Origin of the sequence: Actinoplanes cyaneus (assembly GCF_016862095.1) — a bacterium.
Lineage (GTDB): Bacteria > Actinomycetota > Actinomycetes > Mycobacteriales > Micromonosporaceae > Actinoplanes > Actinoplanes cyaneus.
In genome coordinates this window covers 56,500-113,324 of record NZ_BOMH01000041.1, presented here as the reverse complement: position 1 = coordinate 113,324, position 56,825 = coordinate 56,500, and the positions used below count along the sequence as shown (strand labels likewise).

Below are 56,825 nucleotides of genomic sequence, written 5' to 3'. Positions count from 1 at the left end.
GGGCCAAGAGTGTGGCCAGCCGCGCGGTGATCGCGGAGATGCAGGCCCAGGACGTGCTGCTCTTCTCCAACGGCGCCCTCGACCGGTCGACCGCGTTGTGCTCGGTCACCCTGGTCGACGGCGAGCCGCTGTTCACCGACGGGCCCTACACCGAGACGAAGGAACACCTCGGCGGCTTCTGCGTCGTGGACGTGCCCGACGACGAGGCCGCCCGGTACTGGGCTGGGCGGCTGGCGGTCGCGCTCGACTGGCCGCAGGAGATCCACCGCTTCCGCGGCCCCGGCGAAGCCCGCCTCACCCGCTGAACTTCTCCTTGGCGTCACACCTCTCACCACCAGCCGGATAGTCCCCGCTGGTGGTGAGAGGTGTATCCAGGGTCGGATGCACCCGTGTGGGCGAGCCGGGTGAGTGCGGCTGGTGGTGGAGGGTGTGTCCGGGTGCCTGGACACACCCTTCGGCCGTTCTGAAGTCTTGCGGCTTGATCATTGTGCGGTGTTGATGCCTAGCTCTACTATGCATCGCAGTTCTAGGTATGGAGGGGGGAGCGTGCGCGTCACCAAGGATCTCGTCGCCGCGTCGGCCACACCGATCGTGCTCGGCATCCTGGCCGAGGGCGACAGTTACGGCTACGCCATCCTGCGGCGCATCAACGATCTGTCCGGCGGGGAGCTGGACTGGACCGAGGGCTTCCTCTATCCGCTGCTGCACCGGCTGGAACGGCTCGGCCATGTCGAGGCGAGCTGGCAGACGGCCGGCGGCGGCCGCAAGCGCAAGTACTACCGCATCACCGAGCAGGGGATCGCCGAGCTGGCCGAGCAGCATCGCCAGTGGGAGACGGTCGTCGACGCGCTCAAACAGATCTGGCCCGGCGCCGGCGACTTCCGCCCGCTGATGGCCCCAGGGGGAGGCACCGCGTGACCGTGACGAACGAACCGGACGAGTTGGAGGGGCAGTTCGCGCAGTGGCGCGACTATGTGCGCCGCCGCCCGGAGCTGGCCGCCTCCGACGCCGACGAGCTCGAGGATCATCTGCGCAACTCCGTCGACGAGCTGACCGCGATCGGGCTGCGCTCCGACGAGGCGTTCCTCGTCGCGGTCAAACGGATGGGCGGTCTCGACGAGTTGTCCCGAGAGTTCGCCCGGGAGCATTCGGAGCGGCTGTGGAAGCAGCTGATGTTCACCGGCGACCCGGTGAAGGCCAGCCCGCAGCGGCGGGACCTGGCCGCGATGCTGGTCTGCGCGGCCGGCGCCGCGGTCTCGGTCAAGGCGCCGGAGCTGTTCGGCCAGCGGTACGAGGGCGAGGGAACGTTCTACGACACGAACCTCGCACTGTTCGCGCTCCCATGGCTGGCCGCGTTCCTGGCCTGGCGGCGACGGGCCTCGATCAAGGTGTACGGGGTCCTGGCCGCGCTCTTCGTGCTCGGAGCGGTCGGCGCCAACGTCTACCCGGTCGGCGACGAGTCCCAGTCGGTGGCGCTCACCGCCTCGCACCTGCCGATCGCGCTGTGGCTGGTGGTCGGGATCGCGTACATCGCCGACGACCTGCGCTCGTCGCGGCGGCGGATGGACTTCATCCGGTTCAGCGGCGAATGGTTCGTCTACTTCGTGCTCATCGCCCTCGGCGGGGGAGTGCTCATCGCGTTCCTCGGCGGCACGTTCGAGGCCATCGGGCGCTACCCCGAGACGCTCATCTGGCAGTGGGTCGTGCCGTGCGGCGCGACAGCCGCTGTCGTCGTCGCCGGCTGGCTCGTCGAAGCCAAGCAGGGCGTCATCGAGAACATCGCACCGGTCCTCACCCGGCTGTTCACGCCGCTGTTCGCGGTGGCGCTGCTCGCCTTCCTGGTCGCCGTCGGCTGGAACGGCAGCGGCATCGAGGTCGACCGCGACACCCTGGTGATGTTCGACCTGCTGCTCGCGGTGGTGCTCGGGCTGCTGCTCTACTCGATGTCGGCCCGCGACCCACTCGCGCCGCGCGGCACGTTCGACTTCCTGCAGCTGGCGCTCGTCGCGAGCGCGCTGATCATCGACGCGCTGGTGCTTTACACCATGACCGGGCGCATCGCGGAGTACGGCACCACCCCGAACAACGTGGCGGCGCTCGGCGAGAACATCGTGCTGCTGGTCAACCTCGCCTGGTCGGCCTGGCTGCTGCTGGGCTTCGTGCGGCGGCGGCGCGCGTTCGCGGTGATCGAGCGGTGGCAGACGGCGTACCTGCCGGTCTACGCCGTGTGGATGTGGGCCGTGGTCCTGCTCCTGCCGCCCATCTTCCACTACCGCTGACCTGGTCGCGCGATCCGATGGTGGCGAGCCGGGTGACCGGACCCGCCACCATCGGCGCATGTCACCTCATGGTGCTCGCCGCGCCGGCGACCGGGGTTCTCGCAGGATGCGACCCCGGCGGGCTTTACACTCCGTTGGACGCCCTTGTCCGATCAGGAGGATAGGGTGCGGCAGTGATCGACGACATCGACTGGGCGGCGTTGGAACACGCCGAAGGCTGCGCCGACGACCTGCCCGGCCTGCTGCGCGACGCCGAATTCGACACGATCGTCGACCTGGTTTTTCCGCAGGGCACGCTTTACTCAGCCACGGTCGCGGCCGTTCCCTTCCTTGCCGGCCTCGCTCACCATGCACCTGCCCGGCGCGACGAGTTCAGTTGGCTTCTCGGCATGCTCGCTGACTGCAATCACGCCTACGGGGAGCTGTTCGACGAGGTCCGGGCCGCGGTCGCCGCCCAACCGCTGCCACCGCTCGACGACCCTGATCCTCGGGTTAGAGCTGCAGCGGCGTACGTCGTGGCCCAGGTCGACGGCCCGGTCACGCTGTTGCACGATCGCTTCGCGATCAAGACCGATCCGGCGGTATGGAGTTCGTTGCTGCTCGCGCTCGGCGAGCTCGATCCGGCAGGCGCTGCCGCCCGGTTCCCGTTCACGGGGAGTGCCGACGAACGCTACGCGGCCGGTCTCGCCGCAGTCCGTGCCGGTGTGCCGCTGCCCGCCGGCGCCCCGGCCGCGGTCACCGCCGCGCTGGACGATGGTGTCGATCTGAATTACGCCTGGCTGCGACGCGAGCCGGTGGACGAACTGCTGCTGTCCGCCACCGACGAGGGCGCGCATCTCGATGCGCTCAGCATCGAGAAAGATCGAGCAGTCCGACGGAGGGTTATGGCTGTCGGCCAGCGTACGAGCCCGGATGACGGCCTGTCGATCCTGCGGCACGACGTCGAACCGAGTGCACGGACGGTACTCGCGCGAGCTGAGAGATGTTCCGATCGCGGGCGTGGCGACCAGGATCCAACTTCAAGTACGCCGATTCATCTGCGGTAACGCCGCCTGCATCCCACGGACATTCGTCGAGCAGGTAGACGGTGTGACCTGCCGCCGAGTGCGTAGCACGGACGGCTTGCGCCGGACGCTCACGGCGATCGCCCTGGCGCTCGTCCGCCGAGCAGGGGCACGGCTCGGCGCAGTGCTCGGGATGGTCACCAGCCGGAGCAGCCTGCTACGGCTGATACGGGCACTGCCAGACCCACCCGAGCGTCCGGTGACAGTCCTGGGTGTCGACGACTTCGCGATCAAGGAGGGCCAGAACTACGGCACCGTCCTGATCGACTGCGAAGACGGACGAGTGGTCGACCTGCTACCTGGGCGCGACGCCGCGCCGCTGGCCGGCTGGCTCGACGCGCACTCGAAGCCGGATGTGATCTGCAGCCAACACCATCTCCCGATACGCGCGTGCCGCCACCTGGCAAGAGATGATCGTCGGGCAGAAGCCACGTCCGAGCAGCCTCGACCCGTTCAAGCCACACCTCCTGCGGCGCATCGCCGAGGATTGCCTCAAAGCCGCCACCTTGCACCGCGAAATCGCCGCGCAGGGCTTCACCGGCAAGTACGGCATCGTCCGCGCCGTCGTCGAGCAGCACCGCACCCGCCCGGACCTGAGCAAGATGACCAAGCCTCCATCGGTTCGGGAAGTCACCGGCTGGATCTGCCGCCCCCCTGATCAGCTGATCGAGCGCGACACCGACCAACTGCGAGCAATCCTCGAACGCTCCCCAGAGCTGACCGCCGCCGCTGACCTGGTGCGCTCGTTCGCCCAGATGATGGCCGGCCTGCACGGCGACCGACTCGGCGAGTGGATCGCAGCGGCGCAGCAGGCTGGGTTGCCAGGTATCACCAGCTTCGCCACCGGCCTGACCAATGACTTGGACGCTGTTACCGCGGGCCTGACCTTGCCGCATAGTTCGGGGGCCGGTGGAAGGCAACGTCAACCGGATCAAGATGATCAAACGGCAGATGTACGGCCGAGCAGGCTTCGACCTGCTCCGTAAGCGAGTCCTACTTGCTTACTGACTCTGAGCGTGGCAACGAAAGCCGCACGAGCTGTGTGCCAAGATCGGTCCGTGGACCCGATCGAGATCGAACCAACGGAGTCAGGCGGGTACAGCCTTTGGCTCGAAGCCGGCACCACCGACGTTGACGAGATCATCCACGAACTCGGCCACGAGGCAAACGGCTACTTCTGGGAAGGCGTCGCCGAGCTGCTCGTAGCCTCTGAAGCACCGAGTCTTGCCGGGCGATTCTCGCCCGATCCGGAAGGTGGAGCCTTCTGTGCATACAGCGACGACCGCGCCGTACTCGAAGACTTGGCCGCTCGACTGCACAAGGTCGCAACAGAAGAGAGCAGACTGCGGCAACTCGTTGATCTAGCGGCTACCACCGGTTTCGAGTTCGACGACTGACTGCCTCCACACTTTCTGTGCCAGAACCGACTTCCAGCGCAGGCTGTCAGTCAGTCTCGGCGCCATCGGTTTCAGGGCCGAGTTCGTGGCGCTGAGTTTCAGCGCCACCCGCCGGGACTGGTCTGCCCTTGAAGGCGAGCCACGCTGTCCAGTGGAGTAACTGGTCTCGCTGCCGACGTCTGGCACGTCGTAGGGAGTTGAAGTCGACCAGGGCGATGTCGAGACGGCCGAAGGCAACTTGAGGCCGAGAACCGGGCGGTGGGCTCCAGTCGTCGACGTGGACGACCAAGCACATCCATGAAGCCTCTGGGGAGCCCTCGTAGAGGTACGGGAGCAAGGCGAATGTCTCCCCACCTCGCGGGTGAAGATCCTTGGCGGTGCGGCTGAACCCTCGCTGCTCAGCGGTGCTGATCAGCTCTCTCAGTTCGTCGTTGGAGACGACGCGCAGGTCAGCGGGCACGGGTAATCCCCACCATGACCGCACTGATCTCTGCTCGATCGCGCGGCCGAACAACCGGATCAAACCCCGCCTCCTCGATGGACACGTATGCTCTCACGCTCGGGATCGCTCGCATGCGCTCTGACTTTGGATTTGTCACCGAGTTCGAGCGCCACCGGCTGGGGGACCCGGTCGGCGGCAAATCCGGATGCTTGGAGGCCCGGATGTAGGGATACTTCCTGGCTTTGGATCACCGTGCGCCAGCTCTGCGCGTTGACTCGGGACAGGTGGAAACATGGGCGCTGCGGAACAGGAACAGCTTGAGGCGATTGTGGAGGTGACCGCGCTCGGCCTGGAGGTGTGGCTTCGTGGTGGCCGGGCGATGGACTTCTTCCTCGGGCGTGTGACCCGGCCCCACCGGGATGTGGATTGGTTCGCCTGGTCGTCGGACGCGGGCCGGCTCGCCGCCGCGCTCACGGGGCGCGGCTATGAACTGCTTCCCGAGCCCCGCATGATCGGCAACTCGACTTCGTGCGCGGCGGGCTGGATCTGAGCTTCGCGCTTGTCGCCAGAGACGAGGAGGGACACGTGATCGTGCCAAGCGGGCCTTGGGCTGGCCAACGGTGGCCCGAGGGAATGCTGGACCGGCCTGCAGCCAGGATCGGTGACGTGCGGTGTCAGGGGATCAGCGACGCGCCGGCCAACAAGTATGTCGACTTCCGGAAATGCTCGGGTCTGGGATGCTGATGAACAGTCATCGGGAAGCCGTGGAGAAGATTGCCCGAGCTCTCTTGTCGACATTCCCTGACTTCGATTACGTCTACGTCAACAACGTCGAAGCCTACGGCGAGTTCGCGCCCGGGTTGTTCTTCTGGGAAGTGGTCCAGGTGACGGTCCGGTCCTACCTGGGTGACCGGGACGAGCCGGATTGGCGCAGCACACTCGACTTCATGGAGGCGGTTGCGCGGTCCGGCGGGCAGGAGGAGAGGAAAGCTGTCGCCTTCCACTTCCTGTGGAACCTGCCGAACCGCGGTGAGCCGGGGCATGAGCTGGTCGGCGAACTGGGACCGGAACTGACACGGGTGCTCGACCGGGTGCAGCACAGGCAGCCGGTCGACTGAATCGACCTCGGGCCGTCAGCCCTTGGTGATCGCATCGATCAGGTCGCCGACCGGGCGGTCCGGCAGGGCGCGGGCCACGTCGGCGAGCGCCACCATCCCGACCAGTTGGTGCCCGTCGATGACCGGCAGGCGGCGCACCTGGTGCTGACCCATCGTGCGCAGGATCTCGGTGGCGTCGTCGTCCGCGCCGATCGTGACCGGCTTGCCCTGCGCCAGCTCACCCGCGGTGACCTCGGCGGGGTTGCGGCCCTGCGCCACGGCCTTCACGACGATGTCGCGGTCGGTGAGCATTCCCTTGAGCCGGTTGTCGTCGCCGCAGATCGGCAGGGAGCCGACCTCGAGGTCGGCCATCTTGCGGGCGGCGTCGGCCAGTGTTTCCTTCTCGCCGACGCAGGTGGCGTCGGGTGTCATGATCTCGCGTGCGGTGGCCATGTCCCCTCCTCGGGTTGTCGTGCCTACTCCGAACGCATACCCGCACCTTGCCGAGTGATTCAGGTGGATCAATGCGGATTCCAGGCCCCCGGGCGTACGCCGGTGCCACGCAGGAAGAACGCCGAGAAGTTCGACGCGTCGGGGAAGCCCAGTCGCCGCCCGCACGCGGCCGGGCTCAGTCCGTCGTGGACGAGCAGGCGCTTGGCCTCCAGGAGCAGGCGCCCGGTGAGGTAGTCCTTGGCCGAGCGCCCGGTAGCCGCGTGCGCGCTGCGCGACAACGTCCGCTCCGAGTAGCCCAGCCGCCGGGCGTAGTGGCCGACGTCGTGGTGGCTGCGGAAGTCCTCCTCGACGGCCAGCCGGAAACGCTGGAACGTGTCGTCGGGCGCAGCACGGTCGCCGGCCGGCGGGTCGAGGCGCAACAGCAGCGCCGACAGGAGCAGCCGGAGCACCTCCGATCGGCGGTCGGACAGGCCGAACTCGTATCGCAGATGGTCGAGGGCGCGCCAGGCGGGTGGCCCGGCGATCCACGGCTCGGCCGCCTGCGGCACGGGCCCGGCCGGCTCGAACAGCACCAGGTCGCCCGCGAGCCGCTCGATGCCGGTCCAGCGGTGCACGACTCCGGGCGCGATCAGGAAGACGCTGCGCGGGCCGAGAGCGTGCGTGGCGAAGTCCGCGGTGACGCTGCCGTGGCCGGTGCGGACGAAGGCGAGCACGTGGAAGTCGGCCCGCTGGGTTCCGCCGTCGTTCAGCGACCGCAGCCGCGCGAACGTCATCGTCTCCACCGGGGTCTGCGCCTCGCGAGGCGGTTGGTAGACCAGCTGCCGAATCATGTGTCCAGTTTTCACCACGGGCTGTCAGGCCACGACGATGCCGCCAGAACTGTTCGATGGTTGATTTGCAGGGCGAAAGGAGAACGCTCATGTTGCCCACTTATGACCATCACCGGGGTTCCGGCCTGACGCTCGTGTTCCTGCACTACTGGGGCGGCTCGGCCCGCACCTGGCAACCGGTGATCGACCGCCTGCCGGGGCGGGACGCCGTCGCGGTCGACGCGCGGGGATGGGGACGATCGCGGGAGCTGCCCGGGCCGTACACCCTGGATCAGCTCGCGCAGGACACCCTCGACGTGGTCGCGGACGCGGGACTGCGCGACTACGTGCTGGTCGGCCACTCGATGGGCGGCAAGGTCGCCCAACTGGTGGCGGCCACCCGCCCGGCCGGGCTCACCGGGCTGGTGCTCGTCGCTCCCGGCCCGGCCGAGCCGCCGGCGGTCGTCACCGCCGAGTATCAGGAGCAGCTGGCCCGGGCGTACGATTCCGACGAGAGCGTGGCCGGCGTCCGCGACCACGTCCTCACCGCGACGCCGCTCGCCGATGACCTGGCACTGCAGGTGGTGGCGGACTCGCGGGACAGTGGCCCGGCGGCTCGCTCGGAGTGGCCGCTGCGGGGGATCGCGCGGGACATCACCGCCCGTACGCGGGAGATCGACGTGCCGGTGCTGGTGGTGGCCGGCGAGCACGATCGGGTCGAGCCGGTCGGGGCGCTGCGGGCGCACCTGATGCCGTACCTCAGCAGGGGTGATCTTGAAGTGGTCCCGGGGAGCGGGCATCTGATCCCGCTGGAGGCGCCGGACGCGCTCGCCCGGGCGATCAGCGCTTTCGTGCCGAGCTGACGGACCGCCACAGCACGTGCTGGGTGAGCAGGGTCAGCACGCCGCCGGCGACGATCGCGGCCAGGTTGATGACCAGCTGCAGGGCGGAGCCGGCGGCCTCGTCGCCGGCTCCGTAGGCCAGCGCGACCGCGGCGTTCGCGGCGGCCGGCACGGTGGTGACCGAGATCAGGACGCCGACGAGCGTGCCGGCCTTCGCCGAGGTCAGCGACAGGATGCCGGCGACCCCGCCGAGGAAGCCGATCACCCAGGACAGCGCGTCGGGCTGCCAGATGAAGTCGGTCAGCGGCCGGTCGGCCAGCAGCATCGACTTGTCGACGAGACCCGCGGCGGTCAGCAGCCACACCGCGCCGATGGTGACCAGCATGCCGAACGGGAAGCCGACGCCGAGCGCGATCCCGGAACGGCGGACCAGGTGCCATTTGCGCTGGACCAGGCCGACGCAGAGGGCGGCGAGCGGGCCGAACTCGGGGCCGACCACCATCGACCCGACGATGAGGATCGGCTGGTCGAGCAGGACGCCGACCGCGGCGATGACGGTGGCGACGGCCATGAACGCCAGGAACGAGGCCGACAGCTCGGTCTCCTCGCCGGTCTGCTGCTCGATCTCGTGCCAGACGACCGCGTCGACGCCGAGCCCGGGCATGCGCCGGGCGGCCCGGTCGGCGGCCGCCGACATGGTGGCGTCGACGCGTTCGACGACGATCGCGCCGTCCTGTTCCAGACCGAGGGCGCGCAGGCGGTCGAGCACCGCGCTGGCGCCCTCACGGACGACGTCGAACTCGACGACATCCCCGGCCGGCGACAGGGCCGCGCCGGGCAGCACGACGAGGTGGGTGATCGCATCGTCACCGGCCAGAGCCGCCCGGACGCGGCTGGTGACCTTTTCCGGCGTGATCACCCGGACGTGCAGCATGGACGACCCCTCACTCGTGGAACTCTCGGCTGGACGCGGCCCCGGACGGCTCGACCGGGACGTGCTGGAGACCGGCCACGAGCGTGTCGACGAGGAACCGGTAGCTGCGGTCGACGTCGCGGGGCAGCCCGAAACCGCCGGCCGCCTCCACGGTGGCGAAGCCGTGCAGGCTGGAGCGCAGCACCCGGGCCGCGTCGACGGCGTGCGTGCCGCGCAGTTCGAAGCCGGCCAGGACGTCGTACATGATCCGCATGAGTTCGTTGCTCACCTGCCGGAGCTCCTCGTCCTCGTCGCCGTCGCCCGGCGCCCGGATGGCGGAGGCGTATCGCCCGGGGTGAGCGACGGCCCATCGACGGTACGCGTCGGCGAACGCCCGGACCGCGGCGGCGCCGGACTGCCCGACTGCGGCCCGCGACACCGCGTCCGTGAAGTCGCGCATGGCCTGCAGCGTGATGCCCCGGCGCAGCGCTTCGAGCGACTCGACGTGCTTGTAGAGCGACGGTGTCCGCACGCCGAGCCGTTCCGCCAGCAGCCCCATGGTCAGCTTCTCGAAGCCGACCTCGTCGGCGAGCGCGGCGCCGGCGTCGACCACCGCGGCCGGGGCGAGCCCGGCCCTAGGCACGAGCGGTCGCCTGCAGGAAGTTCAGCATCAGGGACACCGTTTCGTCGGGGAACTGGACGTGCGGGTAGTGACCGGCGCCGTCGATCATCTCAAGCCGGGCCAGGCCGGCCGGCATCGCGGTCACGATCGCGGTGCCCTCGGCGTGCGGGTCGGCCCAGTCCGGGTCGAGGGTCCCCTCGATGATCAGGGCGGGGCAGCGCACGTTGCCGAGTTGGGCGCCGGCGTCGGCCGGGGACGTCTGGGTCATCTTCTGCAGCGCCTTCATGCGTCCGGGCTCGCGCAGCATGGCCTCGACCCCGGCGAGGTCGGTGCTCCAGTCGGCCGGCTTGCTTCCCGGGTACGCCAGGTCGAGGTAGCCCTTCCACGACGACAGGCTGCCCATCATCGTGCCGGCCATCTTGACCGCGCCCCTGCGGTACCGGCTGTTGCCCAGATCGCCGAGGCTGAACGACTGCGCGCGGGTGAACGGCGCCAGCTCGACGATGCCGGTGATCAGGTCGGGCGCCTGTGCGGCGGCGATCGTGGCGGCGCCACCGGAGATCGAGTGCCCGACGAGCACGGCCGGGCCGCCCAGGTGGCGGATCACGGCGAGGACGTCGCCGGCGATGTCGGTGCGCGAGTAGGACGGCCACTGCGCGCTGGACTCCCCGGCGCCGCGCAGGTCCATCGTGGCGACCCGGTAGCCGGCCTCGACCAGGCGGGGCGCGACGAACCGGTACGCGCTGCGGCTGTTGCCGATGCCCGGGACGAGGACGACGAGCGGGCCGTCGCCGGTCACGTCGTAGGCGATGGTCCCACCGTCGATGGTCAGGTACTCGGTCATGGTGTGTCTCCCCAGTTGGCTATCGCTGTTAGCCCTAAAGCTAATGCAGTTAGCCGAGGGGCGCAAGGGCCGCGAGGAGGAAAGCTACGGCCATTAGCTAACGGCGGGCGTAGATGTCACCCTGCGCGGCCAGCTCCGTGAACCACGCCGCGTCGGCGACCCGCACGAACGAGGCCGACACCCAGAACCGCTTGACCGCCTCGACGTCCGGCGACGCCGGGCCGACCACCCAGATCGCGACGTGACGCAGGCCCGAGGCATCACTGGTCCCGACGGTCAAGGCGGTGTCGCGCAGGCACGGGTTGCCGGCGCACGGCTGCGGCCCCGGCACGCCGGTGAAGTTCACGACCACCTTCATGTCCCCGTACGCATAGAGGTCCGTCACCCCGTCGTCGGCCAGCGCGACCGACGGGTCCATCCGGACGACGCCCGGCGGCACGACCGACGGGACCAGCGCGAAGTGTGACACCTGGCCGGTCCGCCGGGCGCCCGCGATCGACGCCACCGAGAGCTCGAGCTGATGAGCTGCGGCGATCCGCTCGTAGGCGGCGTCCTGCGCGGCCTCCCGCCGAGCGGCGCGGATCTGCCCCACGACACCGACCGCGATCATCCCGAGCAGGACAACGAAGACGACAGCCACAGGGATCAATACGCGCTTCACGATCCAAGACTCTAGGCCTTGCCCGCCGGACGACCCCGCAGCCCGGGCGACCCACCAGCCACCGAAGCGGTTCCCGGACCTTGGCCGGGCCTCTCGCCCGTTGGTACGCCCATCCGAGCAACGCCTCCGCGCAACGGTGGTGGGACGGACGTCCACCTCGCTCAGGCGGCTCGGCGCGAGCTTGTCGGCTGGGTCTCACCGTGGTATTCGTGCCTCATAACCACGGTGAGACCCAGCTCGCGAGCGTGAGCCGTGCCGCGAGCCGGCCACCGGCAGGGCACGGCTAGCTTCCGGCGTGGGGGTGCTCGCCGAGCAGGCGGGTGGCGAGGACGGCGGCCTGGGTGCGGCGTTCCAGGCCGAGCTTGGCGAGCAGGCTGGAGACGTAGTTCTTGACCGTCTTCTCGGCCAGGAACATGCGGCCGGCGATCTCGCGGTTGGTCAGCCCCTCGGCGATCAGCTCCAGGATCTTGCGTTCCTGGTCGGTCAGTGACGCCAGCTCCCGCGGCTGCTCCACGCCGTGCCGGATGCGCTCCAGCACCCGCTGGGTGACCGCGGGGTCGAGCAGCGACTGGCCGGCCGCGACCCGGCGCACGGCGTCGAGCAGGTCGGTGCCGCGGATCTGCTTGAGCACGTACCCCGAGGCGCCTGCCATGATCGCGGCGAACAGCGCCTCGTCGTCCTCGTACGAGGTCAGGATCAGGCCTTTGATCGTCGAGTCGACGGCTCGCACGTCCCGGCACACGTCGATGCCGTTGCCGTCGGGCAGCCGGGCGTCGAGGATCGCCACGTGCGGCCGCAGCGCCGGGATGCGCCGGGTCGCCTCCTGAGCCAGGCCGGACTCGCCGACCACCTCGATGTCGCCGTCCGCTTGCAACAGGTCGACCAGGCCGCGGCGGACCACCTCGTGGTCGTCGAGCAGAAAGACTCGGATCATGCCTACTTCTTACCGTGCCGTCCGCCCCGCCTCCAGGGACCAAAGTCCCGTGGCGTGCGGGAGAGGGGACCTTCGGCCCTGACCGGGCGCTGCCCGCGCCCGGCACGCTGGGTGGCAGACATACCCCGGGTTGCTTCCCGTCGCGATCCGCGCGACCTCGCTCAGGTGCCCGGCCGGCGCTAAGGAGAACCGCTGTGAACGGCTACGACAACGCGGACCTGCGCGCGGCGGCAAGCGCCGGCATCCGGGCGCCCTCGATGCACAACAGCCAGCCGTGGTTGTTCCGCCTGCGGGACGGCGCCGTCGAGATCCTCGCGGACCCGGCCCGGCAGCTTCCCGTGGCGGACCGCACCGGCTGGGCGACCCGCCTGGCCTGCGGCGCTGCCGCCTACAACGCCCGTCTCGCCCTGGCGATGCGCGGGCGGCCCGCCGAGGTGGACGTGCGTCCGTCGCCCGCCGAGCCGGAGCTGCTGGTCCGGCTGAGCCCGGGGCCGGAGCGCCCGGCGACCTACGCCGAGCAGGCACTGCACGCCGCGATTGCGCACCGGCACAGCAACCGGGCGCCGTTCTGGCCCGACCCGGTGCCGTCCGGCACCCGGATCCGGCTCATCGAGGCCGCCCACAGCGAATCGGCCTGGCTCGACCTGCTGGTCGGCATGACCGCGCTGGCCGGCTTCTCCGAGGTGGCCGGCAGCGCCGACCGGGTGCTGCGCCGCGACGACCGCTACCAGGCCGAGCTGATCGCCTGGCTGCACGCCGACGACGCGCCCGACGGCATCCCGGTGAGCGCCGGTGGGCCACTGCCGGAGTCGCACGACCTGCTCCCGCAGCGCATCTTCGGCAACCGGCGCCGCGGGCCCGGCCGGGACTACGAGCCCGAGCCGCTGGTCGCCATCCTCGGTGTCGCCGGTGACCTGCCGGCCGACCAGGTCATCGCGGGCCAGGCGCTGCAGAAGGTGCTGCTGACGGTGACCGACGCCGGGCTGGCCGCCTCGATGATCTCCCAGCCGATCGAGGTGCCGACCGCCCGTGACCAGCTGCGCCGCTCGCTGAGCCGCAACGGCTATCCGCAGCTGGCCCTGCGCATCGGCTACGGCGCCGCCGGGCAGACGACGCCGCGCCGGGACGTCACCGACGTCCTGAGCTGACCGACGAGCGGCGGGGGAGGCCGGAAACCTCCCCCGTCCTCGCTAGTTCTGCGGCGGCGCGTCCGAGGGGCGGGAGCCCCAGACCAGGTCCGGGGTCGCCGACCTGGTGTAGACGAGGTGGCCGCCGTCGCGCACGGCCGACGCCGGCAGCCAGGCCTTCGACCGGGGCTTGCCGTCGAGCTGCAGGCCCTTGACGTAGAGGCCGTCGCCCGGCGCGTCGATCCGCAGGGTCTTCCCGCCGGCCAGGTGCACGACCGCGCGCGGGAACAGTGGCGTCGTCAGCGCCAGCTCCGCCCGGGTCGGGACCGTCGGGTAGAGGCCGAGCGCGGAGAACACGTACCAGGCGCTCATCGTCCCCGCGTCGTCGTTGCCGGGGATCCCGCCGGTGCCGTCGCTCCAGCGCCCGTCGATGATCGCCTTCACCGTCTCCTGCGTCTTGTACGCCTGCCCGAAGTAGTTGTAGAGGTACGGCGTCTGGATGTCCGGCTCGTTGGTGGCGTCGAACCGGGTGCTGCTCGTCGCGCTCAGGTCGAACGTCCCGTCTGGCTTGCGGAAGAACGCGTCGAGCCGCTCGGCCGCCTTCGCGGTCCCGCCCATGGCCTGGGCCAGCCCGAGCACGTCGGAATAGACCATCCAGGTGTACTGGGCGCTGCTGCCCTCGACGAACCCGGTCCCGGTCGACGGGCTGAACCCGGGCGCCCACGTCCCGTCGGCGTACCGGTCGCGCATCCAGCCGGTGAACGGCCCGTCCGACGGGACCGGTGTCGGCACGGCCGGGTCGGCCAGTTCGAGCTCGGCGAGCTGCACGATGTCCTCGCCGCCGTTCGCGGTGACGTTCAGCCGGTAGTACAGGTGCGGCTTCGGATCGGCCACCGGGTACTCGACGGTCTGCCCGCGTTGCGCGAACGTCTGCCCGCTCTGCTTGTCGACCACGGTCCAGTCGGTCCCGTTGTCGCTGCCGAGCAGTTCCCAGTCCTTCGGGTCACGTCCCGGCTCGTCGTTTCCGGAGGTCAGCGCGTACGTCGTCACGGTCTGCGGTTGCTCGAGCTGCGCCTGGATCCAGGCGGTCGTCGCGAACGTGAGCCACTTCGTGCCCTTGTCCCCGTCGAACGCCTTGGCCTTGCCCTCGGCCGTCCCGTTCTCGCCGCTCGCCGTGATCGTCGCGATCTGCTCGCGGACGTTGTGCTCCAGACCCGGGTCGGCCTTCGCGTCCGGGTCGTACACGTTGCGCCAGTTCTTCGATCGGCTCAGGAAGAGCTTCTCGTTGGTACGGTCACCCAGCGCCCCGGCGAGCCGGGAGAGCCCGTAGTCCGCGGCGGCGTCCTCCAGGGTCTCGGCGGCGCCACCCCAGCAGTGGCAGTCGTCGGCGGGGACGTAACCGAGCTGCAGATACTTGTCGAGCGCGGGCCGTTGACCGACGCACTCCACGTTGCAGCCGGCATCGCTGGAGTCGTTCGCGGTCGGGACGGTCGCCGCCCGTACCAGGGAATGGAACGCGCCTTTGACGTCGAAGTCCCGGGCGCCGAAGGCGTGCATGGCCGCGATCGCCGCCGCGGACGGATCGCCCGACATCACCGCGGTCTTGCCGTGCACCAGCAGCCACCGGTCCCACTCGCCGTCGCGCTGACCCGCGTAGTTGTAGAGCGACTGGGCGAAATCGCTCGCCATCGACGGGTCCAGGAGCGCCAGCAACTGCACCTGAGCGCGGTAGACGTCCCACCCGGAGAACGTTCCGTACTGGGCGCGTTGCTTCCCGCGTACGGCGTGGGCCGTCCCGTCCGCGCCCATGTACCTGCCGTCGACGTCACTGGTCAGCGTCGGCTCGAGCTGCGCGTGGTAGAGCGCGGTGTAGAACGTGCGCCGCTGCGCCTCGGTCCCGCCACCGATCGCGATCTTCTTCAGCTTGCTCGTCCACGCTGCCCGTGCCGCGTCGGCGATCTGCTCGAAGCTGCGCGTGCCGCTCTCCCGGGCCAGGTTCGCGCGGGCGCCGTCGAGGCTCACGTACGAGATCGCCACGCGCATGCCGACGCTGGTCGTGCCGGGCGCGAACGTCACGTACCCGCCGGAGCCCTTGCCGGCGTTCGGGCGCCCGGTCGTGCTGTACCCGCTGCCGCCGGTCTCGTCGGTGCCGCCCGGCGTGAGCGTCCCGTCCTTCCAGGTGCCGGTCGCCGCGAACGGCTGATCGAGCACCGCGACGAAGTGCAGCGTGTAGTAGGCGTGGCTGTTGTTGGTGCTCTGCGGCCCGCAGAAGTTCCCGGCGCTCACCGAGCCGGTCACCGTCCGGGTGGCAGGGTCGAGGTGGACCGTCGCGTCCTCACTGCCGGTCTCCGACAACGACGTACGGAACAGCAGGCTGGCCGGCTTGTCCGCGGGGAACGTGAACCGGCCGTCGCCGGTGCGCGGCGTCGCGGTCAGCTCCGCCCCGGCGCCGCTGTCGAGCTTGACCGCGTAGTAACCGGGTTTCGCCGACTCGTTGGCGTGCGCGAACGTGCTGGCGAACGTCGCGTCGGTCGCGTCCGCGGTGGGGGAGGCCGCGATGTCACCGACCTGCGGCATGACCGGGATGTCACCGTTGGCGCCGGAGCAGCCGACACCGCTGAGATGGGTCAGGCTGAAACCCCGGATCCGGGTGGCCGTGTACTGGTAGCCGCCCGGCGCCGGCGTCGAGATCTGGTTGCCGCGCGACGTCTGCGGGCTCCACGCCAGCATGCCGAACGGGGTCACCGCGCCCGGGTAGGTGTTGCCGAGGTTGGTCGTGCCGATGAACGGGTCGACGTAGGCGGCGGGATCGCTGACGAGCGGTGCGGGTGCTGCCTGAGCTGCGGCGGCGCCGATCGGAACGGAGAGGGCAACCCCTAAGAGCATTGCGACAGTACGGGATCTGAACACGCGTCGCCTCCACAGTGACATCGATGTCAGTCACATATCGGAAACAAGGTTTATTCGACTGATCTCGATGTGTCAACCGCCCTGCTCCGTGAACGGCCCGCCGGCGCGCTGGGATCCGCGGCCGCGGCTGCCGGTTGCGGTGGCGTGCGGTCCGGCGAGTCGGCCGGGGCTGGTCTTGCGGGCAGGCGCGGGGTCGCCGGCTGGTGCTCACGGTTGTAAACCGGCTCCGAAACAGCCCTGAGCACCAGCCGAACGTTCTCGGCTGGTGCTCAGGGGTGTTGAACGGCCTTGATGCAACCCTCAGTGCCAGCCGGGCCGGGACGCGTCCAGATGCCGGGAGTGGCGTCCACTTGGCGGACGGCGACCGGGGTGGTGGCCGGGAACTACTCGGTGAGGACCTTCACGGAGTCGGCGAGGCCGCCGTTGCGGTTGATGCCGACGAAGAACTCACCGCCGACGTGGGTGATGTCCTCGATCTCGTCGGTCAGGTTGTTTCCCGGAATGCCGATGTCGCTCTCCACATCGCCGCCGGACCAGTTGTACTGGTAGACCCAGTTCCACCCGGTGTCCGGCGTGTTGGTGTTGATCGAGTTGGTGTTCCAGATGTAGTTCTCGGAGCAGTCGATGCCCTGGTCGGAACGATTGTCGTGGTACGTCAGGTTGCTCTTCACCAGCGTCCAGCCGCTGGTCAGCGCGCCGGAACCGGGGTGGGTCCACAGGCTGCCGAGCCGGCGGGCGGCGTACTTGCCGGCGCCACCGGCTGCCGTCGCGCTGTAGCAGAGACCGCTGATGTTGCCCGTGGGCAGATCGACGACCTGCGTGGAGCCGATCGATCCGTCGCTGCCCAGGTGCACGATCGTCACGTCGTCGTCCGGGAACGCTGACTGGCTTCCCTGCGTGGCGATCAGCGCCGGGCCACCACCCAGGTAATTCGGGTTGTAGGCGAGGTCGTTGCCGTGGCCGAGCTCCGGCATGGAGACCGGCGCCCCGGAGCAGACCCAGCTCGCGCCGTCCCAGGTGGAGCCGTCACGCAGCCATCGGGACAGGACCGGCTCCCCGGCGCTGCCCTTGGAGAAGATGATGTAGAGCTGGCCGCCCGGCCCCGCCACCATGCCCTCCAGGACGGTGCGGCCGGCCCGGCACGCGCTGCTGTTCGGGATGTTCAGCCGTTCCGCGCCGGTCCGGTCGGTGGCCGCGGAGGCGGGGGCCGCCGCCGCAATGGCGGTTCCGATGGAGAGTCCGAGAACGGACGCAATGCTCAAAAGTCTCTTCACCCGTTGTCCTTTCTTGGGGTAAGGCAACGGGCAGCGTAGCAGTGCTGTTCACCTGGATTTCACCTGCGGCTATTGAACCGTTTCGATCGCGATTGGTGCCGGTCGGTGGTGCGGCGAAACTTCGGCCACCGACCGGCCGGCGGTCACCGCAGGCGGAAGCTCTGGGCCGCCGTTCCGTTGCAGGTGTACTGGACGAGTTGGACGCTGTCGGCGCTGCTCGCGGCGGGCACGTCCAGGCATTTGCCGCTGTTGCGGTTGACCAGGTGGTAATAGCCGTTGCCCTCGTCGACAGGTTGCCACTGCTGGTTGGCGCCACCGCCGTACGCCCAGGTCTGGATTCTGGCATTGTCGGCGGTGGAAACGTCGGTCACGTCGAGAGCCTGGGTGGCGTTGCCGCGATTGTTGATGCGGACGTAACCGTTGCTCGTGGGGGCCAGCTGGTATTGCTGCGCGGTGGAGCCGTTACACGTGTACTGCTGAATGGCGGTGCCGTTGGTGGTTCCGGCGGAACGGGCGTCGACGCATTTGCCGCTGTTCTTGTTGACCAGCGGGTGCCAATCCGGGGTGGGTGTGGTCGTGCTCTGGCCGCCCAGCCAGAGCAGCCCCTGAATCAGCCACTGATTCTGCTGGGCACTCTCGAACGTCGACGACGTCCGCGTATTGGTGTCGTAGTTCATGCCGTTGTGGCCGAAGTTGGCGTACAACATCTTGTAATTCTTGTTGGTCCACATGATCGGGTAGAAACCGCTGCGCCACTGCTGGTTCGGGTCACTGCCGACCGGGAACGTGGATGCGTCGAGCGAGGCGAGAATGTCGATGTCGGGGTTCTGCCGCAGGTCGTTGCTCCACGAATACCATTCGCTGACCGACGACTGAATGGTCGCCGGGAGACCGGCCGTCGACGGGTGACCGCGATCCTCGATCCGCAGCGTCTCGGCGGTCGGGCCCCAGGTGTTGGAGGCGAAGTTCCCCGAGCCCAGGAAGGTGTTGTAATACCAGCTCCACGAGCTCGCCTCGGTGGTGAACGCGCTGACGTGGAAGCCGAGGAAGGCGCCGCCGTTCTGCACGTACTGCTGGAAGGCGGCGCGGCGCTCGGCCGGTGGCCCGTCGTCCAGGAACATGATCACCTGGTATCCGGCCAGGCCGGTGGCGCTCAGCCGGCTCCAGTCGGTGGTGGCCTCCCAGGTGAAGCCGTACTGGGCGCCGGCCTTCGGGAACCAGTCCCGGGCCTCTTTGTCGAAGTCGATGTGCGCGGCGTCCCAGGTGCCGTTGTAGAACGCGAGCACCTTGAACGGGGTGGCGGCGACCGCCTCGCCACTGCGCACCAGCAGGCCGGTGGTGACCGTGGTGAGCAGGGCGAGGGTCGCTACGAGGACACGGTGGAGCAGCTTTCGGGCCACGGGGAAACCTCGGAGGACGCAGGGGCGGGGGAGGGCGGCGCCGCTTGGCGTACATCCTCGGGTATCGATGCGTCCGGCCGCAAGGTTAACAGTCCTAATAGTTAAAACATCTTCTTAATGCGCTCGGTCCGAATCGTCACCCCGAACGTCCGCCATCCGGGCCTCGCCGAACCAGCGGGCCAGTTGCCGCTCCAGGTCGTGTTGATCGTCGCCGGTCCACGCCACGTGGCCGTCGGGGCGCACCAGGACGGCCGGGACGTCCAGCGCCGCGGCCGGATCGGCGAGCTCGTCGACCCGGTCCGACCAGCCGCCGGTGGTCAGGCGCCCGGTGCGGTCCAGCAGCAGGCCGCGGCCCCGGTGCAGCAGATCGTAGAGACGGCCGTCCTTCACGTCGAGGTCGGGCAGGCGGCGGCCGAGCAGGCCGGGACCCTTGCCGAAGTCGTAACGCACGCCGATCCCGCTGATCTTCCCGACCAGGTGGCGGTTCACCTCGTCGAAGTCCATCAGCTCGGTGAGCAGCCGCCGCGCGGCCCGCGCCCCCGGATCGTCGGACAGCAACGCGGTCTGGGCGCGGGTGTTGTCCAGCACGTCCGCGGCGACCGGATGGCGTTCCGCGTGGTAGGAGTCGAGCAGTGTCTCCGGCGCCCACCCGCGGACCTGAGCGGCCAGCTTCCAGCCCAGGTTGAACGCGTCCTGGACACCCAGGTTGAGGCCCTGCCCACCGATGGGCGGGTGGATGTGCGCCGCGTCGCCGGCCAGCAGGACCCGCCCGACCCGATAACGGTCGGCCAGCCGGGTGGCGTCGCCGAAACGGGACAGCCAGCGCGCGGAATGCACACCGAAATCCGTTCCCGCGATCGCCCGCAACTGCTGCCGGAAATCGTCGAGCGTGGGCGGTTCCGTGCGGCCGGCGAGACCCGCGGCGGGAATGATGACCCGATAGGAGCCGGGGCCGGCGGGCATGACCATGAACCGTTTGTCGGTCTCCCGGATCCCGGCCACCTTCGCCGCGATCTCCTGAGGCGGCGCGCTCGCCGCCAATTCGCCCATCAGCGTCTCGGAGCGTGACGGCTCGCCGGGGAAACCGACGCCGAGCAGTTTGCGGACCGTGCTGCGGGCGCCGTCACAACCCACGAGATAGCGCGTACGCCATTGCTCCCCACCGGTGAGCGTGACCGTCACCCCGTCGTCGTCCTGCTCGAAAGCGGTCAGCGTCACCCCGCGCCGGATCTGTGCGCCCCGAGCCGTCGCATGCTCCTCGAGGAGCCGGACGATGACCGGCTGCGGGATGCCGAGCAGCATCGCGTACGGGGAGTCCAGATCCGCCGGCGCGGGTTTGTCGATCGCGGCGAAGTAGGCGCCCGCCGGTCGTCGCCGCCCCTGCTCGAGAACGCGTTCCAGCAGGCCGCGCATGGCCATCAGTTCGAGGCTGCGGGTGTGCAGGCCGACGATGCGGACCGACGAAGCGGGCTCGGTCTCCTTGTCCAGGACCAGAACCCGTACGTCATGAAGTCGCAATTCGGCGGCGAGTGTCGCGCCGGTCGGACCACAGCCGGCGATGATCACGTCAAACATGGGTCGTGCCTTTCGGGAGTGCGTTTCGGCGCTCCCGGCGACCCTTACGTCAGCCGCCCGGCCGTGACGGCAGGGGGAGCACCCACGTCGTTGCAACGGTCATGGATCTCACCTCCCCGGGTGGTGTCACGGTCGCCAGCAAACTACAAGCCCGAGCGCCGTCCTGTCCAGCGACATGACGCGCCCGGGAGCCGTGCTGTTCAGCAGCACGACGCACCGCGACCCGCGGCCCGCGGCGTTCCGCCCGGTGCGGATCCCGCGCAACCCCCGCTGCTGGTTCCGCCCGAAGCGCGCAACCGGGACCGCGACAGGCCCAGGAGCTCAGGTCAGGTCGCCGGCGATGAGGCGGATGGTGAAGCCCTCCCGCCCACGGTGCATGCCGACGAACGCGCACATCTGATGACTGATCCACAAACCGAGCCCGCCGTTGCCGGCCGGCCGTTCCGCGGGCAGCAGACCGGCGTAGGGCGCCCGGGGCCCGGGCCCCGCGTCGGTCACGGTCACGACGACGCGCCGCGGCCCCGGCCAGACCCGCAGGGTGACCGGCGCCAGCCCGTGGATCAGCGCGTTGGTGACCGCCTCGCTCACCGCCAGGAGCAGGCCGTTGAGATCCTCGGCGGGCAGGTCACCGGCGGCCCGGGCGACGGTGGCCCGTGCCTGCGCGGTGGTCGGCCCGGTCACCTCCAGAGCGGGCCGGCCCTGCTCGAGCGGGTCGCGCCAGGTGTCCGAGCGGGCGCGCAAGAACTCGGCCGGATCCTCGAACGCCGGGTTGTCGGTGTGCCGGTGCGCGTTCGCGACGTGCGGGTGGGTGCGGCGGACCTCGGCGACGACGTCCGCCGGGGCGGTGCGGGTGTCGTACGGGCAGATGCCCCACACCGGGAAGTCGTGGTAGGCGTGGTTGACGACGGCCTCATACCGCGCCCACCAGTCCCACGGCGCGCCGAGCCCGGGGTGCGGGACGTCGCCGGCCACGCGGATCTGCGGGGCGCCGCGCGTCACATACTCCCCGAAGAGCGCCTGGTAGCCCCGGATAGCGGTGGCCGGCCGGGAGTAGTGCTCGCCGCCGTCGAGGAACCGGATGCCGCTGCCGGTGCCGAAGACGTCCCGGACCAGGCTCTGGTTCCCCGGGGCGAACGCGGAGATCACGGGCTCGCCCGCGGCCAGTCCGTCGGCGAAGAACGGCACGATCACGCCGAGGAACTGCTCCGCGGAATCGTAGAACGCCGTCTCGTGGAAATAGCCGGGATGACCCGCCGCCGCGCCGGATCTCATGGGGACACCACCTGCACTTCCAGACCGCCCATCGGAACGAGGTCGGCGATCATCGTCGTCACACTGCCGGGCCGTGCCTGGACCACCGCGGTCACGCCCCGGGCCGTCGCGTACTCAGCGAGCAGGGCCAAGCTGCGGTGGTCGATGAAGGTCAGCGCCGTGGCGTCGACCGTGATCCGGCCGTCGCGCGGAGCCGGGTGCGCCTCGCGCAGCACGGTGGCCAGGGTTGGCCGGTTGCCCGGGTCGATCTCACCGGCCAGCGCGAACCCGGCGGCCGGGCCGGGCGCGGAGTAGAGCCGGAACTCGCTGGAATCCGGGGTCAGCGCCGGATGCAGGCACGACACCTCAGCCAGAGCCGCCTCGCCGAGGACCCGGCGGTCGAACCCGCACAGCCCGGCGATCGGCGTCCCGGCGATGAACGCGTCGACGAGGTGCTCGTAGCGCATCCAGGCGGCGCGTTGCCGCTCGGTGCGGACGAGCGAGGTGGCGTCGGCCGCGACCCGCAGCCCGGCCCACCCGTCGGCCAGCGCCCGCTCGACCGCGTCGGCGAACGTGCCGATCTGCCGTTCCGCCTCGACGGGCTCACCCGCGCCATACATCGCCGCGACCGAGGTGACCTCGGCCTGACCGCTGGCCACGGCGCTGTTCAGGCCGGCCGGCACGCCGGTCCCGGCGCCGGCGACGTAGATGACCCGCTCCCGCCGGGAGAGCCCGTCGGCGAGGAACTGCCCGGCGATCGCGCGGAAGTCGTCGGCCAGGGTGAAAGCCCAGCCGACGTGATCGTGCAGGCCCAGCCCGCCGACCGTGTCGACGACCCCCGACAACCGCATCGTCGCAGCCTACCTCGTGACCTTCACGCCCGCCCCGCGGGAACGTAGGGTCTCCGGCGTGGGGAAACACATCCGGGCGGGGAGCGTGCCGCGATGACGGCGGACATCAGCGACGTGGAGGCGGCCGCGCTGGCCGCGGTGGACGAGACAGCGATCGCCGGAACCCTGCTGGATCTGCTGGCCGTGCCGAGCGTGACCGGAACCGACGCCGAGTCCGAGCTGCAGCACGTGCTGGCCGGGCATCTGCGACGGCTGGACCTGGACGTCGACCTGTGGTCCATGGATCTTCCCGGGCTGCGGGCGCACGCCGGTTTCCCCGGCACGGAGGCACCGCGGACCGAGGCGTGGGGGCTGGTGGGCGTCACCCGGGACAGTGGCGACGGGCCGACGCTGGTCCTGCAGGGGCACGCCGACGTCGTACCGCCGGGGGACCTCGCGCAGTGGGCCGGGGACCCCTTCCGGCCGAGGGTGGCCGGCGACGTCGTGCACGGCCGGGGCGCATGCGACATGAAGGCCGGCGTGGTGGCGATCCTGGCCGCCCTGGCGGCGGTCCGCGCGGCCGGCGTGCGGCTGCGCGGGCGGGTGGCGACGCACTTCGTGGTCAGCGAGGAGGACGGCGGGCTCGGCGCGTTCGGCACGCTGGAACGCGGGCACACCGGGGACGCGTGCATCATCACCGAGCCGACCAGCGGCGCGCTGATGATCGCGAACGCCGGTGCGCTGACGTTCCGTATCGAGGTGCCGGGGCGGGCGACGCACGGCAGCACCCGGTACGCCGGGGTCAGCGCGATCGACGCGTACCTGCCGATCCACCACGCCCTGGCGCGCCTGGAGGAACGCCGCAACGACGGTGCCGACCCGCTGATGGCGGAGTATCCCGTCGCCTATCCGCTGTCGGTCGGCACGGTCCGATCCGGCGACTGGGCCAGCAGCGTGCCCGATCTGCTCGTCGCCGAAGGGCGGCTCGGCGTCCGGCTGGGGGAGGACCCGGCCCTGGCGCGCGCCGACCTGGAAGCCTGCGTCGCCGAGGCCTGCTCCGGCGACCCGTGGCTCAGCGAGCACCCGGCGACCGTGACGTGGCCCGGTGGGCAGTTCGCCAGTGGACGGTTGCCGGCCGGGCACCCGCTCGCGGCGCTGGTCGCCGACGCGCACGCCGACGTCACGGGCGGTCCGCGGCCGGCGGAGCGGGGCGCGCCGTACGGCAGTGACCTGCGACTCTACGCCGGGGCGGGAATCCCGACCCTGCAGTACGGCCCGGGCGACGTACGCCTGGCCCATGGCCCGCGGGAACAGGTGAACGTCAGCGAGATCGTCACGGTGGCCCGCGCTCTGGTCCTGGCCACCCTGCGCACGGCCGGGACCAGGTGACCCGCGAACTCTCGGTGGAATGCCCGGTTCATTCGGTGTCGTCCATCAGGTATGCGACGACGTATTGACGGCTGAACCATCGATGGTGACGATAAGCGCTCAGCGATACAGGGGGATTTCGCTATGCGCTTCGTTGCCCGGTTCCTCGCGGCTGTCGTTCTCGGAACTCTGATCGTCGCCGGTGGGCAGCCCACCGGCGCCGCGGCGGCGCCCGCCGAGGTCGAACTGATCGTTCTCGGTCTGCATCCGGCCGCCGCCGCGCGCAAGACTGTCGCGCTGACGTTCGACGACGGACCGTCCAAGTACACCCCTCAGGTTCTCGACATCCTGAAGCGGTACCACGTGAAGGCGACGTTCTGCATGCTCGGCCAGAACGCCGGGACGTACCGCAAGGCCGCCCAACGGATCGTCCGGGAGGGCCATCGGCTGTGCGACCACAGCTGGAACCACCCGGACTTCACCGATCTGTCCAACAGCGCCGCCCGCTCGCAGGTGGTCCGGGCCCAGAACCGGATCAGCGCGGTGACCGGCCGCACGCCGAAGGTCTTCCGATTCCCGTACGGCGCGAGCAACGCCCGCACCCGCATCGTGGTCCGTAACCAGGGGCTGCGCATTCTCGGCTGGACCGTCGACACGCGGGACTGGTCACGGCCGGGCGCCAAGACGATCGAGAACCGCGCCGTGACCGGCACCCGCCCCGGCGCGGTGATCCTGATGCACGACGGCGGCGGCAACCGCAGCCAGACGGTGGCCGCTCTCGACGACGTCATCCGGCGCCTCAAGGCCAAGGGCTACACGTTCGTCCTGGCCTAGTACGGCAGCCGCCATTCGTGATCATAGCTGGAGTTCGAGGGTGAGGCGGCGGGCATAGTGGGCTCGTCTGGCTCGTGCCTGGTGTCGACGCCGCCAGTGTGACCAGCGCAAACGGTAGGCGATGCTGCGCGTCGGCCGGATCAGTAAGACGTTGATCAGGCGGCGGATCTCGTTGACGGTCAGTTCGATCATGTCGGGCTGAGCGGGCCGGTCCGCGGTTCGGGCGTCGGCGGCGCAGATCGCGAGGACCGCAAGCGCTGCCAGGGCGAGGGTGGTGAACCGGTGCCAGGACGTCCAGCGGCGGACTTGGTGCTGGTCCAGCCCGACCTGGCCCTTTCCCGCCTGAAAACTCTCCTCCACGATCCACCGAACTCCCGCCACCCGTACTAGCTGGGCGAGCGTGACCGGGCCCGGCGCCCAGCAGCGGTAGAAGGCCAGCTCACCGGTCGTATGGTTGCGGCGGATCAGCAGACTGTGCCGGCCGTCGTCGTCCGGGTCACCATCGGCGCCGACGTAGGCCAGCCAGGCCCAGTCATAGAACCGTGGTCCTTTCGAACCGTCGCCGGCACTGCGCCGGGTCCACGCGGTGGCGGGCAGACCGGCGGCCAGCCGGTCAGCGCGACTGCGGGTTTTGCCTGCGTCGATCGGCACGAGGTGATCGCAGGAGACCGCCAGGACGTAGCCCAGCCTGAGTTTGCGCAGCTCGCTGCGGAGTCGGCTGTTGTTGCCGTAAGCCTCGTCCGCAGCGACCCATCGGGCCGGGACCAGGGCATTGACCGCAGCGGTGATCATGTCATCGGCCAGTTCGGAGCGGGTGGCGAACGCGATGTCGTCCGGGACGCCCGCCCGTTCGCACCGGCCGGGGTCGTCGGTCCAGGACTTCGGCAGGTAGACCCGCCGGTCGATCAGAGTGTGACCATGCCGGCTTGCGTAGGCCAGGAACACGCCGACCTGGGCGTTCTCGATCCGCCCGGCCGTGCCGGTGTACTGCCGCTGGACACCGACGGTGTGCACGCCCTTCTTCAGGTCGCCGGTCTCGTCGACCACCAGGACCCCGTCCGGGTCACCGAACCGGTCGACGATGACCTGCCGCAGGTCGTCACGCACCGCGTCGGCGTCCCATCTCGCCCGGTAAAGCAGCCGCTGCATCGCGTCCGGGCGGCCGTGTCCGGCCTGCTCCGCCAACTGCCAGGACGTCTTGATCTGTAGGTCCGCGAGCAGACCGGTGACAAAGTCCGCAGCCGCCCGGCGGGGCTCGACCCGGGCGAACCGGTCGGCGAACGAGCCGGTCACCAGGTCGATGATTCGCCGCCACTGGGCAGGCTCTACGCTGTGGCTCTCGGCCACCGCAAGGTTGAATGTTGTGTCCACAACGCACAGACGATCATGCGGTGGCCGTCCTCGTTACCGCGGCACCCGAGGTCACCTCACGAATGGCGGCTGCCGTACTAGGGTCCATCGGCGAACGTGTCGGCACCGAGGACGGCGAGCAGCGCGAGTTTGTCGTGGCTCTCGGTGCCGGGGGTGGCGGTGAAGATGAGCAACGATTGCCCCTGATCGGGGTCGAGAAGGGTCTGGCAGTACAGGTCGATGCGCCCGACCTCGGGGTGGACGAAACGTTTGGCGCTGCTCCACCGCAGTCCCACCTCCTGGTGGTTCCACAGCTCAGCGAACTCCTTGCTCCGGTGTTGCAGCTCGGCCACCAGCGAGGCGGCCGGCGACCCGGGACCCTGCGCGGCCGCTCCGGCGCGCAGAATCGCGACGTAGACCCGGCTGTGCAGGTCGTGGTCGTCGCTCAGATACCGCTCGCGGGCGGTGGGGTCGGTGAACCACCGGTAGAGGGCACTGCGGGCCAGGCCGGTGTGCCGCGTCTCGTCGCCGAGCAGTGCCACCGCCGGCGGCGTCTGCTGCAGCGTCTCGCCGATCGGACCCACGATCTCCGCCGGGGTGTCCTGGAGCCGGTCCATGACGCGCAGCAGACCGGGACTGATGTGCGCGTCGCGCAGGTGCCGTGGCTGCGATCGGTGTCCGCACAGCAGGAAGAGGTGGTCCCTCTCGTCCGGGGTCAGGCGCAGACCCCGGGCGATCGCGGCAGCCATCTGCTGGGACGGCTGAGAGCCACTACCCCGTTCCAGCCGGGCCAGATAGTCGGCCGACATGTCGCACAGCTCGGCGACTTCCTCGCGGCGCAACCCGGCGGTGCGCCGCCGGGCACCACGGCGCAGCCCGACGTCCTCGGGCTGCAACGACTCGCGCCGGACACGCAGGAAAGCGGCCAGGCCGTCACGGTCCAGCGTCAGGTCCACCATCGGGCTCCCACCTCGAACGTCGTCGTGCCTCGGCCTCATCGTCCGGCAGCCGGGGACCGTTAGCCACGCCCTGCCGTTCAGCGGCTGAGCAGGTCCTTCATCCACCGCCACGGAGCCGCTTCTACTGGAGGACGACAGGCCGGGCACGTTTGCACTCGAGGAGTTCTCATGACCAGATGGACCGCGGACCAGTTGCCGGACCTGACCGGCACCACGGTAGTGATCACCGGCGCCGGCGGAGGAATCGGGCTGGTCACGACCCGCGAGCTGGCCCGCAGCGGCGCCCACGTGGTGCTGGCCGTGCGCGACGTCGACAAGGCCCGCCGGGCCGTCGCCGGCCTGCCGGGTGATCTCGATGTCCGGCGCCTCGACGTATCCGATCTCGACTCGATCCGGGCGTTCGCGCAGTCGTACACCGGCGACATCGACGTCCTGATCAACAACGCCGGGGTGATGGACATCCCCGCCGCACGTACTCCGCAGGGCTTGGACCTGCAGACCACGACCAACTACTTCGGGCCGTTCCTGCTCACCAACCTGCTGCTGCCCCGGCTGACCGATCGCGTCGTGACGGTCTCCAGTCAGCTGCACCGTTTCGGCAAGCTGCACCTCGACGACCTCGACTGGCGCACCCGCAAGTACAACGGGCTGGCCGTCTACGAGTCGTCCAAGCTCGCCGTCGTGCTGTTCTCGCTGGAACTGCAACGCCGCCTGACCGCGGCGGGCAGCCAGATCCGCTCGATCGTCGCCCACCCCGGCGTAGCCAGGACCGGGCTGGTCGACCACTCGAAGCTGAACATCGTCAACCGGTTGCCGTTCCTGGTCCAGGACGTCGAGCACGGGGCGCTGCCACTGCTGTACGCGGCCACCCAGGACGTCCCCGGCAACGCCTACGTCGGCCCGGACGGTCTGTTCAGCTTCACGGGATACCCGGTCGTCCGCAGGCCCGGTCGCGCCGGACAGGACTCGACCGTCGCCAGGAAGCTGTGGCAGGCCACCGCGGCTCTCACCGGGTCGGTTGAGTGAACGCGATCTGACCTGCCACGATCCGGGCGGGTGGTCGTTCGCCCGGATCGTCATTCGGCCGGGCGGGCGAGCAGCGCCCGCCATCCGATCCGGTCGTTGCGTGCCCACTCGACGATGTTCAGACCCGCCACGATCAGCGCGAGCAGGGCCACCGAGGCGACGGAGGGCAGGAACGGCACGACCGGCAGGACGGCGAGCACGGTCGCGGCCGCGCTCAGCCGGGTGATCGAGACGAGCCGGAACATCGCCCAGCGCGTCAGTCCGAACGTGGCCAGGTAGAGAGCCGCGCCGCCGTACAACAGGCCGGTCGCCGGCCACGACAGGTGATGCCGCGGGTCGGCGACGGCATCGTGCAGCCCCACGGAGACGGTGATGACGGCCCCGATGAACAGCAGATGCCCGTACGACAGCACCACCCGGGCGATGTCGAGCTGCACCGCCGCGGTGGCGAGCGCGTGGCGGACCGCGTCGGCGGCGAAGTGGAAGTAGACCCACCACAGTCCCACCGTGACCGCGAACGCCAGCGCGACCGCCATCCCGTCGAGAACGGTGAGGTGGTCGGAGACCGAGGTGACGATCGCCACCACGGACTCTCCCAGAGCGATCAGCACGAACAACCCGAACCGTTCGGCGAGGTGCCCGGCGTCGACGTGCATACCCAGCAGCCGCCGGCGCAGCAGGCTGGGGCTCGCCAGGTCGAGGAGAGCCGCGATCGCCCACACCACTGTCCGCTGATTGTCCGGCAGCAGTGCCCCGAGCAGCAGCAGTGGCCCGGTCGCGAACATGCTGACGGTGTACGGCGTGAGCGGCACCCCGCCGCGCAACCGTGTCAGCACCGGCCAGCCCAGCACGATCCGCCCGCCCCAGTACGCCGCGGCGAAGAGCAGCCCCTCCTCGCCGTAGGCGTCGTCCAGCGCGAGCGCCATGAAGATCCCGGCCAGGGCGACGACGAAGACGCGCAGCCGCACCGCCGCCCTCGACACGTCGTCGAGGTTCGTCATGATGGCCGTGCCGACCCACGTCCAGTAGATCGGCACGAACGCGACGGCTGCCCGCAGCAACCCCGCCCAGGTGTGATCCGACGCGACCAGTGCCGCCACCTTTGTCACGGCCACGACGAAGACCAGATCGAAGAACAACTCCGCCCAGCTGACCCGCTTCTCGTCCGGCTGTGGCGCCCCCGCCTCACTCATGGCATCGAGTCTGCCCGATCCCATGGGCTGGTGGGTGCCCGCGGCGGGTCGGCACCGGGGCGTCAGCACTCGCGGCATCGTCAGCGAGCGGGCATTCCCTGGTCGTCGTCGGTGAGGCAGTAGGGCGCCGGTCAGGCGTCGTGGACGGAGCGGATGACCCGCGCCGGGTTGCCGACCGCCACCACGTTCGCCGGGATGTCCCTGGTCACGACCGCTCCGGCACCGATCACCGAGTTCTCGCCGATGGTCACGCCGGGGCAGATCATCGCCATCCCGCCGATCCACACGTTGTCCCCGATGGTGATCGGCAGGGCCGCCTCCCACTTGGCCCGGCGCGGCTCCGGGTCGATCGGGTGGGTCGGCGTCAGCAGCTGCACGTTCGGCCCGATGAGCACGTCGTGCCCGATGCGGATCTGCGCCACGTCCAGCGCGGTCAGTCCGAAGTTGACGAACACCCGGTCACCGACGTGCAGGTGGCTGCCGTAGTCGACGTGCAGCGGCGGCCGGATCTCCACCTCGTCGCCGATCGAGCCGAGCAGCTCCTCCAGCAGCTTCCGGCGATGCTGCGGGTCGCGCGGATCGCTGTCGTTGAACGCTTTGGTCAGCACCATCGCCTGGCGCATCTCGGCTTCGAGCTCCGGGTCGGCGCCCCGGTACAGGTCGCCGCCGAGCATCCGCTCGCGCATCGATCGGGAGTCGCCGTCGGCAGGGTCCGGTAAGGTCATGTGTACGATCGTACACATGACCTTACCGGGTCTCAGCTCAGGAAGTTCGCCCTGGTCGGCGGCATGTCGCTGGCGCCGTCCCGGTGTGTCTTGACCGCCAGCACCTGGTTCACGCCGATCCGCGCCTGCTCGAAGCCGAGCGCCGACGCCGCCATGTAGAGCCGCCACACCCGCGCCCGTCCGGGGCTGGTCAGCTCCACGGCGGCGGCCCATTCCGACTCCAGATTCGAGACCCAGGCCCGGAGCGTACGGCCGTAGTGCTCCCGCAGCGCATGCACGTCACGCACCTCGAAGCCGGCGTCCTCCAGCAGCGTCACGGTGGTGCCGATCGGGGCCAGCTCGCCGTCCGGGAAGACGTACGCGTCGATGAAACTGCGCTGCTCGGACGTGCCCGACGTGGACGGGTGCAGCGCCGAGATCTGGTGGTTGAGCAGTCGTCCGCCGGGCTTGAGCTGGCGGTGCAGAATGCCCGCATACTCCCGGTACGGTCCGGTGCCGACGTGCTCGGCCATGCCCACGCTGGAAATCGCGTCGAACGGCCCGTCGTCCAGGTCACGATAGTCCTGGATCCGGATCTCGACCTGGTGGCCGAGCCCGGCGGCGGCGACCTGCTTGCGCGCGAACTCGGCCTGCTCGGTGGAGAGCGTGATGCCGAGAACCTGCACCCCGTACTCCCGGGCGGCGTGGATCGCGAGGCTGCCCCAGCCGCAGCCGACGTCGAGCAGCCGCATCCCGGGCCGCAGCTCCAGTTTGCGGCAGATCAGGTCGAGCTTGTCGCGCTGCGCGTCCGCCAGGCCGTAACCGGGATCGTCCGACGTCCAGTACGCACACGAGTAGACCATGCTCTCGCCGAGAACCAGCCGGTAGAAATCGTTGCCCACGTCGTAGTGATGACTGATCGCCTGCCGGTCCCGGCTCTTGCTGTGCCGGCTGCCCGCCACGACCATCTCCTCCGGCGGCGGCTTCGGCCGGCTGCCGATGATGCCCAGCCGCAGGGCGTCGCCGGCGACCGCGCGCAGCGGCACGTCCTTCACGCCGGGCGCGCGCCAGAGCAGCCCGGCCAGGCGCGCCAGCACGTCGTAGAGGTCGCCCTCGACGTCGATCTCACCGGCGACGTACGCCCGCGCGAGCCCGAGCTGATTCGGCTCCCACACGAGCCGGCGCAGTGCCCGCCGGTGTCTGACGATCACCGTCGGCGCGTCGGCGGGGCCGGCCTCCGAGCCGTCCCAGGCCCGCAGCCGTACCGGCATGGGGGTCTGCAGCATCGTCTCGAGAAGGTTCTTGAGCTTGGCGGCGGTGGTGACGTGGGTGGTGTTCTTGGTCGGCATCGTGACCTCCCGGGTGCAACTCCGCGCCGGTGCGGGGGAGTGCACCGGCCGCGGCCGATCTTCCGCCACTATCCGCCTGGTCAGGCCACTTGTATAAGGCCCTTCTATATCTTGTGGCCAAGGACTCACCCCCAAGATCAAGACCAGTTCCCCGTACGTCGATGAGCCTTTGCCCCCGTCGAACGACAGGTCACGCGCCAGCCGAGGAAGCCCGCCGGCGCGAGGTCCCGGGCTGGCGCTCACGGTCGTTGTCCGACCTTCGTAACGACCGTGAGGGCCAGCCGGAACCTCGCGCCGGCGTCGGGGCCTCGGCCGGCGGGGGAGCGGATGACTCAGGCGAGCAGCGCGCCGCCGTCGACGGTCAGGATCGTGCCGGTGGTGAACGACTGGCCGATCAGATACAGGTACGCGTCGGCGACATCCGTGACCTCGCCGACCCGCCCCAGCGGCACACCGGCGGCCGTCTGCTCGTAGAAGTCGCCGGCGTCGTCACCCCACAGCGGCGACCGCGTCACGCCCGGCCGGACAGCGTTCACCCGGATCGGGGCCAGCTCCACCGCCAGCGCCCGGGTCAGCGAGTCCATCGCGCCGCAGATGCTCGCCCCGAGCGCCCAGCCCGGCGCCGGACGGTTGCCGGCCGTCCCGGTGGTCAGCGTGATCGATCCACCCTCCCGCAGGAACGGCAGCGCGGCCCGGACAGCGCTCAGCGCCCCGAAGTAGCGCAACCCGAAGAACTCCCGGGCCACCCGCGGGTCGAAGGAGGTCACCGGCATCAGCGACAGGGGGCCGCCGGCGGTGTAGACGAGATGGTCGAACGGGCCGATCCGCTCGAAGAGGCCGGTCGGCGGGTCGGTGAGGTCGGCGGTCAGGCCGGTGGCGCCGAGCCGGGCGGCGGCATCGTCGACCCGTCGCCGGTCGGAGGAGACGACGACCACCTCGGCGCCCTGCCCGGCCGCGGCTGCCGCGGTCGCGTACCCGATGCCCGACGTGCCGCCGAGCACCACCACTCGCTGTGTCGCAATGTTCATGACCACTACGGTGCGGCCGGCGGCGACCCCGCGTCCAAGACCTGTCACGCCCCCTGTAATACCCTGAAGGTATCGACCTGGACTTGCGCAAACTGCGTTACTTCGTGGCGGTCGCCCGGCACCTGCACTTCGGGCGGGCCGCAGCCGAGCTGCACATCGCGCAGCCGGTGCTGTCCCGGCAGATCCGCGCGCTGGAAACCGAACTGCGCGCCCAGCTGTTCCGCCGCGACCACCGGTCGACGGAGCTGACCACGGCCGGGCACCGTTTGCTGGCCGAGGCCCCCGCTCTGCTCGCGGCGGCCGACGCGGTGCGGCAGCGGGTGGCCGGAGCCGACCGTTTCGTGGTCGCGTTCATGCCGGGCCTGATCGTCACCGGCGCCGTGCGCCGGCTGCGCGAGCGGCATCCGGACCTGAGCGTCGAGGTGCTGCGCACCGCCTGGAACGACCAGGTGGAGGTGCTGCACGACGGCCGTGCCGACGTCAGCTACCTGCGGTTGCCGGCCGACCGTCGCGGGCTGACGGTGCGGCCGCTCTTCAGCGAGCCGCGCGTGGTGGCGCTGCCGGCCGGGCATCGGCTGGCAGGCAAGGAATCCGTGCGGATCGCCGACCTGGCCGCCGAGCCCCTGCTGCAGGATCCGGCCGCGGTGCCGGAGTGGGCGCGGGTCGCCACGGTCACGGCCGTGCCGGTGCCGGCCCTGGCGGTCGAGGAGAAGCTGGAGCATGTGGCGGCCGGGCGCGGCGTGGCGGTGCTGCCGTTGTCGACGATGACCTTCTACACCCGGCCCGACGTGACCAGCGCCCGCATCGACGACATCGCGGACAACCAGGTCTGCCTGGCCTGGCCGGCCGGGCGGCGCAACCCGCTGATCGACGAGTTCGCGGCGTTGGCGGCCCAGGTCGCCTCGGCCACGGTCGCGGCCCCACCAGCCGGGCGAGCCGGCTGAGCGGGCGCGAGCCGGGCGCGGCCGCGGGCTGGCCGGGCGCGGCCGCGGCCGCGGGCGTGGGCGGGCCGGGCGTGCGTGGGCGGGCCGGGCGTGGGCGGGCGCGGGCGCGCGGGTGGGCGGCGCAGCCGATCACGGATCCGCCGGCCAGCCGGTGGAATGTGAACCGGAGACACCAAAACGGCGGCCCGCTGAACCAGTCGGACCGCCGAAATGTAGTGCGTGGATCAGAGCGTGCGAATGTTCTCCGCCTGCGGGCCCTTCTGGCCCTGCGTGATGTCGAACTCCACGCGCTGATTCTCGTCGAGGCTGCGGAAACCGCTCGCCGAGATCGCCGAGAAATGGGCGAAGACGTCCGGGCCGCCGTCGTCCTGGCTGATGAAACCGAAGCCCTTGTCGCCGTTGAACCACTTCACGGTACCGGTAACCATGTCTGCCCCTTCGCAGGCTGTTCGAGACCGCGGGATGCGGAATCGGACGCCGCCGCGTTGATCGCCCGCGTCGAACCGACACGACAAACGAAAAGCGCCCGCCGGGCTCAGATGACCCAACAGGCGCCGAAAACGTCTACGGAAATCAAAACTGCAACGGGACGAACGTAGCACAAAACCCGCCGCCCGCCGCGTATTCCACCGAAGCGACCGCCGTCACAGCGCTCATCGGGATATCGAGCGCCCGTGAACAGCGTTTTCCGGCGAGGTGGCGCGTAGGGTTGACGGGGGCTCGATCCGCCGGGGTCGCTCCACCGAGATCAGAGGAGATCCACCTCGTGTCAGTGATGCCCACGGTCACCACCAGAAACCTGCGGGACAGGGGAGCGGCGAACTTCCACGCCGCGCTCGCCCGGGTCTTGACGACCGCGCTCGACCAGGCTCTCGAAGCGGGCGACCACCCGAAGGCGATCAGCGTGATCAACCGCGCCTTCGCCGAGGGCACCACGCAGATGGGGTGCGATCTGCTCTGCCGCGCCGGCGAGACGATCGGCGCCGCCCGCACGTGGACCGTGCAGCTCGCACCGCTGAACCACCCGCGGCAGCGTCCCGCCGCCGGCGACACTCCCTGACCCCACCGGTCCGCGCGCCGGGAGCCGGCGCGGTGTGACCCGCCGGCCCGCGTCGGGCCGCAGCGCCATGTGACCCGCCGGCCCGCGCGTCAGACAGCAGCGTTGTCTGACCCGCAGGCCCGCGTGTCAGGCGGCGGCCTTGTCCGGCCCCTGCGTCGGGCGGCGGCCTTGTCCGGCCCCGCGTCGGGCGGCGGCTTTGTCCGGCCCGGGGCGTCAGGCGGCGGCGCGCACCCGTTCCGACAGCTCGGGCCAGAGCGACGGCGCGGCCCCGATCGTCAGCTCGGTGGAGAAGTCCGGCCCGTGACCGCCGAGGACGATGCCGGCCTCCCGGGCGATCAGCGCCCCGGCCGCGATGTCCCACAGGAACGTGTCCAGGGCCAGCCCGCCGTCGAGGCGTCCCGCCGCCTGGTAGACGAGGTTCAGAGCGGCCGGCAGCCGCCGGATGTCACCGACCACCGGGAGCAACTCCCGGACGACCCGCGCCGCCCGCTCCTTGGTCGCCGGGTTCGGCTGGAAGCTGACCCCGACCAGCGCCTTCTCCAGCGGCACCCCGGCCGGTGCGACGAGCGGCCCGCCGTTGAGGAACGCGCCGCCGCCGTCGATCGCGCTGAACGTCTCCCCGGCGACCGGCTCGTGCACGACTGCCATCCGGAGCTGGTCCTGCTGCCGCAGCGCGATGCAGACCGACCACGGCCCGGTCCGGCTGATGTAGTTGCGGGTGCCGTCGAGCGGGTCGACGATCCACGTCCAGCCGCTCGTCCCGTCCCGGCCGTGCCCCTCCTCGGCCTGCACCGCGTCGTCCGGCCAGGCCGCCCGGATCGCGTCCACGATCAGCTGCTCACTGGCGATGTCGACGTCCGAGACGACATCGTTGACGTGCGCCTTCGGCGCGCCGACGCGCAGCGTGCCGCGGCGGTCGAGTTGCAGGCGGCCGGCGCGTTCGGCGAGGCCGGCGACGAGGTCACGGGCGGCGTGCAGATCTCGGTCCATTCCGGCACGGTATCGGACGGCGGGTGACCGAAATCGGGCGCGCAGGTGTTACGGTCTGCGGCCGAGCCGGTCCTGTTCCTCGCCGCCGGCAGAAACGGGACGAACGGAACAACGAACCCCATGGTGCTCCTGGACCGCGCCTCTGCAGGCCCGCCTGTCGCCCTGCCCCGCTGGTGGCGCAGGCCCGACGTGGTGGCGGGCTCGCTCGCCGGTGTGCTCAGCCTCATCTGGGGTTTCTGGCTGGCCCGGGACGCCGGTGATCTCGCCGCTCAGTACGCGTGGACCTCGTTCGTCCGGCACCACCCGGGCTCGGCCTACAACCTGTCGTGGTACGGCGGCATGCACCCGGCGTCGTACAGCGTCATCTCGCCGTACCTGATGGCCTGGCTCGGCGTCCGCACCACGGGCGTCCTGGTCTGCACGGGCACCGCGTTCCTGGCCGGCTACGTGCTGCTGCGCTCGGGCTTCCCGCGGCCGCTGGTGCCGGCCCTGTGGATGGCGGTGGCCGTCTGGGGCAATCTCGCTGCGGGCCGGGTGACGTACCTCATCGGCCTGCTCTTCGCTCTCGCCGCGGCGATCTGTTCGCTGAACGGAACCGGCCGCCACCGTCCCCGGCCGGTCGCCGCGGCGGTTCTCGGCACGGTCGCCACCCTGGGCAGCCCGGTCGCCGGCCTGTTCATCGAGGTCCTGGCCGCGGCGATGTTCCTGAGCGGCCGCCGGCGGCACGGGCTCTGGCTCGGAGCCGGCCCGCCCGCGGTGATCGGCGCGACGACGATGCTGTTCCCGTTCTCCGGCGTGCAACCGTTCCCGTGGTACGCCGCGCTGGTCACGGTCGGTGCCGCGGTCGCCGTCGCCGTGCTGATCCCGGCGGGCTGGCGCACGGTCCGGGCCGGCGCCTGGGTCTACGCGCTCGGCGTCGCGCTGTGCTGGGTCCTGCCCACCCCGATCGGCAGCAACGTCGAGCGGCTCGCGGTGCTGCTCAGTGCCGCTTTCCTGATCTGCGCCGCGGCGGTCAGCACACCCCGCAGGGCGAAGACGCTGGTGACGTACGTCATCGCCACCGCTCTCGCCACGTGGACCGTCATCCAGCCGCTCGCCGACTACGCGCGCACGAGGAACGCCCCCGCCACCGTCGCCGCCGCCCAGCCACTGGTCGACGTCCTCAAACGGCTGCGCGCCGAGCAGGGGCGCGTCGAGGTGGTGCCGCTGCGGACCCATTGGGAGGCGGTCAGCCTCGCCCCGCACGTGAACCTGGCCCGCGGCTGGAACCGGCAGGCCGACGTCCACCGCAACCCGCTGTTCTACGACGGCACTCTGACCGCGGAGTCGTATCGCACCTGGCTGCACAACTGGAGTGTGGGTTTCGTCGTGCTGCCCACCGCGGAGCCGGACGACGCGGGGATCGCCGAGGCCCGCATCATCACGGCCGGCCAATCATGGCTGCCGATGGTCTGGGAGGACCAGAACTGGCGGATCTACCAGGTCGAGGGCTCCGACCCGCTCGCCTCCACCCCGGCGACCGTCACCTACGCCGGCCCGGCCGCGGTCACCGTCCACCTGCCCGGCCCCGGCACGACCCTGCTGCGGATCGCCTGGTCACCGTGGCTGGCCATCCACGGCTCCACGCCCAACGCCTGCCTCGCCCAGAACGGCTCCTGGACCGAGCTCGTCGCGCAGGCGGCCGGCACGTACACGATCGAGGCCCGTTACTCCCTGCTGCGCGGCACCCCCTGCCCGACGAGCTCGCCCACCCCCGAGCCGCCTCGCTGACCCGCTCCGGGCCAGATCGAAGATCAAGGTCAACTTCTTCCTTGCCTCTCTCCGCGGGGGTACAGACCGTCGCTCCCGCGGGGACCCTTCCGGGCTTCGCAGGGCCGCGGGCGGCCCAGAACGCGAAACCCGCAAGGGCGACGTCCGTGGGTGGTTCCGGTCAAAGCAGCAGACCCGTGCAGGCCGCCGGCCGGAGGGCACTCGCCCGCCCGTGAACCCCCGCGACGGTGGCGACGGTCCAGGCCCGCAGCGCGACTCACCCTTCCGGCTGGTTCTGGTGGTCGTTATTCGTGCCTCATAACGACCACCAGAACCAGCCGGCCTCCGCAGAACCGCGGCCGGCCCTCATGACGGCTGTTCGGCCACCAGGAGAGCCGGCCCTGCGTATCGCGCCGGGGTGGCGGGGAAAGCCTCAGCGCGGCTCGCCGTAGTAGGCGGCGCGCATCAGGCCCTGCATGTCGTCGAGCATCGGCATGCGCGGGTTCGCCGGGGCGCACTGGTCCTCGTACGCGTTGAGGGCCTGTTGCGGCAGGGCGGCCAGGAAGGCCCGCTCGTCAACGCCGAGCGCGGCGAAGCTGGGCTCGATCCCGACGGCGTCGCGCAGCCGCTCGACGGCCTCGGCGAGCGCGGCGACCGCCTCGGCCGGGGTGGCCGCCGGCAGGCCGAGCAGGCCGGCGATGTCGGCGAAGCGCTCCGGCGCGCGGTAGCTCTCGTACTTCGGCCAGCCGGACAGCTTCGACGGGGTGCTGCCGTTGTAGCGGATGACGGGCGGCAGCAGCACCGCGTTGGTGCGCCCGTGCGCGATGTGGAACGTGGCGCCGAGCGTGTGCGACATGGCGTGCACGATGCCGAGGAACGCGCTGCCGAACGCCATCCCGGCGATCGTGCCGGCGTTGTGCATCCGTTCCCGCGCCTCGGCGTCGCCGTGCACCACCGACTTCTCCAGGTTGGCGAAGATGAGCCGGATGGCCTGCAGGGCGAGACCGTCGGTGAAGTCGTTGGCGTAGACCGACACGTACGCCTCGATCGCGTGGGTCAGCGCGTCGAAGCCGCTGTCGGCGGCGATCACCCGGGGCAGGCTCGCGGTCAGGGACGGGTCGACGATGGCGACGGTCGGGGTGAGTGCGTAGTCGGCGAGGGGATACTTCTTGCCGGTCCGGTGGTCGGTGATCACCGCGAACGGGGTCACCTCCGCCCCGGTCCCGGAGGTCGTCGGGACGCAGACCAGTTGTGCCTTCTCGCCGAGCGTCGGGAACGCGAACGCCCGCTTGCGGATGTCGAAGAACTTCTCCCGCATGTCGTCGAAGTCGATCTCCGGGTGCTCGTACTTGAGCCACATCACCTTGGCCGCGTCCATCGCCGAGCCGCCGCCGAGCGCGATGATCGTGTCGGGGCGGAACGAGCGCATCAGCTCGGCGCCGCGCTCGACGGTGGTCATCCGGGGTTCGGGCTCCACGTCGTCGATGATCTGCACGACCACCCGGTTCGGACGGTTCTGCAGCACCCGGTCGATGCGCTCGACGAAGCCGAGCCGGGTCATGTGCTCGTCGGTCACGATCGTGACGCGCTCGACGCCGGGCATGTCGGTGAGGTACCGGATGGCGTACGGCTCGAAGTAGATCTTGGAGGGCACCTTGAACCACTGCAGGTTGTTGGTGCGCCGGCCGATCCGCTTGACGTTGATCAGGTTCACCGCCGAGACGTTGTTCGACACCGAGTTGTGCCCGTAACTGCCGCACCCGAGCGTCAACGACGGAAGGAAAGCGTTGTACATGTCGCCGATCCCTCCCTGCGAGGCCGGCGAGTTCCAGATCACGCGTACGGCCTTGACCCGTTTGCCGAACTCGACGGCCAGCTCCTCGTCCTCGGTGTGGATGACAGCGCTGTGGCCGAGCCCGTGGAACTCGACCATCGCGGTGGCGGCGCGCAACCCCTCCTCGCGCGAGCCGGCGCGCAGCACGGCGAGGACCGGGCACAGCTTCTCCCGGGTCAGCGGCTCGTTCGGCCCGACCTCACCGACCTCGGCCAGGATGATCGACGTGCCGTCCGGGACCGTGAACCCGGCGTGCTCGGCCACCCACGCCGCGCTCCGGCCGACCACCGCCGGGTTGAGCTTCGCGCCGTCACAGCCGGCCCCGTGCGCGGCCGTGCCGAAGATGAACTCCTCCAGCAGGCGCTTCTCTTGCGGCGAGACGACGTACGCGTGCAGCCCCCGGAACTCGGCGAGCGCCGCGTCGTAGATCGCGTCGTCGATGATCGCGGCCTGCTCGGAGGCGCAGATCATGCCGTTGTCGAACGACTTGGACAGCACGATGTCGTTGACGGCGCGCTGCAGCTTGGCGCTGCTCTCGACGTACGCGGGAACGTTGCCGGCGCCGACGCCGAGCGCGGGTTTGCCCGCCGAGTACGCCGCCCGGACCATGGCGTTGCCGCCCGTCGCCAGGATCGTGGCGACGCCCGGGTGATGCATGAGCGCCGTGGTGGCCTCGACTGACGGCTGGTCGATCCACTGGATGCAGTTCTCCGGGGCCCCGGCGGCGATCGCGGCGTCCCGCACGACCCGGGCCGCCTCGGCGCTGCACCGCTGCGCGGACGGGTGGAACGCGAAGACGATCGGGTTGCGGGTCTTGAGGGCCAGCAGTGCCTTGAAGATCGTGGTGGAGGTCGGGTTGGTGACCGGGGTGATGCCGGCGACCACCCCCACCGGGTCGGCGATCTCGGTGATCCCGGTGATGTCGTCCGCGCTGATCACGCCGACCGTGCGGACCTTCGCCATGCTGTGCGTGACATGCTCGCAGGCGAAGATGTTCTTCACCGCCTTGTCCTCGAAGACGCCCCGGCCGGTCTCCTCGACGGCGAGGCGCGCGAGCGCGGCGTGCCGGTCCAGGGCCGCGACTGAGGCCTTCTTGACGATGTGGTCGATCCTCTCCTGGTCGAACGCGTCGTAGTCGGAGAGGGCCTTCAGCCCGGCGGTCACCAGAGCGTCCACCATGATGCTGACGTCGACGTCCATCGTCTTTTCCTCACTGATCGTCACGATGTTGTGGTCGGTGCTCAGATCTCCGCTGCGTTCCGGCGTCGGCCGGGGGTCGGAAACTGCGCTCGCAGACTTGCTCATGCCGTCACCGCCTCGCGGTTCCGGCCGACCGAGAGCAGGTCCAGGGCCAGAGCGGCGAGCGCGACGACGGCCAGCAGGGCGAGGCCGAGCCCGTACGAGTGGTAGCTGCCGTAGATCGAACCCATCACCAGCGGCGGGATGAAGCCGCCCAGCCCGCCGGCCGCGCCGACCACCCCGGTGACCGAGCCGACCTGACCGGCCGGGGCCTTCTGCGCGACCAGGGCGAACGTGGCGCCGCTGCCGACGCCGAGCGCCGCCGCCATGCCGAGGAAGGCGATCGTGCCGAGCGGGGCCAGCCCGGGGGTGAACGACTGCACGAGCGCGCCGGCGACCACGACGGCGAGGCTGCCCGCCAGCACCCGCGAAGCCGCGATCCGGTCGGCGAGCCAGCCACCGGCGGGGCGCATCAGGACGGCGAGGAGCACGAACCCGGCCATCCGGTTCGCGGCGTCGGCCTGGGCCAGCCCGTACGCGTTCTTCAGGTAGGCCGGCAGGTAGACCGAGAAGGCGACGTAACCGCCGAAGGCGACCGAGTAGAGCGCCGCCGCCTGCCAGGTGATGCGTAGCCGCACGGTCGCGCCGAGCCTGGCGGTGAACGGGGTCGCCGGCACGGCCCGGTTCGGCGCGTCGCGCAGCACCAGCCAGGCGGTCACGGCGTAGCCGGCCAGGACCACGGCGGTGATCAGGAACGGGGTCCGCAGGCTACCGGCGTCGACCAGCTTGACGGTGGTCAGGGCGCTGATCGCGGTGCCGCCCATGCCCATCCCGAAGACCCCGACGGCGAAACCGCGGCGCTCCGGCGGGAACCAGGCGTTGACGAACGGGACCCCGACCGCGAACGCGGTGCCCCCGATGCCGAGGAAGAACCCGCCGACCAGGATCGCGGCGAGCGAGTCGTGACCGGCCAGGCCGAGGTACAGCACCGGCACGATGGTCGCCAGCGAGACCAGCGGAAACATGATCCGCCCGCCGAACCGGTCGGTCAGCGCCCCCACCGGGATCCGCCCCAGCGAGCCCACCACGACCGGGACCGCCACGAGCAGCGACTGCTGGAACGAGCTCAGCTGCAGGGCCGCCGTGAACCGGGTGGCGAGCGGGCTGAGCAGCGCCCACGCCCAGAAGTTGACGGCGAATCCGATCGTCGCGAGGGCGAGCATCACGCCCGCCCGGCCGGGAGTTCCCCGGCCCTGCACTGAGCTCATGTCGTCTCCATGGTCACTGTCCCGGCCCGGTTTCCGGACCTGCACCGACAGCCTTTCGCGGCGGCCCCGGCGCCGACAGGGACCTTGGTCCCGACCGCCCGGGACCGCCCGCTCACCTCCGCCGGCCGGGTGCGCGGATCTGCTCCGGTGGTGCCCAGCTCGCTGTCCCCGGCTGGCGTCCAGGGGTGTGTCGAGGGGCCTGATGCACCTCTGACCACCAGCCGAGTTGCCGCAGCTGGCGTCCAGGGGTGTGTCAGAGCCTCGGACACACCCCTGACCACCAGCCGTGAAGATCGGGCGACCGGGTCGCCACGGGCGGCTGAGCACTGCACCTCGGGCCCGCATCGCTCCTGGGCTGGTGGCATCCTGTGGAGCGTGAGGCCCAGGTGCTCCCTTTATGTCGACGTCGGTTATCTGCTCAGCGCCGCGGCTGTCCGGGTGACAGGAACGTCGTTTCGCAACGGCATTCAGGTCGACTACGAGTCATTGATCGACGCGCTCGTCCAGCAGGCCGAGGCGCTATCGGGCGTGCCGGTGTTGCGAGTGCACTGGTACGACTCTGCCAGGGACGGCGTTCCCGACAATCAGCAGCAACTCATCGGCGAACTGTCGAACGTCAAGTTGCGGCTCGGCCGATTCGGGAGGGAAGGCCAGCAGAAAGGCGTCGACCTGCGTATTGGCCTTGATCTGGTGACGCACGCACGCAACGGCACCGCAGACGTCTTCATCCTCGTCTCGGGGGACGATGATCTGACCGAGGCTGTCGAGGAGGCCCAGGTCCACGGCGTGCAGGTGATCCTGCTGGCCGTTCCCGACGCGAATGACGGGCCCCACGCCATCAGCCGGCATCTGATTCGCGCCGCTGATGGGCTCAAGACCATATTCCCGGACACCATCGACCAGACGGTGACGAAGGTCGAAGTGCTGGGCGGGCGACCGCGGGCGAAGGCAATGCCCAACGGCCTCACCACGCAGGGAGGCCCGTCGTCCGGACTTCAGTCCGGCACGACGATGAGTGAAGATCCCACTGTTCTCGCCGAGCAGATCGACTCAGTGGTCACCAACGTCCTGGCGACTTTCCGTAGGTCCGCCACAGCGGAGGCGCTGACGGAGCTCATGGTCGCGAGGCCATCGATTCCCCGAGAGATCGACAAAGCCCTGCTGACCGATTTGTCTGATCGTCTCGGGGGAGTCGAGCTGAATGAAACTGTGCGGCACATGCTTCGAACCAGCTTCTGGGAGAAGTACGACGAGGTCTGAGGGCCGTCTGGCGAGTCAGGGGCGGGACGGGGAGGGGCGGGCGGCGTCGCGGACCTCGGCGGGGGCCGGGGCAGGCGGCGGCACGGGGCCGCGGCGGGCGCGGTAAACGACGTACGGGCGCCAGAGGTACGCCAGGGGAGCGGACCAGACGTGCACGAGCCGGGTGAACGGCCACAGCGCCAGGAACAGGAAGCCGCCGATGGCGTGCAGCTGGTAGACCAGTGGCGCCCCGGTCATCAGCTCGGTGTGCGGCTGGAACCAGAACACGCCCCGGAACCAGACGGCGATGGTCTCCCGATAGTCGTAGCCGTCGCCGAGCAGGTTCTTCGCCACGGTCGCGGTCATGCCGAGCAGCACCATGGCGGTCAGGCCGGCGTACAACACCTTGTCCATCCGGGTGGTGACCCGGCGGATCCGGCCGTTCACCAGGCGCCGCGCGATCAGCAGGATCAGGCCGGCGACCAGCACCAGGCCGGTGACCGTGCCGCCCCAGACCGCCACCGCGTGATAGAGGTGCTCGGGGATCCCCAGCGCCGACGTGACCGAGGCCGGCACGAGCAGGCCCATCGCGTGCCCGCCGATCACGCCGAAGGCGCCGAGGTGGAACAGCGGGGATCCGAGCCGCAGCAGCCGGCTCTCCAGCAGCTGACTGGTGTGGGTGGTCCAGCCGAACTGGTCGTGCCGCCAGCGCCAGACGTGCCCGGCCACGAAGACGGCCAGGCAGGCGTAGGGCAGCACGACCCAGATCAGGGTGTTCATCGGGAGACCTCCGCGGCGGTGCAGGTGGCGTAGGGCGTGAGGTCCGGCCCGAGACCCACGGTCTCCAGGGGCGGACCGTCGAAGGCCAGCGAGGCGAGGGCGGCGCGATCGGCGTCGGACAGTTCCGGCAGCACCGAGCAGACAGCCTCCAGGATCCTGGCGTACGGCGTCCCGGCCTCCTCCAGTGCGGCACGCAGCAGTTCCAGGCCTTGCCGGTGTTGCCGCAGCGGCGCCTCGCCGTCGCCGGGCCCGGCCGTCGCGGCGAACTCCAGGACGACCGGCAGCAGGTCGGGAAGCTCGCCGCCGTCGAGCCGCAGCCCGTGCGCGCGGTACCGCTGCTTCAGCATGAGCAGGGCCATGCCGCGCTTGCGGGTGTCGCCGTGCAGGTAGTACGTCAGGTAGAGGCCAGACTTGCGCCGCAGGTCGAACGTCTGGACGTAGTGGCGCTGCGCCTCGATCTCGGTCCGGCCGAGCAGATCGTCCACGAACGAGACCAGCGGTTCGCGTGCCTCCGGGACGGTGATCGCGGCCGCGGCCGCCCGCAGCTCGTCACCGGCCGCGAGCAGTTCGGCGTCGGGGTAGGTGAGCAGCACCGACGCCAGCTGGAAGATGCCCGCCCTCATGACCGCGCCACCGGGGTGATCGTGAGTCCCATGCCGGGGCCGCCCGCACAGTCCAGGGCGCAGTCGGTCAGCTGCGAGTCCAGCTCGGCGGCCTGCCGCTGGTGCGCGACCGGGATGACGTACCGCTCGGCGTACTTCGCGATCGCGAGCAGCCGGTACATGGCTTCCACCTGCTCGGCGCTCATCCCGATCCGGTCCAGGATCTCCTGCGCCACGGTGCCGTCGAGGGTCCGCGCCCGCATGTACGAGCGCATCCCGGCCAGCTTCATCAGCACCCCGGCCGCCGCGCCGGTGTCCCCGGCCGTGAAGATCGAGGCCAGGTACTCCACGGGGATCCGCAGGTCACTGATGGTGTGGAAGATGTCGTCGGCGTCCGTGTCGTCGCGGCCCGCGGCGCCGGCCGCGTCCAGCACGGGGGAGAGCGGCGGCACGTACCAGACCATCGGCAGGGTGCGGTACTCCGGGTGCAGCGGCAGCGCGATCCTGTATTCGCCGATCAGCTTCCACACGGGGGAGGCGGCGGCTGCGGTGATCCAGTCCTCGGGCATGCCCGCGTCCCGGGCGGCCTGCTGCACCGCGGGGTCGTTCGGGTCGAGGAAGACCGACCGTTGCGCGTCCAGCAGCGCGGCGTCGTCCTCGACGGAGGCCGCGGCCAGGACGGCGTCCTCGTCGTACCACATCAAGCCGAGGTAGCGAAGCCGGCCGACACACGTCTCGGAGCAGATCGTCGGCTGCCCGGCCTCGATGCGCGGGAAGCACAGCGTGCACTTCTCGGCCTTGCCGGTGGCGTGGTTGACGTAGACCTTCTTGTACGGGCACGCCGACACGCACATCCGCCAGCCGCGGCACCGGTCCTGGTCGACCAGCACGATGCCGTCCTCGTCGCGCTTGTACATCGCGCCGGACGGGCAGGCCGAGACGCACGCCGGGTTCAGGCAGTGCTCGCAGATGCGGGGCAGGTGGAACAGGAACGTCTTCTCGAACTCGAACTTGACCGTCTCTCCCATCTTCGCGAGGTTCGGGTCGTCCTGCGCGGTCGGGCCGCCGAGCGAGTCCTCCCAGTTCGCGCCCCAGGTGATCGCCATCGGCTCGCCGGTCAGCCGCGAGTGGGGCCGCTTGACCGGGGTGTCCGTCAGGCCACCGGGCGCGCTGACCAGGATGTCCTTGTCGAACGTGGCCGGCTCGTAGTAGTCGTCGATCGACGGCAGGTCCGGGTTGACGAAGAGGTTCCCGAGTCGCCGGAGCCGGCTGCCACTGCGCAGGACGAGCCGTCCCTTGCGGTCGAGTTTCCAGCCGCCCTTCCAGCGCTCCTGGTCCTCGTAGAACTTCGGGTAGCCGATGCCGGGCTTGGTCTCCACGTTGTTGAACCAGACGTACTCGGTGCCCTCCCGGTTCGTCCACGTCTGCTTGCAAGTGACCGAACAGGTGTGGCAGCCGATGCACTTGTCGAGGTTCATCACCATCGCCATCTGCGCGCGGATCCGCATCAGAACTGCACCTCCTGGGTACGGCGGCGGATCACGGTGATCTCGTCGCGCTGGCTGCCGATCGGGCCGTAGTAGTTGAAGGCGTACGTGAGCTGCGCGTGCCCGCCGGCCAGGTGCGTCGGCTTGATCAGCAGCCGGGTCATCGAGTTGTGGTAACCGCCGCGCTTCTTGGACTTCTCGGCCTTGGGGACGTTCACCGTCCGTTCCGGCGAGTGGTACTGGAAGACCGTGCCCTCGGGCATCCGGTGGCTGACGACGGCACGGGCCACGACGACGCCGTTGCGGTTGTGCGCCTCGACCCAGTCGTTGTCGCGGACGCCGATCTTCTGCGCGTCCGGCACGCTCATCCAGATCACCGGGCCGCCGCGGGACAGGGCGAGCATCAGCTCGTTGTCGTGGTACATGGAGTGGATCGACCACTTCGCGTGCGGGGTCAGGAACCGGACGGTCACCCCGCCGTCGACCGCCTCGCCGGGCTTGCCGAAGTGCCGGGCCATGTTCAGCGGCGGCCGGAAACCGGGGAGTTGCTCGCCGAGCTCGGCCACCCAGTCGTGCTCGACGAAGAAGTGCTGCCGGCCGGTGAGTGTGTGCCACGGCTTGAGGCGTTCCACGTTCAGCGTGAACGGCGAGTAACGGCGGCCACCCTTCTCCGACCCGGACCACTCCGGGCTGGTGAACACCGGTTGCGGACCGTCCTGAGTGTCCGCGTACGTGATGTGGTCCTTCTCGTGTCCTTCGATCAGATCGGTGAAGGACTGTCCCGTGCGTTTCTCCAGCTCGACGAAGCCCGCGTGGGCGATGCGCCCGTTCGTCGTCCCCGAGAGCGCGAGGATCGCCTCGCACATCCGGTCGGCGGTCGCGATCGACGGGCGGCCGTCGACGACCCCGTTCTGGTGCCTCAGATAGGCGATCTCCGGATTGACGTCGACCGTGATTGCCTTGGTCGTGGTGCCGAGCTTGTCGAGAAGCGGCCCCACCCTGCGCATCTTGTGTCCGATCTGCGTGTAGTCCCGCTCGATCGTGACCAGCTTCGGCATGGTCTTCCCCGGGGTGGGCGAGCACTCGCCCAGCTTCCAGTCCCGCACCCGTCCGCCGGGCATCGCCAGCTCGTCCGGAGTGTCGTGGGTCAGAGGAACGGCAAGCACGTCGGTACGGGTTCCGAGGTGCACGACAGCCAGCTCGCTCACCTTGTCGGCCAGTGCGAGGAAGGTGTCGTGGTCGGTCCGGGCGTCACCGGGCGGCTCGACGGCCGGGCTGAACGCGTGCACGAACGGGTGCATGTCGGTGGTGGAGATGTCGTGCTTCTCGTACCAGGTGGCGGCCGGCAGGACCAGGTCGGCGTGCAGCCCGGTGTTGGTCATCCGGAAGTCGATCGCGGTGAGCAGGTCGAGCTTGCCGACCGGCGCCTCGTCGCGCCACGTCACGTCCCGGGGCCGCTCGTCCGGGCCGCACTCGGTGGCGGTGGCCGAGCCCTCGACGCCGAGCAGGTGCCGCATGAAGTACTCGTTGCCCTTGCCGGAGGAGCCGAGCAGGTTGGCCCGCCACAGCGTGAGGCAGCGCGGGAAGTTGGCCGGGTCGTCCGGGTCCTCCGCGACGGCCTTGAGCCCACCACTGCGCAACTCGTCGATGACGTGCTGCTGGACCGGTTTGCCGAGCGCCGCGGCCTCGTCCGCGAGGTCCAGCGGGTTGCGGCCGAAGAACGGGTGACCCGGGCTCCACCCCATCCGCTGCGCGGCGGCGACCGTGTCCGCGAACGTCATCCCCTTGAACCGGCCGGTCCCCAGCGGTGACGCCAGCTCGTCGGCGGCGACCCGCTCGTAGCGCCACTGGTCGGTGTGCAGATACCAGAACGGGGTCGCGGCCTGGTGCCGCATCGGCCGTTGCCAGTCGAACGCGAAGCTCAGGTGCTGCTGGCCGGTGACCGGGCGGGCCTTCTCCTGGCCGACGTAGTGCGCCCAGCCGCCGCCGTTCACGCCCTGGCAGCCGGTGAGCGTGACCAGCGAGATGAACGCGCGGTACGTCATGTCCGAGTGGAACCACTGGTTGGCGCCGGCCCCGAGCACGATCATCGAACGGCCGCGGCTGCGCTCGGCGTTGCGGGCGAACTCGCGGGCGATCCGGGTCGCGACGGCCGCCGGGACACCGGTGATCCGCTCCTGCCAGGCGGGCGTGTTCGGGCCGTCGTCGTCCCCCACGCCGTACTGCGCAAGGATCAGCTCGAAAACCGTGGTGACGAGATGCTCGCCGACGCGCAGCGCCGGGACGGACCGGCGGATCGTGGCGCCTCCCTCGGTCTCGCCGATGTCGAACCGCGCGAGCTCGATCGGTACCGTCTCGCCGCCGACGACTCCCAGCGCGGGCACGACGTCGCCGAGATCGAGATTCCAGCGCCCCGGTTCGCCGTACCGGAAACCGAGGGTGCCGTTCGGGACGACGATCGCACCGTCGCGCTGGTCGATCAGCACCGGCTTGTGCTCGCCGTCCGCCTCGCCCAGATCGGCAGCGGTGAGGAACCGGCCGGCCTTGCCGTCGTCGATCGTGACCAGGAATGGCAGGTCGGTGAACTTGCGGACGTAGTCCTGGAAGTAGGGGACCTGCCGCTCGACGAAGAACTCCTTGAGGATCACGTGACCCATGGCCATCGCGAGCGCGCCGTCGGTGCCCGGGTGCGGCGCCAGCCAGTCGTCGGCGAACTTCACGTTGTCCGCGTAGTCCGGGCTGACCGCGACGACCTTGGTGCCCCGGTACCGCGCCTCGGCCAGGAAGTGCGCGTCCGGCGTGCGGGTGACCGGGATGTTCGAGCCCCACATCATCAGGTAGGTGGAGTTCCACCAGTCGCCGGCCTCCGGCACGTCGGTCTGGTCGCCCCAGATCTGCGGCGAGGCGATCGGCAGGTCCGCGTACCAGTCGTAGAAGCTCAGCAGGGTCCCGCCGAGCAGCGCGTGATACCGGGTCCCGGCCGCGAACGAGGCCATCGACATGGCCGGGATCGGCGAGAAGCCGACCACGCGGTCCGGGCCGTAGGTCTTCGTCGTGTACACGTGCGCGGCCGCCGCGATCTCGATCGCCTCGTCCCAGCTCGCTCGCACGAAACCACCGCGCCCGCGCTGCGACTTGTAGGCGCGCGCCTTCAGCGGCGTCTCCACGATCTCGGCCCACGCCAGCACCGGGTCACCGAGGCGCTGCCGCGCTTCCCGGAACATCTCGGCCAGAGTGCCGCGCAGGTACGGGTGCCGCACGCGCGACGGCGAGTACTCGTACCAGGAGAACGAGGCTCCCCGCGGACACCCCCGTGGCTCGTAGTCGGGCGCGTCCGGCCCGGTCGTCGGGTAGTCGGTGGCCTGGTGCTCCCAGGTGATCAGCCCGTCGCGGACGAACACGTTCCACGAGCAGGAGCCGGTGCAGTTGACCCCGTGCGTGGAGCGGACCACGCGGTCGTAGCGCCACCGGTCACGGTAGAACGACTCCCAGTCCCCGTCGGAGACCTGGTGCAGCGTACGACCGTGGTCGCCGACGGTCTCCCGGGTCAGGAAACGGCGAGCGGCGAGCAGCGGCGCGGGTGTGTCGGCCACGAGGTCCCTCCTTCTTCTCCGGCACCCAGCCTGGTCGTCCGGCCCGCCGAGATCAGGGGGACGTGGTCCCGAGCCGGTCGGGACCAAAGTCCCTGGAATGCGCGGCGCCCGCGGACGACCGTGAGGAGGAAGGCTTCGACACGTCGCCGCAGGGGAGAACGAGATGAGCACAATCGGTCTGGATCCGTGGCGTGGGTTCATCGGTGACGGATGGCGCGACGGGATCGCGGTTCGTGACTTCCTCCAGGCGAACTACCTCCCGTATACCGGGGACGCGGCGTTCCTGACCGGCCCGACCGAGCGGACCAGAGGCATCTGGGCCCGGCTGTCGGCGATGTTCCCGGCGGAACGCGAACGCGGCATCTACGACGTCGACGCGGTCACCCCGTCGACGATCACCAGTCACAAGCCGGGCTACATCGACGAGCCGAACGAGTTGATCGTCGGGTTGCAGACCGACGCGCCGCTGCGCCGCGCGATCATCCCGAACGGCGGCTGGCGGATGGTCGAGGGCGGCCTGAAGGCGTACGGGTACACGCCCGACCCGCGGGTCGCGGAGATCTTCACCCGGTACCGCAAGACCCACAACGCCGGCGTGTTCGACGCGTACACCCCCAAACATCCTGGCGGCGCGCAAGTCGCACATCATCACCGGCCTGCCCGACGCGTACGGCCGGGGCCGGATCATCGGCGACTACCGGCGGGTGGCGCTCTACGGCGTCGACGCGCTGATCGCGGCGAAGAAGGCGGACCTGGTGGCCTGCGCGGACGTGCCGATGACCGAGGACGTGATCCGCCGCCGCGAGGAGCTGTCCGAGCAGATCCGGGCGCTGCGCGAGCTGATCGAGATGGCCGCCGGCTACGGCTACGACATCTCCGGGCCGGCCCGCACCGGGCGGGAGGCGATCCAATGGCTGTACTTCGCCTACCTGGCCGCGGTCAAGGAGCAGAACGGCGCCGCGATGTCACTGGGCCGCACGTCGACGTTCATCGACATCTACCTGCAGCGTGACCTCGACGAGGGCCGCCTGACCGAGGAGCAGGCGCAGGAACTGGTCGACGACTTCGTGATCAAACTGCGGATCGTGCGCTTCCTGCGGACCCCGGAGTACGACGAGTTGTTCTCCGGCGACCCGACCTGGGTGACCGAGTCGATCGGCGGGATCGGCGACGACGGTCGTCCGCTGGTCACCCGGAGCAGCTTCCGCTACCTGCAGACCCTCTACAACCTGGGGCCGGCGCCGGAGCCGAACCTGACCGTCTTCTGGTCGTCACGGCTGCCGCAGGGCTTCAAGGACTTCTGCGCCCGGGTCTCGATCGACACCAGCGCGATCCAGTACGAGTCGGACGAGTTGATGCGCCCGCGTTTCGGCGACGACACCGCGATCGCGTGCTGCGTGTCGGCGATGACGGTCGGCAAGCAGATGCAGTTCTTCGGGGCCAGGGTCAACCTCGCCAAGACGCTGCTGTACGCGATCAACGGCGGCCGCGACGAGATCTCCGGCGCCCAGGTCGGCCCGCAGCTGCCGCCGCTCGACGGCGACGTGCTCGACTACGCGCAGGTCGCGCAGCGGTTCGACACGATGATGGAGTGGCTGGCCGGCACGTACGTGAACGCGCTGAACATCATCCACTACATGCACGACCGGTACGCCTACGAGCGGATCGAGATGGCCCTGCACGACACCGACGTGCTGCGCACGATGGCGTGCGGCATCGCCGGGCTGTCGGTGGCGGCCGACTCGCTGTCGGCGATCAAGCACGCCACGGTACGGCCGGTGCGTGACGACCGCGGGCTGGTCGTGGACTACGTCGTGGAGGGGGAGCTCCCGGCCTACGGCAACAACGACGACCGGGCCGACACGATCGCCACCGGGCTGGTCGAGACGTTCATGGCCAAGATCCGTAAGCACCCGGCGTACCGCGGGGCGGTGCACACGCAGTCGGTGCTGACGATCACGTCCAACGTGGTCTACGGCAAGCACACCGGGAACACCCCGGACGGCCGTCGTGCCGGGGCGCCGTTCGCACCGGGCGCCAACCCGATGAACGGCCGGGACCGGCACGGCATGGTCGCGGCGGCGCTGTCGGTGGCGAAACTGCCGTACGAGCATGCCCAGGACGGCATCTCGCTGACCACCACGGTCACCCCGAACGGCCTCGGCAACAGCCGTGACGAGCAGGTGCGCAACCTGGTCGGGGTCCTCGACGGCTACACCGCGACGGGCGGCTTCCACCTGAACGTCAACGTGCTCGACCGGGCCACCCTCGAGGACGCGATGGCCCACCCGGAGAACTATCCGCAGCTGACCATCCGGGTCTCCGGATACGCTGTCAACTTCGTCCGGCTCACCCGGGCACAGCAGCTCGACGTCATCTCCCGCACGTTCCACGGCACACTGTGAACGGCGCCTTCCTCCAGCGTCCCGACCTGGGCATCACCCCGGCCGGGGCGCACCCGGGGGACCTGGTCGCCTCGGTGCACTCGTGGGACGTGGTGACCGCCGCGGACGGCCCGGGCACCCGGTTCGTCACGTTCCTGGCCGGCTGCCACCTGCGCTGCCTGTACTGCCACAACCCGGACACCTGGGAGGGACGCAACGGCCGGCACGTCACCCTCGACGCGCTCGTGGCGAAGATGCTGACGTTCAAGGCGTTCATCAAGGCGTCCGGCGGCGGGGTGACTGTCTCCGGCGGGGAGCCGCTGCTGCAGGAGCACTTCGTCGAGGCGTACCTGCGCCGCTGCAAGCAGGAAGGCCTGCACACCGCGCTCGACACCTCCGGATACCTCGGCGCCCGGGCCACCGACCGGCTGCTCGACGACACCGACCTGGTCCTGCTCGACGTCAAGTCCAGCGACCCGGCCACCTACCGCAGGGTGACCGGCGTGGAGCTGCGCCCGACGATCGAGTTCGGGCACCGGCTCGCCGAGCGCGGCAACCGGATGCGGATCCGGTTCGTCCTGGTTCCCGGCCTGACCGACGACCCGGCCAACGTCGACGGTGTCGCCGAGATCGCCGCCGGCTGGGGTGACGTCGTCGAGCAGGTGGACATCCTCGGCTACCACCGGCTGGGGGTCGCCAAGTACCGCGAGCTGGGTCTGCGATACCCCCTGGCCGGCACGCTGCCGCCGACCGCGCAGCAGTTGGCCGCCGCGGCCGAACACTTCACCGGCCGGGGTCTGCGGGTCACGACCTCGTGACGCCGGTGAGCCGCTCGAGCCGGACCACCCGCCGATGTTGTCGGCCGCCGCACGGGCCGACGAGGCCGAGGAGAGGACTGACCAGCGCCGGCCCGGCTGCCGGAACCCTCTGACCGAAGGGCCGGAAACACCGGTTACGGTACGGATCCCCGGCCCACTGTCGTTTCCATCCGTGCCGGTCTCGGGGTCGATACCACCGCCGGCGGTGCCGTGAGCCTGAGCCGGCCGCTGTTCCCGTCCGTCGCCTCGTCCGCGGTGTCATCTCGGCGGCGGCGTTTGTCTCGGTACATCTGGTCGTCGGCGGTCGCGAGGAGCAGGTCGGAGTCGGGACGGTGCAGGTCGGCCGCCGAGACTACGCCGATGCTGACATCTACCGTGAGCTGGTGCTCGCGGAAGGTCATCGTGGCCCGTACCGCGGTGCGGAGCCGATGGGACAGGTCGGCGGCGCCGGCCGTGTCGTCGGTGACGACGACGAACTCGTCTCCGCCGAGCCGGGCGACGGTGTCCGCGGCGCGGGTCTCGCGCCGCAGGCGCCGGGCCACCTCGGTGAGGACGAAATCGCCGGCGGCGTGGCCGTATCGGTCGTTGATCGCTTTGAAGCCGTTGAGGTCCAGGAAGTGGAGGGTCGGTCCGCCATCGCGGTGCTGCTGGAGCGCCGCGGTAAGCCGGGCGTGCAGTTCCTGGCGATTGACCAGTCCGGTCAGGTCATCGTGGGTCGCCCGGTGCGCCAGCGCCGATGTGGCCCGTTCCTGGCTCCGGACCACCAGGACGAACCGAACGAGGATGATGATCGTGAGCAAGACGGTGGCACTCAACGAGACGGTGCGGCCGAGCAGGTCGTCGCGGACGCGTGTCTGCGTCAATACCGGCAGCGCGATCAGCGCGATACCCAGGAAGACCAGACGGGCGGGATGGAGCCGTTCGCCATCAGCTCGTGCGCCGGCCGGGCATGGTGAGCTGCGGTCCCAGAGCGCCGCGGCGATCATGCTGTTCGCCAGCAGCAGCAGCGCGTCGAGCCGTCCGGTGTCGAGATCGGGGAGGACCGCTGCCAGCACGGCGATCACCACATCCCCGGCGAAGGTGATGGCCAGCCCGCTCACGAGGTATCCGGTCGAACCGTGCCGGTTGCCCGGTGCGAGGACCAGCAGCGTACCGGCGACGAACAGCAGCACGTCACCGAACGGGTAGAAGACGCCCAGGACCACTGCCGGTGACATGGTGCTGCCGCTGATCTCCGGCAGCACGAGGAACTGCCAGAACAGGACCCCGACGACCGTCGCCATGGCCAGCCCGTCGAGCGTGGCCTCGCGCAGCCGGCCGGGTGCCCGCCGGCGGACCATGACGATCAGCCCGCAGGCCAGAAGCGGATAGCCCAGAACCCAGAACACGTCGGCCGCCGACAAAGCACCCAGTCCGCCGAACCGCCAGGTCAGTACCGAGGACAGCAGATCACCGGCAAGCCACACGGTGAGCGCGCCGGCCATCAGCGACCGCGGCCACCGCGAATCGGTACTCGCACGCACCGCCAGCCACGCCGACCCCACGATGACGCAGAAGGCGAGCGTGTACGTCAGCTGAGCCGTCAGCGACCCCGGAACCACTAGCGTCGGCACGCCCATGACAGCTGCCATCACCGGCAACGCACGAGGGGACCAGTGCTTCATGGGCTTCCCATCGGCAGTGGTGTGCGACTCGTTAACCATCGCGGCGACCTCGCCCTGACTCGAACGCATCAACACCATGTGCCGCTGCACCCGAAGTCGCGCAGGTGATCAGTCGCCATCGCCCTGTCCGGTCCCGTCGTGCTTCGGGGTGCCGCTGAAGTTGCCGGTCCCGGGAGGACGAGCGGGAGGGCGCCCCGCTGCTGGTGCGGCTGTTCCGGGGCGCCCGCCATGAGCCCGACCTCGCCGCGGACGGCCAGTCCGGGCTGCACCGGGCGCTGACCCGCCGCTACGACGCGCTCGACCTTGGCCGGGGCCCATCCGCCATCGAAGGCCCCTTCTCGTCACTCGCCCGGCTACGACGATCCGACATGACCGTTCCAGCACTCGTGCTGACCGCGCTCGGCCTCGCCGCCAGCGGCACCGATCTCGCCCGAACGGCATGACGCATGGCGGGTGTGGACGGGTCAGTGCAGGAGGGATGACGCGGTGGTCCAGCGGGCGGCGACCTCGTCAAGGGTGGGCATCGCCGCGGCGCCTCCCGGCCGTTCGCAGACCAGTCCGGCGACCGCGAGGGCGAACGTGACGTCGTTCTCCCAGCCGGCCAGATCGGTGGCGGGCCCGTCGGTGAGCAGACGTGACACGAGCGCTGCCATCACCGAGTCACCGGCGCCCGTGGCGTCGACGGCGGTCACCGCGGGCGCGGGAACGGCGACGGTTCCCGAGGCGGTGGCCACCCAGGCGCCCTGCGGTCCACGGGTGACGACCACCACCGCGGCGCCGGCCTCGCGGAGCCGGTCGGCGGCCTCGCGGACCGTGGCGCCCTCGTACAGCAGCCGCGCGTCGGCCTCGCTCAGCTTGACCAGGTCCGCGGTGGCGGCGAACTGCTCGACGAGGTCACGGAGCGCGGCGGCGGCCTCCCGGTCGGGCACCAGCGCCGGACGGACGTTCGGGTCGAAGACCCTCAGCGGGCCCGGCAGCGCCCAGGCCTGCCGGGCGGCGTCGAGGAAAGGCTCGCTGAGCAGGCTGATCGATCCCGTGTAGAGCACCGCGGCGCCCCGCAGCAGGGGCAGGTCCAGGTCGACGGGCCGCAACAGGGCGTACGACGGGGGTGTGCCGTAGAAGCGGAACTCGGGCTCTGCTCCGGCGTGGGTGGTGATCGCCAGGCTGCTCGGCGCCCCGACCTTGCGCACCCCGTCGATCCCGACGCCGGCGCCGGTGAGGAAAGCCTCGATCCGGTCGCCCCACACGTCCTCGCTCAGGGTGCCGACGAACTGCGCGGCACCGCCGAGGCGGGTCACCCCGACGGCCACGTTGAGCGGGCCACCGCCGATCGCCGGGCGGTACACGCGCTCGCCGCCGACGGTGGTGTCGAGCAGGTCGACCAGTGCCTCGCCCAGGACGGCGGCGTACCGCCCGGGGCTGCTCATGCGACCGCCGGTGGCGGGGGAACGGCGCCGGTCATGATGGCGACCGCCTCGGCCATCGAGTGGGACCGCGGCGTGATCACGGTGGCCCGGCGGCCGAGCCGCTGGATGTGGATGCGATCGGCGACCTCGAAGACGTGCGGCATGTTGTGGCTGATCAGGATGACCGGCAGACCACGGTCGCGGACCTCGCGGATCAGTTGCAGCACCCGGTTGCCCTCCTTGACGCCGAGAGCGGCGGTGGGCTCGTCGAGGATGACGACCCTGCTGCCGAAGGCGGCGGCGCGGGCCACCGCGACGGCTTGGCGCTGGCCGCCGGACAGCGATTCGACGGGCTGGCCGATGTTCTGCAGGGTGGCCACCCCGAGCTCGTTCATGTGCCGCCGGGCCTCGGAACGCATGTGCTTGTGGTCGAGCATCCGCAGGACCGAGCCGAGCAGGCCGGGGCGGCGTTGCTCGCGCCCGAGGAACAGATTGTCGGCGATGTCCAGGCCAGGGGCGACGGCGAGGGTCTGGTAGACGGTCTCGATGCCGGCCTTGCGGGCGTCCATCGGGTTGCCGAAGCGCACCCGCTGACCGTCGAGGTGGATCTCGCCCTCGTCCGGGACCAGCGCGCCGGACAGCGCCTTGATCAGGCTCGACTTGCCGGCCCCGTTGTCGCCGATGACGGCCAGGATCTCGCCGGGGTAGAGCTCCAGGTCGCTGCCTCCGAGCGCGACGACCCGCCCGTACCTCTTGATCAGTCCCTTGGCCTGCAGCACGGGCGCGGTGGGCCCGGGTGACCCGTGCTCCTGGGTGGTCTCGGGAGCGGTCATCGTCTTCCTCCTCTTCCTGACGGCCTGGTGATGGCGTTCGCGGCGAGCCCTGTCACGCCTTGACCTTCCGGATCCACTGGTCGAGGGAGACCGCGACCAGGACGAGCAGGCCGATGGCGAAGCCCTGCCAGACCACCTCGACGCCGGCGAGCTGCAGGCCGTTGCGGAAGACGCCGACGATGAGCGCTCCGATCAGCGTGCCGAGCACACCCCCGCGACCGCCGAACAGGCTGGCGCCACCGAGGACGACCGCGGTGATGGAGTCGAGGTTGTAGTCGGTGCCGACGTTCGGGCTGGCCGAGGCGAGTCGCCCGATCAGGATCCAGGCGCCCACGGCGTACAGCGCGCCGGCGACGGTGTAGACCGAGAGCAGCACGCGGCTGGTCCGGATGCCGGCGAG

50 protein-coding genes and 2 pseudogenes (2 of these 52 only partly in view) are annotated in these 56,825 nt (G+C 70.3%); 21 read left to right on the top strand and 31 right to left on the bottom strand.

Annotated features, from left to right (window positions below; translation table 11 throughout):
* From Acy02nite_RS27745 to Acy02nite_RS27710, 8 genes are all read left to right on the top strand, one after another.
* Positions 1 to 305, top strand: the 3' portion of a protein-coding gene (locus Acy02nite_RS27745; protein ID WP_239175265.1) for a YciI family protein. 64 nt of this gene lie to the left of the window's left edge; 305 of the gene's 369 nt are visible here — the last part of the coding sequence; its start codon lies beyond the left edge, outside the window; its stop codon occupies positions 303 to 305.
* A 241-nt stretch (positions 306 to 546) separates the two neighbouring features.
* A complete protein-coding gene (locus tag Acy02nite_RS27740) occupies positions 547 to 918 on the top strand; it encodes a PadR family transcriptional regulator (protein ID WP_203745784.1) in 372 nt (123 codons plus the stop codon).
* Positions 915 to 2,279, top strand: a complete 1,365-nt coding sequence (locus Acy02nite_RS27735) for a permease prefix domain 1-containing protein (RefSeq protein WP_203745782.1) — start codon at positions 915 to 917, stop codon at positions 2,277 to 2,279. The genes Acy02nite_RS27740 and Acy02nite_RS27735 overlap by 4 nt, the downstream gene beginning before the upstream one ends.
* A 173-nt stretch (positions 2,280 to 2,452) precedes the next feature.
* On the top strand, positions 2,453 to 3,325 hold the full coding sequence (locus Acy02nite_RS27730; RefSeq protein WP_203745780.1) for a hypothetical protein: 873 nt from the start codon (positions 2,453 to 2,455) through the stop codon (positions 3,323 to 3,325).
* On the top strand, positions 3,231 to 4,001 hold the full coding sequence (locus Acy02nite_RS47635) for a transposase (RefSeq protein WP_203745778.1): 771 nt from the start codon (positions 3,231 to 3,233) through the stop codon (positions 3,999 to 4,001). The genes Acy02nite_RS27730 and Acy02nite_RS47635 overlap by 95 nt, the downstream gene beginning before the upstream one ends.
* 400 nt (positions 4,002 to 4,401) lie before the next feature.
* On the top strand, positions 4,402 to 4,740 hold the full coding sequence (locus Acy02nite_RS27720; protein ID WP_203745776.1) for an Imm51 family immunity protein: 339 nt from the start codon (positions 4,402 to 4,404) through the stop codon (positions 4,738 to 4,740).
* Between the two features lie 734 nt (positions 4,741 to 5,474).
* Entirely contained in the window at positions 5,475 to 5,732 is a 258-nt protein-coding gene (locus Acy02nite_RS27715; protein ID WP_203745774.1) for a nucleotidyltransferase domain-containing protein, read from the top strand.
* Between the two features lie 238 nt (positions 5,733 to 5,970).
* Positions 5,971 to 6,300, top strand: coding sequence for a hypothetical protein (locus Acy02nite_RS27710; RefSeq protein ID WP_203745772.1), 330 nt, complete (start codon positions 5,971 to 5,973; stop codon positions 6,298 to 6,300).
* A 15-nt stretch (positions 6,301 to 6,315) separates the two neighbouring features.
* Here the strand turns inward: Acy02nite_RS27710 and Acy02nite_RS27705 are convergent, their stop codons facing one another.
* Together Acy02nite_RS27705 and Acy02nite_RS27700 are read right to left on the bottom strand one after the other, a co-directional pair.
* The gene (locus Acy02nite_RS27705) at positions 6,316 to 6,732 is read right to left on the bottom strand and encodes a CBS domain-containing protein (protein ID WP_203745770.1); all 417 of its coding nucleotides are present in this window, start codon (positions 6,730 to 6,732) and stop codon (positions 6,316 to 6,318) included.
* A gap of 68 nt (positions 6,733 to 6,800) precedes the next feature.
* Complete coding sequence (locus Acy02nite_RS27700) at positions 6,801 to 7,562, bottom strand: AraC family transcriptional regulator (protein ID WP_203745768.1); 762 nt, start codon at positions 7,560 to 7,562, stop codon at positions 6,801 to 6,803.
* Between the two features lie 89 nt (positions 7,563 to 7,651).
* Between Acy02nite_RS27700 and Acy02nite_RS27695 the strand changes: the two genes are divergently transcribed.
* Positions 7,652 to 8,404 (top strand): alpha/beta fold hydrolase, encoded by a 753-nt coding sequence (locus tag Acy02nite_RS27695; RefSeq protein WP_203745766.1) that lies wholly within the window; start codon positions 7,652 to 7,654, stop codon positions 8,402 to 8,404.
* Here Acy02nite_RS27695 and Acy02nite_RS27690 read toward each other — a convergent pair.
* From Acy02nite_RS27690 to Acy02nite_RS27670, 5 genes are all read right to left on the bottom strand, one after another.
* Entirely contained in the window at positions 8,382 to 9,317 is a 936-nt protein-coding gene (locus Acy02nite_RS27690) for a DUF389 domain-containing protein (RefSeq protein WP_203745764.1), read from the bottom strand. The genes Acy02nite_RS27695 and Acy02nite_RS27690 overlap by 23 nt on opposite strands.
* Before the next feature lie 10 nt (positions 9,318 to 9,327).
* A complete protein-coding gene (locus Acy02nite_RS27685; protein ID WP_203745762.1) occupies positions 9,328 to 9,939 on the bottom strand; it encodes a TetR/AcrR family transcriptional regulator in 612 nt (203 codons plus the stop codon).
* Positions 9,932 to 10,762, bottom strand: coding sequence for an alpha/beta fold hydrolase (locus tag Acy02nite_RS27680; protein WP_203745760.1), 831 nt, complete (start codon positions 10,760 to 10,762; stop codon positions 9,932 to 9,934). Before Acy02nite_RS27680 ends, Acy02nite_RS27685 begins: the two co-directional genes overlap by 8 nt.
* Positions 10,763 to 10,859: 97 nt before the next feature.
* Positions 10,860 to 11,423 (bottom strand): hypothetical protein, encoded by a 564-nt coding sequence (locus tag Acy02nite_RS27675; RefSeq protein WP_203745758.1) that lies wholly within the window; start codon positions 11,421 to 11,423, stop codon positions 10,860 to 10,862.
* Positions 11,424 to 11,706: 283 nt separating this feature from the next.
* Positions 11,707 to 12,357: a response regulator gene (locus Acy02nite_RS27670; RefSeq protein WP_203745756.1), complete on the bottom strand. Its 651-nt coding sequence runs from the start codon at positions 12,355 to 12,357 to the stop codon at positions 11,707 to 11,709.
* Between the two features lie 194 nt (positions 12,358 to 12,551).
* On the opposite strand from Acy02nite_RS27670, the gene Acy02nite_RS27665 reads away from it, so the two are divergent.
* Complete coding sequence (locus Acy02nite_RS27665) at positions 12,552 to 13,505, top strand: Acg family FMN-binding oxidoreductase (RefSeq protein ID WP_203745754.1); 954 nt, start codon at positions 12,552 to 12,554, stop codon at positions 13,503 to 13,505.
* Between the two features lie 42 nt (positions 13,506 to 13,547).
* Here Acy02nite_RS27665 and Acy02nite_RS27660 read toward each other — a convergent pair whose 3' ends face one another.
* The 6 genes from Acy02nite_RS27660 to Acy02nite_RS27635 form a co-directional block, all read right to left on the bottom strand.
* Positions 13,548 to 16,370 carry a GH92 family glycosyl hydrolase gene (locus tag Acy02nite_RS27660; RefSeq protein ID WP_239175263.1) on the bottom strand — a complete coding sequence of 941 codons (2,823 nt, stop codon included), beginning with the start codon at positions 16,368 to 16,370 and terminating at the stop codon, positions 13,548 to 13,550.
* A gap of 407 nt (positions 16,371 to 16,777) precedes the next feature.
* Positions 16,778 to 17,668: a hypothetical protein gene (locus Acy02nite_RS27655; RefSeq protein WP_203745745.1), complete on the bottom strand. Its 891-nt coding sequence runs from the start codon at positions 17,666 to 17,668 to the stop codon at positions 16,778 to 16,780.
* Between the two features lie 143 nt (positions 17,669 to 17,811).
* Positions 17,812 to 19,068 carry an RICIN domain-containing protein gene (locus Acy02nite_RS27650; protein WP_239175262.1) on the bottom strand — a complete coding sequence of 419 codons (1,257 nt, stop codon included), beginning with the start codon at positions 19,066 to 19,068 and terminating at the stop codon, positions 17,812 to 17,814.
* A 114-nt stretch (positions 19,069 to 19,182) separates the two neighbouring features.
* Complete coding sequence (locus tag Acy02nite_RS27645; RefSeq protein WP_203745743.1) at positions 19,183 to 20,643, bottom strand: FAD-dependent monooxygenase; 1,461 nt, start codon at positions 20,641 to 20,643, stop codon at positions 19,183 to 19,185.
* 321 nt (positions 20,644 to 20,964) lie between these two features.
* Entirely contained in the window at positions 20,965 to 21,915 is a 951-nt protein-coding gene (locus Acy02nite_RS27640) for an anti-sigma factor RsbA family regulatory protein (RefSeq protein ID WP_203745741.1), read from the bottom strand.
* Complete coding sequence (locus tag Acy02nite_RS27635; RefSeq protein ID WP_203745739.1) at positions 21,912 to 22,745, bottom strand: MEDS domain-containing protein; 834 nt, start codon at positions 22,743 to 22,745, stop codon at positions 21,912 to 21,914. Before Acy02nite_RS27635 ends, Acy02nite_RS27640 begins: the two co-directional genes overlap by 4 nt.
* A 93-nt stretch (positions 22,746 to 22,838) precedes the next feature.
* Here Acy02nite_RS27635 and Acy02nite_RS27630 point away from each other — a divergent pair, with 93 nt between their 5' ends.
* Complete coding sequence (locus Acy02nite_RS27630; protein WP_203745737.1) at positions 22,839 to 24,113, top strand: ArgE/DapE family deacylase; 1,275 nt, start codon at positions 22,839 to 22,841, stop codon at positions 24,111 to 24,113.
* 123 nt (positions 24,114 to 24,236) lie between these two features.
* Complete coding sequence (locus Acy02nite_RS27625) at positions 24,237 to 24,926, top strand: polysaccharide deacetylase family protein (RefSeq protein ID WP_203745735.1); 690 nt, start codon at positions 24,237 to 24,239, stop codon at positions 24,924 to 24,926.
* Between the two features lie 21 nt (positions 24,927 to 24,947).
* Here Acy02nite_RS27625 and Acy02nite_RS27620 read toward each other — a convergent pair whose 3' ends face one another.
* On the bottom strand, positions 24,948 to 26,231 hold the full coding sequence (locus Acy02nite_RS27620) for an IS701 family transposase (protein WP_203746205.1): 1,284 nt from the start codon (positions 26,229 to 26,231) through the stop codon (positions 24,948 to 24,950).
* A 143-nt stretch (positions 26,232 to 26,374) separates the two neighbouring features.
* On the bottom strand, positions 26,375 to 27,235 hold the full coding sequence (locus tag Acy02nite_RS27615) for a helix-turn-helix transcriptional regulator (RefSeq protein WP_239175261.1): 861 nt from the start codon (positions 27,233 to 27,235) through the stop codon (positions 26,375 to 26,377).
* A 168-nt stretch (positions 27,236 to 27,403) separates the two neighbouring features.
* Between Acy02nite_RS27615 and Acy02nite_RS27610 the strand changes: the two genes are divergently transcribed.
* The gene (locus Acy02nite_RS27610; protein ID WP_239175260.1) at positions 27,404 to 28,261 is read left to right on the top strand and encodes an SDR family NAD(P)-dependent oxidoreductase; all 858 of its coding nucleotides are present in this window, start codon (positions 27,404 to 27,406) and stop codon (positions 28,259 to 28,261) included.
* 50 nt (positions 28,262 to 28,311) lie between these two features.
* Here the strand turns inward: Acy02nite_RS27610 and Acy02nite_RS27605 are convergent, their stop codons facing one another.
* The 4 genes from Acy02nite_RS27605 to Acy02nite_RS27590 form a co-directional block, all read right to left on the bottom strand.
* Positions 28,312 to 29,454: a low temperature requirement protein A gene (locus Acy02nite_RS27605; protein WP_203745733.1), complete on the bottom strand. Its 1,143-nt coding sequence runs from the start codon at positions 29,452 to 29,454 to the stop codon at positions 28,312 to 28,314.
* A 131-nt stretch (positions 29,455 to 29,585) separates the two neighbouring features.
* On the bottom strand, positions 29,586 to 30,179 hold the full coding sequence (locus tag Acy02nite_RS27600; protein WP_239175259.1) for a sugar O-acetyltransferase: 594 nt from the start codon (positions 30,177 to 30,179) through the stop codon (positions 29,586 to 29,588).
* A gap of 32 nt (positions 30,180 to 30,211) precedes the next feature.
* Positions 30,212 to 31,507 carry a class I SAM-dependent methyltransferase gene (locus tag Acy02nite_RS27595; RefSeq protein ID WP_203745731.1) on the bottom strand — a complete coding sequence of 432 codons (1,296 nt, stop codon included), beginning with the start codon at positions 31,505 to 31,507 and terminating at the stop codon, positions 30,212 to 30,214.
* Between the two features lie 332 nt (positions 31,508 to 31,839).
* Positions 31,840 to 32,535 carry an SDR family oxidoreductase gene (locus Acy02nite_RS27590; protein WP_203745724.1) on the bottom strand — a complete coding sequence of 232 codons (696 nt, stop codon included), beginning with the start codon at positions 32,533 to 32,535 and terminating at the stop codon, positions 31,840 to 31,842.
* An 83-nt stretch (positions 32,536 to 32,618) separates the two neighbouring features.
* Between Acy02nite_RS27590 and Acy02nite_RS27585 the strand changes: the two genes are divergently transcribed.
* Entirely contained in the window at positions 32,619 to 33,479 is an 861-nt protein-coding gene (locus Acy02nite_RS27585; RefSeq protein ID WP_239175258.1) for a LysR family transcriptional regulator, read from the top strand.
* A 224-nt stretch (positions 33,480 to 33,703) separates the two neighbouring features.
* Here the strand turns inward: Acy02nite_RS27585 and Acy02nite_RS27580 are convergent, their stop codons facing one another.
* The gene (locus Acy02nite_RS27580; RefSeq protein WP_203745722.1) at positions 33,704 to 33,907 is read right to left on the bottom strand and encodes a cold-shock protein; all 204 of its coding nucleotides are present in this window, start codon (positions 33,905 to 33,907) and stop codon (positions 33,704 to 33,706) included.
* A 338-nt stretch (positions 33,908 to 34,245) separates the two neighbouring features.
* Here Acy02nite_RS27580 and Acy02nite_RS27575 point away from each other — a divergent pair, with 338 nt between their 5' ends.
* Positions 34,246 to 34,539 carry a hypothetical protein gene (locus Acy02nite_RS27575; RefSeq protein WP_203745720.1) on the top strand — a complete coding sequence of 98 codons (294 nt, stop codon included), beginning with the start codon at positions 34,246 to 34,248 and terminating at the stop codon, positions 34,537 to 34,539.
* A gap of 213 nt (positions 34,540 to 34,752) precedes the next feature.
* On the opposite strand, the gene Acy02nite_RS27570 is transcribed toward Acy02nite_RS27575, so the two are convergent.
* Positions 34,753 to 35,529 (bottom strand): inositol monophosphatase family protein, encoded by a 777-nt coding sequence (locus Acy02nite_RS27570; protein ID WP_203745718.1) that lies wholly within the window; start codon positions 35,527 to 35,529, stop codon positions 34,753 to 34,755.
* A gap of 120 nt (positions 35,530 to 35,649) precedes the next feature.
* Here Acy02nite_RS27570 and Acy02nite_RS27565 point away from each other — a divergent pair, with 120 nt between their 5' ends.
* Complete coding sequence (locus tag Acy02nite_RS27565) at positions 35,650 to 37,299, top strand: DUF8823 domain-containing protein (RefSeq protein ID WP_203745716.1); 1,650 nt, start codon at positions 35,650 to 35,652, stop codon at positions 37,297 to 37,299.
* A gap of 412 nt (positions 37,300 to 37,711) precedes the next feature.
* Here Acy02nite_RS27565 and adhE read toward each other — a convergent pair whose 3' ends face one another.
* A complete protein-coding gene (adhE, locus tag Acy02nite_RS27560; RefSeq protein ID WP_239175257.1) occupies positions 37,712 to 40,417 on the bottom strand; it encodes a bifunctional acetaldehyde-CoA/alcohol dehydrogenase in 2,706 nt (901 codons plus the stop codon).
* Positions 40,414 to 41,610, bottom strand: a complete 1,197-nt coding sequence (locus Acy02nite_RS27555) for an MFS transporter (protein ID WP_425548229.1) — start codon at positions 41,608 to 41,610, stop codon at positions 40,414 to 40,416. The genes adhE and Acy02nite_RS27555 overlap by 4 nt, the downstream gene beginning before the upstream one ends.
* A 384-nt stretch (positions 41,611 to 41,994) precedes the next feature.
* On the opposite strand from Acy02nite_RS27555, the gene Acy02nite_RS27550 reads away from it, so the two are divergent.
* Positions 41,995 to 42,879 carry an NYN domain-containing protein gene (locus tag Acy02nite_RS27550; protein ID WP_203745712.1) on the top strand — a complete coding sequence of 295 codons (885 nt, stop codon included), beginning with the start codon at positions 41,995 to 41,997 and terminating at the stop codon, positions 42,877 to 42,879.
* A 15-nt stretch (positions 42,880 to 42,894) separates the two neighbouring features.
* On the opposite strand, the gene narI is transcribed toward Acy02nite_RS27550, so the two are convergent.
* From narI to Acy02nite_RS27530, 4 genes and pseudogenes are all read right to left on the bottom strand, one after another.
* Positions 42,895 to 43,638, bottom strand: a complete 744-nt coding sequence (gene narI, locus Acy02nite_RS27545) for a respiratory nitrate reductase subunit gamma (RefSeq protein ID WP_203745710.1) — start codon at positions 43,636 to 43,638, stop codon at positions 42,895 to 42,897.
* A complete protein-coding gene (gene narJ / locus Acy02nite_RS27540) occupies positions 43,635 to 44,261 on the bottom strand; it encodes a nitrate reductase molybdenum cofactor assembly chaperone (RefSeq protein ID WP_203745708.1) in 627 nt (208 codons plus the stop codon). The genes narI and narJ overlap by 4 nt, the downstream gene beginning before the upstream one ends.
* Positions 44,262 to 44,290: 29 nt before the next feature.
* A pseudogene (gene narH, locus Acy02nite_RS27535) lies at positions 44,291 to 45,748 on the bottom strand (nitrate reductase subunit beta); the annotation flags it as partial.
* Positions 45,748 to 49,299, bottom strand: coding sequence for a nitrate reductase subunit alpha (locus Acy02nite_RS27530; RefSeq protein WP_203746186.1), 3,552 nt, complete (start codon positions 49,297 to 49,299; stop codon positions 45,748 to 45,750). The gene Acy02nite_RS27530 and the pseudogene narH, both read right to left, overlap by 1 nt.
* A gap of 184 nt (positions 49,300 to 49,483) precedes the next feature.
* Between Acy02nite_RS27530 and Acy02nite_RS47785 the strand changes: the two are divergent.
* From Acy02nite_RS47785 to pflA, 3 genes and pseudogenes are all read left to right on the top strand, one after another.
* Positions 49,484 to 49,882 (top strand): annotated as a pseudogene (locus Acy02nite_RS47785) (pyruvate formate lyase family protein); the annotation flags it as partial.
* Between the two features lie 58 nt (positions 49,883 to 49,940).
* Positions 49,941 to 51,725: a pyruvate formate lyase family protein gene (locus Acy02nite_RS27525; protein WP_438820869.1), complete on the top strand. Its 1,785-nt coding sequence runs from the start codon at positions 49,941 to 49,943 to the stop codon at positions 51,723 to 51,725.
* A complete protein-coding gene (gene pflA / locus Acy02nite_RS27520; RefSeq protein ID WP_203745704.1) occupies positions 51,722 to 52,522 on the top strand; it encodes a pyruvate formate-lyase-activating protein in 801 nt (266 codons plus the stop codon). Before Acy02nite_RS27525 ends, pflA begins: the two co-directional genes overlap by 4 nt.
* Positions 52,523 to 52,656: 134 nt before the next feature.
* Here the strand turns inward: pflA and Acy02nite_RS27515 are convergent, their stop codons facing one another.
* The gene (locus tag Acy02nite_RS27515) at positions 52,657 to 54,153 is read right to left on the bottom strand and encodes a GGDEF domain-containing protein (RefSeq protein ID WP_203745702.1); all 1,497 of its coding nucleotides are present in this window, start codon (positions 54,151 to 54,153) and stop codon (positions 52,657 to 52,659) included.
* A 236-nt stretch (positions 54,154 to 54,389) separates the two neighbouring features.
* On the opposite strand from Acy02nite_RS27515, the gene Acy02nite_RS27510 reads away from it, so the two are divergent.
* Positions 54,390 to 54,629 carry a response regulator gene (locus Acy02nite_RS27510; protein WP_203745700.1) on the top strand — a complete coding sequence of 80 codons (240 nt, stop codon included), beginning with the start codon at positions 54,390 to 54,392 and terminating at the stop codon, positions 54,627 to 54,629.
* A gap of 21 nt (positions 54,630 to 54,650) precedes the next feature.
* Here the strand turns inward: Acy02nite_RS27510 and Acy02nite_RS27505 are convergent, their stop codons facing one another.
* The 3 genes in view from Acy02nite_RS27505 to Acy02nite_RS27495 are tightly spaced (at most 52 nt apart) and all read right to left on the bottom strand, a layout consistent with a single transcriptional unit that may run on beyond the window.
* Entirely contained in the window at positions 54,651 to 55,613 is a 963-nt protein-coding gene (locus Acy02nite_RS27505) for a carbohydrate kinase family protein (protein ID WP_203745698.1), read from the bottom strand.
* Entirely contained in the window at positions 55,610 to 56,425 is an 816-nt protein-coding gene (locus Acy02nite_RS27500) for an ATP-binding cassette domain-containing protein (RefSeq protein ID WP_203745696.1), read from the bottom strand. Before Acy02nite_RS27500 ends, Acy02nite_RS27505 begins: the two co-directional genes overlap by 4 nt.
* A gap of 52 nt (positions 56,426 to 56,477) precedes the next feature.
* Positions 56,478 to 56,825: the end of an ABC transporter permease gene (locus Acy02nite_RS27495; protein ID WP_203745694.1), read on the bottom strand. It continues 720 nt past the right edge of the window; 348 of the gene's 1,068 nt are visible here — the last part of the coding sequence; its start codon lies beyond the right edge, outside the window; its stop codon occupies positions 56,478 to 56,480.

What these genes read in the sequence shown, in the direction of transcription:
- Acy02nite_RS27695 (WP_203745766.1), top strand. Translation starts at nt 7,652, where the DNA reads ATGTTGCCCACTTATGACCATCACCGGGGTTCCGGCCTGACGCTCGTG.
- Acy02nite_RS27580 (WP_203745722.1), bottom strand. Translation starts at nt 33,907, where the DNA reads ATGGTTACCGGTACCGTGAAGTGGTTCAACGGCGACAAGGGCTTCGGT.
- Acy02nite_RS27590 (WP_203745724.1), bottom strand. Translation starts at nt 32,535, where the DNA reads ATGAACATTGCGACACAGCGAGTGGTGGTGCTCGGCGGCACGTCGGGC.
- Acy02nite_RS27515 (WP_203745702.1), bottom strand. Translation starts at nt 54,153, where the DNA reads ATGGCAGCTGTCATGGGCGTGCCGACGCTAGTGGTTCCGGGGTCGCTG.
- narJ (WP_203745708.1), bottom strand. Translation starts at nt 44,261, where the DNA reads ATGAGGGCGGGCATCTTCCAGCTGGCGTCGGTGCTGCTCACCTACCCC.
- Acy02nite_RS27635 (WP_203745739.1), bottom strand. Translation starts at nt 22,745, where the DNA reads ATGCGGTTGTCGGGGGTCGTCGACACGGTCGGCGGGCTGGGCCTGCAC.
- Acy02nite_RS27600 (WP_239175259.1), bottom strand. Translation starts at nt 30,179, where the DNA reads ATGACCTTACCGGACCCTGCCGACGGCGACTCCCGATCGATGCGCGAG.
- Acy02nite_RS27595 (WP_203745731.1), bottom strand. Translation starts at nt 31,507, where the DNA reads ATGCCGACCAAGAACACCACCCACGTCACCACCGCCGCCAAGCTCAAG.
- Acy02nite_RS27670 (WP_203745756.1), bottom strand. Translation starts at nt 12,357, where the DNA reads ATGATCCGAGTCTTTCTGCTCGACGACCACGAGGTGGTCCGCCGCGGC.
- narI (WP_203745710.1), bottom strand. Translation starts at nt 43,638, where the DNA reads ATGAACACCCTGATCTGGGTCGTGCTGCCCTACGCCTGCCTGGCCGTC.
- Acy02nite_RS27645 (WP_203745743.1), bottom strand. Translation starts at nt 20,643, where the DNA reads ATGTTTGACGTGATCATCGCCGGCTGTGGTCCGACCGGCGCGACACTC.
- Acy02nite_RS27700 (WP_203745768.1), bottom strand. Translation starts at nt 7,562, where the DNA reads ATGATTCGGCAGCTGGTCTACCAACCGCCTCGCGAGGCGCAGACCCCG.
- Acy02nite_RS27660 (WP_239175263.1), bottom strand. Translation starts at nt 16,370, where the DNA reads ATGCTCTTAGGGGTTGCCCTCTCCGTTCCGATCGGCGCCGCCGCAGCT.
- Acy02nite_RS27500 (WP_203745696.1), bottom strand. Translation starts at nt 56,425, where the DNA reads ATGACCGCTCCCGAGACCACCCAGGAGCACGGGTCACCCGGGCCCACC.
- Acy02nite_RS27570 (WP_203745718.1), bottom strand. Translation starts at nt 35,529, where the DNA reads ATGGACCGAGATCTGCACGCCGCCCGTGACCTCGTCGCCGGCCTCGCC.
- Acy02nite_RS27715 (WP_203745774.1), top strand. Translation starts at nt 5,475, where the DNA reads ATGGGCGCTGCGGAACAGGAACAGCTTGAGGCGATTGTGGAGGTGACC.
- Acy02nite_RS27630 (WP_203745737.1), top strand. Translation starts at nt 22,839, where the DNA reads ATGACGGCGGACATCAGCGACGTGGAGGCGGCCGCGCTGGCCGCGGTG.
- Acy02nite_RS27505 (WP_203745698.1), bottom strand. Translation starts at nt 55,613, where the DNA reads ATGAGCAGCCCCGGGCGGTACGCCGCCGTCCTGGGCGAGGCACTGGTC.
- Acy02nite_RS27605 (WP_203745733.1), bottom strand. Translation starts at nt 29,454, where the DNA reads ATGAGTGAGGCGGGGGCGCCACAGCCGGACGAGAAGCGGGTCAGCTGG.
- Acy02nite_RS27690 (WP_203745764.1), bottom strand. Translation starts at nt 9,317, where the DNA reads ATGCTGCACGTCCGGGTGATCACGCCGGAAAAGGTCACCAGCCGCGTC.
- Acy02nite_RS27610 (WP_239175260.1), top strand. Translation starts at nt 27,404, where the DNA reads ATGACCAGATGGACCGCGGACCAGTTGCCGGACCTGACCGGCACCACG.
- Acy02nite_RS27615 (WP_239175261.1), bottom strand. Translation starts at nt 27,235, where the DNA reads ATGGTGGACCTGACGCTGGACCGTGACGGCCTGGCCGCTTTCCTGCGT.
- Acy02nite_RS27625 (WP_203745735.1), top strand. Translation starts at nt 24,237, where the DNA reads ATGCGCTTCGTTGCCCGGTTCCTCGCGGCTGTCGTTCTCGGAACTCTG.
- adhE (WP_239175257.1), bottom strand. Translation starts at nt 40,417, where the DNA reads ATGAGCAAGTCTGCGAGCGCAGTTTCCGACCCCCGGCCGACGCCGGAA.
- Acy02nite_RS27705 (WP_203745770.1), bottom strand. Translation starts at nt 6,732, where the DNA reads ATGGCCACCGCACGCGAGATCATGACACCCGACGCCACCTGCGTCGGC.
- Acy02nite_RS27680 (WP_203745760.1), bottom strand. Translation starts at nt 10,762, where the DNA reads ATGACCGAGTACCTGACCATCGACGGTGGGACCATCGCCTACGACGTG.
- Acy02nite_RS27640 (WP_203745741.1), bottom strand. Translation starts at nt 21,915, where the DNA reads ATGAGATCCGGCGCGGCGGCGGGTCATCCCGGCTATTTCCACGAGACG.
- Acy02nite_RS27565 (WP_203745716.1), top strand. Translation starts at nt 35,650, where the DNA reads ATGGTGCTCCTGGACCGCGCCTCTGCAGGCCCGCCTGTCGCCCTGCCC.